Annotated in this window: 57 protein-coding genes (1 of these 57 running past the window's edge); 33 read left to right on the plus strand and 24 right to left on the minus strand. The window is 63.6% G+C overall.

Translation table 11 applies throughout. The features are described 5' to 3' along the window. Positions 1-27 precede the first annotated feature (27 nt). Positions 28-831 (minus strand): alpha/beta hydrolase, encoded by an 804-nt coding sequence (locus tag JQ597_RS10425; protein WP_212264098.1) that lies wholly within the window; start codon positions 829-831, stop codon positions 28-30. Positions 832-1080: 249 nt separating this feature from the next. Between JQ597_RS10425 and infC the strand changes: the two genes are divergently transcribed. Further along, positions 1081-1620 carry a translation initiation factor IF-3 gene (gene infC, locus JQ597_RS10430; protein WP_212264220.1) on the plus strand — a complete coding sequence of 180 codons (540 nt, stop codon included), beginning with the start codon at positions 1081-1083 and terminating at the stop codon, positions 1618-1620. 70 nt (positions 1621-1690) lie between these two features. Here infC and JQ597_RS10435 read toward each other — a convergent pair whose 3' ends face one another. Continuing rightward, positions 1691-2680, minus strand: a complete 990-nt coding sequence (locus tag JQ597_RS10435) for a Gfo/Idh/MocA family protein (protein ID WP_212264099.1) — start codon at positions 2678-2680, stop codon at positions 1691-1693. Positions 2681-2755: 75 nt separating this feature from the next. Further along, complete coding sequence (locus JQ597_RS10440) at positions 2756-3175, minus strand: hypothetical protein (RefSeq protein WP_212264100.1); 420 nt, start codon at positions 3173-3175, stop codon at positions 2756-2758. 265 nt (positions 3176-3440) lie between these two features. On the opposite strand from JQ597_RS10440, the gene rpmI reads away from it, so the two are divergent. Both rpmI and rplT read left to right on the plus strand, forming a co-directional pair. After that, positions 3441-3641 carry a 50S ribosomal protein L35 gene (gene rpmI / locus JQ597_RS10445; RefSeq protein ID WP_008539890.1) on the plus strand — a complete coding sequence of 67 codons (201 nt, stop codon included), beginning with the start codon at positions 3441-3443 and terminating at the stop codon, positions 3639-3641. An 80-nt stretch (positions 3642-3721) separates the two neighbouring features. Next, positions 3722-4081, plus strand: coding sequence for a 50S ribosomal protein L20 (gene rplT / locus JQ597_RS10450; RefSeq protein ID WP_192736192.1), 360 nt, complete (start codon positions 3722-3724; stop codon positions 4079-4081). An 18-nt stretch (positions 4082-4099) separates the two neighbouring features. Here the strand turns inward: rplT and JQ597_RS10455 are convergent, their stop codons facing one another. Continuing rightward, positions 4100-4504 (minus strand): hypothetical protein, encoded by a 405-nt coding sequence (locus JQ597_RS10455; RefSeq protein ID WP_212264101.1) that lies wholly within the window; start codon positions 4502-4504, stop codon positions 4100-4102. A 145-nt stretch (positions 4505-4649) separates the two neighbouring features. On the opposite strand from JQ597_RS10455, the gene pheS reads away from it, so the two are divergent. Genes pheS through JQ597_RS10475 form a run of 4 tightly spaced genes read left to right on the plus strand, consistent with a single transcriptional unit; the run spans position 4650 to position 9374 of the window. After that, a complete protein-coding gene (gene pheS / locus JQ597_RS10460; RefSeq protein WP_212264102.1) occupies positions 4650-5732 on the plus strand; it encodes a phenylalanine--tRNA ligase subunit alpha in 1083 nt (360 codons plus the stop codon). Then, complete coding sequence (locus JQ597_RS10465) at positions 5729-6139, plus strand: endonuclease domain-containing protein (protein WP_349628807.1); 411 nt, start codon at positions 5729-5731, stop codon at positions 6137-6139. The genes pheS and JQ597_RS10465 overlap by 4 nt, the downstream gene beginning before the upstream one ends. Beyond that, the gene (gene pheT / locus JQ597_RS10470; RefSeq protein WP_212264103.1) at positions 6136-8544 is read left to right on the plus strand and encodes a phenylalanine--tRNA ligase subunit beta; all 2409 of its coding nucleotides are present in this window, start codon (positions 6136-6138) and stop codon (positions 8542-8544) included. Before JQ597_RS10465 ends, pheT begins: the two co-directional genes overlap by 4 nt. A 59-nt stretch (positions 8545-8603) precedes the next feature. Continuing rightward, the gene (locus JQ597_RS10475; protein WP_212264104.1) at positions 8604-9374 is read left to right on the plus strand and encodes a sulfite exporter TauE/SafE family protein; all 771 of its coding nucleotides are present in this window, start codon (positions 8604-8606) and stop codon (positions 9372-9374) included. A 144-nt stretch (positions 9375-9518) separates the two neighbouring features. Here the strand turns inward: JQ597_RS10475 and JQ597_RS10480 are convergent, their stop codons facing one another. Both JQ597_RS10480 and JQ597_RS10485 read right to left on the minus strand, forming a co-directional pair. Continuing rightward, positions 9519-10187 (minus strand): Dph6-related ATP pyrophosphatase, encoded by a 669-nt coding sequence (locus JQ597_RS10480; protein ID WP_212264105.1) that lies wholly within the window; start codon positions 10185-10187, stop codon positions 9519-9521. Beyond that, entirely contained in the window at positions 10187-11605 is a 1419-nt protein-coding gene (locus tag JQ597_RS10485; RefSeq protein WP_212264106.1) for a flavin monoamine oxidase family protein, read from the minus strand. The genes JQ597_RS10480 and JQ597_RS10485 overlap by 1 nt, the downstream gene beginning before the upstream one ends. A gap of 185 nt (positions 11606-11790) precedes the next feature. Here JQ597_RS10485 and JQ597_RS10490 point away from each other — a divergent pair, with 185 nt between their 5' ends. Then, entirely contained in the window at positions 11791-12786 is a 996-nt protein-coding gene (locus tag JQ597_RS10490; RefSeq protein ID WP_212264107.1) for a YiiX/YebB-like N1pC/P60 family cysteine hydrolase, read from the plus strand. 3 nt (positions 12787-12789) lie between these two features. Here the strand turns inward: JQ597_RS10490 and JQ597_RS10495 are convergent, their stop codons facing one another. Further along, on the minus strand, positions 12790-14934 hold the full coding sequence (locus JQ597_RS10495) for a TonB-dependent receptor (protein ID WP_212264222.1): 2145 nt from the start codon (positions 14932-14934) through the stop codon (positions 12790-12792). A 186-nt stretch (positions 14935-15120) separates the two neighbouring features. Between JQ597_RS10495 and nikR the strand changes: the two genes are divergently transcribed. After that, positions 15121-15564 (plus strand): nickel-responsive transcriptional regulator NikR, encoded by a 444-nt coding sequence (gene nikR / locus JQ597_RS10500; RefSeq protein ID WP_212264108.1) that lies wholly within the window; start codon positions 15121-15123, stop codon positions 15562-15564. A gap of 38 nt (positions 15565-15602) precedes the next feature. Here nikR and JQ597_RS10505 read toward each other — a convergent pair whose 3' ends face one another. Both JQ597_RS10505 and JQ597_RS10510 read right to left on the minus strand, forming a co-directional pair. Then, positions 15603-16547 carry a hydroxymethylglutaryl-CoA lyase gene (locus JQ597_RS10505; RefSeq protein WP_212264109.1) on the minus strand — a complete coding sequence of 315 codons (945 nt, stop codon included), beginning with the start codon at positions 16545-16547 and terminating at the stop codon, positions 15603-15605. 7 nt (positions 16548-16554) lie between these two features. Beyond that, positions 16555-17724 carry a CaiB/BaiF CoA transferase family protein gene (locus tag JQ597_RS10510; protein WP_212264110.1) on the minus strand — a complete coding sequence of 390 codons (1170 nt, stop codon included), beginning with the start codon at positions 17722-17724 and terminating at the stop codon, positions 16555-16557. Between the two features lie 232 nt (positions 17725-17956). Here JQ597_RS10510 and JQ597_RS10515 point away from each other — a divergent pair, with 232 nt between their 5' ends. Further along, positions 17957-18709: a sulfate transporter family protein gene (locus JQ597_RS10515; protein ID WP_212264111.1), complete on the plus strand. Its 753-nt coding sequence runs from the start codon at positions 17957-17959 to the stop codon at positions 18707-18709. Positions 18710-18863: 154 nt separating this feature from the next. On the opposite strand, the gene nth is transcribed toward JQ597_RS10515, so the two are convergent. Further along, positions 18864-19664, minus strand: coding sequence for an endonuclease III (gene nth / locus JQ597_RS10520; protein WP_212264112.1), 801 nt, complete (start codon positions 19662-19664; stop codon positions 18864-18866). 22 nt (positions 19665-19686) lie between these two features. Here nth and JQ597_RS10525 point away from each other — a divergent pair, with 22 nt between their 5' ends. The 4 genes from JQ597_RS10525 to JQ597_RS10540 all read left to right on the plus strand — a co-directional run bounded on the left by JQ597_RS10525 (position 19687) and on the right by JQ597_RS10540 (position 23489). Further along, the gene (locus JQ597_RS10525; protein WP_212264113.1) at positions 19687-20214 is read left to right on the plus strand and encodes a DUF2244 domain-containing protein; all 528 of its coding nucleotides are present in this window, start codon (positions 19687-19689) and stop codon (positions 20212-20214) included. A gap of 106 nt (positions 20215-20320) precedes the next feature. Continuing rightward, positions 20321-21217: a methylated-DNA--[protein]-cysteine S-methyltransferase gene (locus JQ597_RS10530; RefSeq protein ID WP_212264223.1), complete on the plus strand. Its 897-nt coding sequence runs from the start codon at positions 20321-20323 to the stop codon at positions 21215-21217. 233 nt (positions 21218-21450) lie between these two features. Next, entirely contained in the window at positions 21451-22983 is a 1533-nt protein-coding gene (gene gpmI / locus JQ597_RS10535; protein ID WP_212264114.1) for a 2,3-bisphosphoglycerate-independent phosphoglycerate mutase, read from the plus strand. Positions 22984-23027: 44 nt separating this feature from the next. Beyond that, the gene (locus JQ597_RS10540; RefSeq protein ID WP_212264115.1) at positions 23028-23489 is read left to right on the plus strand and encodes a GNAT family N-acetyltransferase; all 462 of its coding nucleotides are present in this window, start codon (positions 23028-23030) and stop codon (positions 23487-23489) included. A 47-nt stretch (positions 23490-23536) separates the two neighbouring features. Here the strand turns inward: JQ597_RS10540 and dapB are convergent, their stop codons facing one another. From dapB to dnaK, 7 genes are all read right to left on the minus strand, one after another. Then, positions 23537-24352, minus strand: a complete 816-nt coding sequence (gene dapB, locus JQ597_RS10545) for a 4-hydroxy-tetrahydrodipicolinate reductase (RefSeq protein WP_212264116.1) — start codon at positions 24350-24352, stop codon at positions 23537-23539. Between the two features lie 143 nt (positions 24353-24495). After that, on the minus strand, positions 24496-24798 hold the full coding sequence (locus tag JQ597_RS10550; RefSeq protein WP_212264117.1) for a DUF1330 domain-containing protein: 303 nt from the start codon (positions 24796-24798) through the stop codon (positions 24496-24498). A 31-nt stretch (positions 24799-24829) separates the two neighbouring features. Next, positions 24830-25540 (minus strand): orotidine-5'-phosphate decarboxylase, encoded by a 711-nt coding sequence (gene pyrF / locus JQ597_RS10555; protein ID WP_212264118.1) that lies wholly within the window; start codon positions 25538-25540, stop codon positions 24830-24832. 6 nt (positions 25541-25546) lie between these two features. Then, positions 25547-26125: an NADPH-dependent FMN reductase gene (locus JQ597_RS10560; RefSeq protein ID WP_212264119.1), complete on the minus strand. Its 579-nt coding sequence runs from the start codon at positions 26123-26125 to the stop codon at positions 25547-25549. Between the two features lie 139 nt (positions 26126-26264). After that, complete coding sequence (locus JQ597_RS10565) at positions 26265-26867, minus strand: class I SAM-dependent methyltransferase (protein WP_212264120.1); 603 nt, start codon at positions 26865-26867, stop codon at positions 26265-26267. A 91-nt stretch (positions 26868-26958) separates the two neighbouring features. After that, on the minus strand, positions 26959-28098 hold the full coding sequence (gene dnaJ, locus JQ597_RS10570) for a molecular chaperone DnaJ (RefSeq protein WP_192736167.1): 1140 nt from the start codon (positions 28096-28098) through the stop codon (positions 26959-26961). Between the two features lie 140 nt (positions 28099-28238). Then, positions 28239-30140, minus strand: a complete 1902-nt coding sequence (gene dnaK / locus JQ597_RS10575; protein ID WP_212031956.1) for a molecular chaperone DnaK — start codon at positions 30138-30140, stop codon at positions 28239-28241. A gap of 556 nt (positions 30141-30696) precedes the next feature. Here dnaK and JQ597_RS10580 point away from each other — a divergent pair. The 5 genes from JQ597_RS10580 (at position 30697) to JQ597_RS10600 (ending at position 34244) form a co-directional block, all read left to right on the plus strand. Beyond that, the gene (locus JQ597_RS10580; RefSeq protein WP_212264121.1) at positions 30697-31632 is read left to right on the plus strand and encodes a hypothetical protein; all 936 of its coding nucleotides are present in this window, start codon (positions 30697-30699) and stop codon (positions 31630-31632) included. 36 nt (positions 31633-31668) lie between these two features. Next, positions 31669-32037, plus strand: coding sequence for a hypothetical protein (locus tag JQ597_RS10585; RefSeq protein ID WP_212264122.1), 369 nt, complete (start codon positions 31669-31671; stop codon positions 32035-32037). Between the two features lie 131 nt (positions 32038-32168). Then, positions 32169-32861 carry a bifunctional nicotinamidase/pyrazinamidase gene (pncA, locus tag JQ597_RS10590; protein WP_502754388.1) on the plus strand — a complete coding sequence of 231 codons (693 nt, stop codon included), beginning with the start codon at positions 32169-32171 and terminating at the stop codon, positions 32859-32861. Positions 32862-32890: 29 nt separating this feature from the next. Next, on the plus strand, positions 32891-33745 hold the full coding sequence (locus tag JQ597_RS10595; protein WP_212264124.1) for a helix-turn-helix domain-containing protein: 855 nt from the start codon (positions 32891-32893) through the stop codon (positions 33743-33745). Between the two features lie 70 nt (positions 33746-33815). Beyond that, on the plus strand, positions 33816-34244 hold the full coding sequence (locus tag JQ597_RS10600; RefSeq protein WP_212264125.1) for a VOC family protein: 429 nt from the start codon (positions 33816-33818) through the stop codon (positions 34242-34244). 20 nt (positions 34245-34264) lie between these two features. Here JQ597_RS10600 and grpE read toward each other — a convergent pair whose 3' ends face one another. Further along, positions 34265-34864, minus strand: coding sequence for a nucleotide exchange factor GrpE (grpE, locus tag JQ597_RS10605; RefSeq protein WP_212264126.1), 600 nt, complete (start codon positions 34862-34864; stop codon positions 34265-34267). 193 nt (positions 34865-35057) lie between these two features. After that, complete coding sequence (gene hrcA, locus JQ597_RS10610) at positions 35058-36146, minus strand: heat-inducible transcriptional repressor HrcA (protein WP_192736160.1); 1089 nt, start codon at positions 36144-36146, stop codon at positions 35058-35060. Between the two features lie 158 nt (positions 36147-36304). Between hrcA and rph the strand changes: the two genes are divergently transcribed. The 5 genes from rph (at position 36305) to JQ597_RS10635 (ending at position 41033) form a co-directional block, all read left to right on the plus strand. Continuing rightward, positions 36305-37018, plus strand: coding sequence for a ribonuclease PH (gene rph, locus JQ597_RS10615; protein ID WP_212031951.1), 714 nt, complete (start codon positions 36305-36307; stop codon positions 37016-37018). Positions 37019-37029: 11 nt separating this feature from the next. Beyond that, positions 37030-37659: an RdgB/HAM1 family non-canonical purine NTP pyrophosphatase gene (gene rdgB / locus JQ597_RS10620; RefSeq protein ID WP_212264127.1), complete on the plus strand. Its 630-nt coding sequence runs from the start codon at positions 37030-37032 to the stop codon at positions 37657-37659. Then, entirely contained in the window at positions 37652-38821 is a 1170-nt protein-coding gene (hemW, locus tag JQ597_RS10625; RefSeq protein WP_212264231.1) for a radical SAM family heme chaperone HemW, read from the plus strand. Before rdgB ends, hemW begins: the two co-directional genes overlap by 8 nt. A gap of 266 nt (positions 38822-39087) precedes the next feature. Further along, positions 39088-40200 carry an aminotransferase class I/II-fold pyridoxal phosphate-dependent enzyme gene (locus tag JQ597_RS10630; protein WP_212264128.1) on the plus strand — a complete coding sequence of 371 codons (1113 nt, stop codon included), beginning with the start codon at positions 39088-39090 and terminating at the stop codon, positions 40198-40200. Further along, complete coding sequence (locus JQ597_RS10635) at positions 40197-41033, plus strand: hypothetical protein (RefSeq protein WP_212264129.1); 837 nt, start codon at positions 40197-40199, stop codon at positions 41031-41033. Before JQ597_RS10630 ends, JQ597_RS10635 begins: the two co-directional genes overlap by 4 nt. 65 nt (positions 41034-41098) lie before the next feature. Here JQ597_RS10635 and JQ597_RS10640 read toward each other — a convergent pair whose 3' ends face one another. Continuing rightward, on the minus strand, positions 41099-42313 hold the full coding sequence (locus JQ597_RS10640; protein WP_212264130.1) for a penicillin-binding protein activator: 1215 nt from the start codon (positions 42311-42313) through the stop codon (positions 41099-41101). Between the two features lie 364 nt (positions 42314-42677). Here JQ597_RS10640 and rsmI point away from each other — a divergent pair, with 364 nt between their 5' ends. The 9 genes from rsmI (at position 42678) to JQ597_RS10685 (ending at position 52988) form a co-directional block, all read left to right on the plus strand. Then, complete coding sequence (gene rsmI / locus JQ597_RS10645; protein ID WP_212264131.1) at positions 42678-43637, plus strand: 16S rRNA (cytidine(1402)-2'-O)-methyltransferase; 960 nt, start codon at positions 42678-42680, stop codon at positions 43635-43637. Beyond that, positions 43624-44037, plus strand: coding sequence for a YraN family protein (locus JQ597_RS10650; protein WP_212264132.1), 414 nt, complete (start codon positions 43624-43626; stop codon positions 44035-44037). Before rsmI ends, JQ597_RS10650 begins: the two co-directional genes overlap by 14 nt. A 31-nt stretch (positions 44038-44068) precedes the next feature. Then, positions 44069-45016: a glutathione synthase gene (gene gshB / locus JQ597_RS10655; RefSeq protein ID WP_212264133.1), complete on the plus strand. Its 948-nt coding sequence runs from the start codon at positions 44069-44071 to the stop codon at positions 45014-45016. Positions 45017-45171: 155 nt separating this feature from the next. Further along, positions 45172-46155: an MBL fold metallo-hydrolase gene (locus tag JQ597_RS10660; protein WP_212264134.1), complete on the plus strand. Its 984-nt coding sequence runs from the start codon at positions 45172-45174 to the stop codon at positions 46153-46155. Positions 46156-46287: 132 nt separating this feature from the next. After that, complete coding sequence (locus JQ597_RS10665) at positions 46288-46599, plus strand: hypothetical protein (RefSeq protein ID WP_212264135.1); 312 nt, start codon at positions 46288-46290, stop codon at positions 46597-46599. An 83-nt stretch (positions 46600-46682) separates the two neighbouring features. After that, the gene (locus JQ597_RS10670; protein WP_212264136.1) at positions 46683-47426 is read left to right on the plus strand and encodes an alpha/beta fold hydrolase; all 744 of its coding nucleotides are present in this window, start codon (positions 46683-46685) and stop codon (positions 47424-47426) included. 103 nt (positions 47427-47529) lie between these two features. Beyond that, positions 47530-49068, plus strand: coding sequence for a YifB family Mg chelatase-like AAA ATPase (locus tag JQ597_RS10675; protein ID WP_212264137.1), 1539 nt, complete (start codon positions 47530-47532; stop codon positions 49066-49068). Between the two features lie 1052 nt (positions 49069-50120). Further along, positions 50121-50588, plus strand: a complete 468-nt coding sequence (locus JQ597_RS10680) for a hypothetical protein (protein ID WP_212264138.1) — start codon at positions 50121-50123, stop codon at positions 50586-50588. A 150-nt stretch (positions 50589-50738) separates the two neighbouring features. After that, a complete protein-coding gene (locus JQ597_RS10685; RefSeq protein ID WP_212264139.1) occupies positions 50739-52988 on the plus strand; it encodes a PAS domain-containing hybrid sensor histidine kinase/response regulator in 2250 nt (749 codons plus the stop codon). Positions 52989-53088: 100 nt separating this feature from the next. Here the strand turns inward: JQ597_RS10685 and coaA are convergent, their stop codons facing one another. The 4 genes from coaA to hisA all read right to left on the minus strand — a co-directional run. After that, a complete protein-coding gene (coaA, locus tag JQ597_RS10690; protein WP_212031935.1) occupies positions 53089-54045 on the minus strand; it encodes a type I pantothenate kinase in 957 nt (318 codons plus the stop codon). Positions 54046-54060: 15 nt separating this feature from the next. Continuing rightward, complete coding sequence (locus JQ597_RS10695; protein ID WP_192736143.1) at positions 54061-54384, minus strand: phosphoribosyl-ATP diphosphatase; 324 nt, start codon at positions 54382-54384, stop codon at positions 54061-54063. Between the two features lie 80 nt (positions 54385-54464). Continuing rightward, the gene (gene hisF / locus JQ597_RS10700; RefSeq protein WP_192736142.1) at positions 54465-55241 is read right to left on the minus strand and encodes an imidazole glycerol phosphate synthase subunit HisF; all 777 of its coding nucleotides are present in this window, start codon (positions 55239-55241) and stop codon (positions 54465-54467) included. A 10-nt stretch (positions 55242-55251) separates the two neighbouring features. Then, positions 55252-55682 carry the 3' portion of a 1-(5-phosphoribosyl)-5-[(5-phosphoribosylamino)methylideneamino]imidazole-4-carboxamide isomerase gene (hisA, locus tag JQ597_RS10705; RefSeq protein ID WP_212207581.1) on the minus strand. The gene runs 319 nt beyond the window's last position, so 431 of the gene's 750 nt are visible here — the last part of the coding sequence; its start codon lies beyond the right edge, outside the window; its stop codon occupies positions 55252-55254.

A 55682-nucleotide genomic window follows, 5' to 3' on the forward strand; every position in this document is an offset into this window, starting at 1 on the left:
CCACAAGGGGAGAAGGGAAGAAGAGTCTTACCCGATCTCCGCCACCGCGGCGATGATCCGCGCAATATCCTGCGGCCGCGACAGGCGGTGATCGCCGTCCTGGATCATGGTCAACACCACGTCCTCGCTCGGCAGCCGGTGCGCCAATGCGAACGCGTGCTGCCACGGCACGTCCGGGTCCTGCGCGCCCTGCAGGATGCGGACGGGGCAACCGACCTCGATGGCGCTGCCGAGCAGAAGGTGGTTGCGGCCGTCCTCGATCAGCGCGCGCGTGATCGGGTAGGGCGCGCCATCGCCATAGGGCGACGGCCGCATCCAGACACCCTTGGTCTGGATCTCCTGCTGAATTTCGGGCGTAAAGTGATTCCACATCAACTGCTCGGTGAAATCAGGCGCCGGTGCGATCAGCACCAGTCCCGCCAGGCTCGCCTGCGATGCCAGGCTCGCTTCGCGCTTTGCAATCTCCCGCGCCAGCAACAGCGCCATCCAGCCGCCCATGGACGAGCCGATCACGACCTGGGGGCCGCGACAAAACCGCGCGAACACGGCAACGCTCTCCTCCAGCCAGCGCCCGATGGTGCCGTCGATGAAGGCGCCGCCGGATTCGCCATGGCCGGAATAGTCGAACCGGACGCAGGCGCGACCCTGTTCGGCGGCCCAGGCATCCAGCGCCAGCGCCTTGGTGCCCTTCATGTCGGAGTTGAAGCCACCCAGCCAGATCAGGCCGGGAGTACCTCCGGCCCGGGCCCTCACCGCGATTTTGCGCTGGCCGTCGCCGCTACCCACCTCGATGAAGGCCGGTTCCCGATCGTTTACCGCTGAATTGGTCATGGATTCACTACTCTTGCCCGCTGCTTTGTCGGCGAGCCCACCTCTTGGGTCAACCACCGGTCAACGCCGGCAAACGCACAGGCAATATCGGGGCTGTCCTTGCGGAACGTGCCGTTGCGCTATATTTGCCGGGCGTGACCAAAATGCCTCGCATTTGACGGTTTTCGAGCGCAGATGGCGAGTTCGCTTGCTCAGCGCCGCGTATTGCTTCAAAATATAGCCTTCCTTCACAGCATTGGAGAATTACCCATTCGCCGTCCTAACAGAGCCCCGCCCGCTGCAGCCAAAGACGGGCCGCGCACCAATGATGAAATCCGCAACGCGCAGATCCAGCTGATCGATCAGAACGGCCTCAACCACGGCACCGTCGAAACCGTGCTGGCCGTCAAGATGGCCCTTGAAGCGGGCATGGATCTTGTCGAGATTTCGCCGAACAATAATCCTCCCGTTTGCAAAATCATGGACTACGGGAAGTTCAAATATTCCGCGCAGAAGAAAGCCGCCGAAGCCCGCAAGAAGCAGAAGGTCGTCGAGATCAAGGAGATCAAGCTGCGGCCGATGATCGACGATCACGATTACGACGTGAAGATGCGCGCGATGCAGCGGTTCTTCGAGGAAGGCGACAAGGTCAAGATCACCCTGCGCTACCGCGGCCGCGAAATGGCCCACCAGGAGATCGGCACCAAGCTGCTGGACAAGGTCAAGGCCGACGTCGCCGAGTTCGCCAAGGTCGAGCAGGACGCGCGCTTCGAAGGCCGCCAGGTCGTGATGGTACTGGCGCCGCGCTGATCGGCAATACGCGTTCAATCGATAGCGAAACACGCCCTCGGAATTGATCCGGGGGCGTTTTCAATTGGCGTCACGCCTCGACTTCCACGTCCCGGCGTTCGCGGGCCGAAATCATGGCGGCATCGATGCACGCAATGATGTGCCGCCCGTAGTCGCCGGTAACCGGCACATCCACGTCATGAACGATCGCCGCCGCCATCGCCTGCCATTCCCTGACGACGGCGTTCTGCATCCACGCGGGATCATGGGAGTTCGGAACGTCGGTCCACTTTCCATTCTGTCCGATGGCGACCCCGCGATCTAAATCGATCCGCAGCGTGCCGCGCTCGCAGACGAGGTCGAGATCGAAGGTTCCGCCGCCGTCCCGGAAGCCGATGCTGGCCACCTGGGCGAACCGGCTGTCGGTAAAGCGCAGCAGCATCATGGCGCTGTCATCGGCTTTTTGATCGTGAAACGACGCGCTGACCGCGGCCGAAACCGACCCGACCCGGCCGTTCATCAGCCAGACCAGCTGGTCCAGCGCATGGATCCCGGCGGTCATCAGCATGCCGCCGCCGGTGGCGGGATCAAGGTGCCAGCCACGGCGGTTCTGCTCCATCCAGATTTTCTGCAGCGAACTCGACCCCGTCACGGGCTTGCCGAGTTCACCGCGATCCAGGATCTGGCGCGCGACGAGGCAGGGCCACACGAAATGCATGATCTGCCCGACCATCAATTTGCGACGGCCGGTTTCGGCGGCCGCAATGATGCGGCTGCATTCGGCGACCGACAGCGCCATCGGCTTTTCCAGCAACACATGCTTGCCGGCCTGCAGCGCGGCCACCGCCAATTCGCAATGCAGGTGATGCGGGGCCGTGATCGCGACGGCGTCGACCGACTTGTCACCCAGCATCGCGCGCCAATCGCCATATGGCTTGCCGCCATGTTCGGCGGCGAAAGCTTCGGCGAGCGCCAGTTCCTCCGCGCACACCGCGACGACGCTGATATCCGGAACGGCCGCAATCGCGCGCGCATGAAAGGCGCCGAAAAATCCGGCGCCCAGAATACCCACTCCCAGCATCAGGTGCCCCTTGATCGAACCGCGTCTTTCGCGCGTTTCGTCAAGCTACAGCCAATGCGGCGGATACGGCAAAAATCAGCTGCGGGTGGCCTGCCAGGTGCCGCTGCAGCGATCGCCGGTGATGATGCCGCTCCATGAGCCGGCGCCGCTGGTGCCGGCGAGCCGGCCGCCGCCGCTGGCCTTGGATGCGCCAACCGACACGTTGACGGCAACCGCACCGCCACGGCTGACCGAGCCGGAGACCCTGCCCCCGCCTGCCGATGACACCCGGGTTCCCATCACCTGGAACGGGACGCTGTAGCCGGAACTGCAATTACCCCGGGTGGTGGCGAACACCACGTTCCAGGTGCCGTTGTAAGCGCCTGAGGCTCTGGCCGCGTCGGCGGTGGAGGGCACCACGGTCACGGCAAGCGCCGCGAACACGGGGAGCCAGCGCAGGGTCGAAAAGTGGGAAAAGATGGGGAAGCGGGAAATGGAACGATGAAACCTGGTCATTTTGGTCCTGTTCGGGCTGAGACTGGGATCACATCAACGACTTCGTCACAGCACAGGGTTTACCGGTTCAACGTTGCAAACATGCGTCTGGTCTGCCATAAGCCCAGCCTTCATCGCCCGGCTGATTAAGGGCTGCCGTGTCGATGACCCCGTGCGGGTGGTTTCGTTTTCGAAAAAACCTGAGCACTATCAACGCTCTAACGAGCATTTTAAGCCGCAAAAGCGCCCCTCGGGGCGCGTTTTCCTGTGGCCATAGGAGAGCCAAATGCCCAAGCTGAAGACCAAGTCAGGCGCTAAAAAGCGCTTCAAGGTGACTGCCACCGGCAAAGTGATGCACGCCCAGCGCGGCAAGCGCCACGGCATGATCAAGCGGACGAAGAAGCAGATTCGTCAGCTCCGCGGCACGCGCGTGCTGTTCAAGACCGACGGCGACAACGTCAAGAAGTACTTCTTGCCGAACGCCTGATCGCGCTCGCGTTTCCGATTTAGCCGGCCGCGTGCGCGCGGCAATCCGTCACCTGATTTCAGATTTTAAGGATAGCAGTCATGTCTCGCGTCAAACGCGGTGTGACCTCTCACGCCAAGCACAAGAAAGTCTACAAGGCCGCCAAGGGCTTTTCCGGCCGCCGCAAGAACACCATCCGCGCCGCCAAGGCCGCGGTCGAAAAGGCCGGGCAATATGCCTTCCGTGACCGCAAGCGCAAGAAGCGCACGTTCCGCGCGCTCTGGATCCAGCGCATCAATGCCGCGGTCCGTCCGTTCGGCATGACCTACAGCGTCTTTATCAACGGCCTCTCGAAGTCGGGCATCACGGTGGACCGCAAGGTGCTGTCGGATCTCGCCATCACCGAGCCGGCGGCGTTCCAGGCGATCGCTGAAAAGGCCAAGGCTGCGCTCGCAGCCTGAGGCGCTCGACTTGAGGCGTCAGCGAGCCCGTGCAGGGCTCGCAGCTTTCAGCGCACGCTGCGAGTAACGCTGGGCGACCTTCGCCCGGCAGAACGCAGCGAACGAAATATACATGGTGCCCTCCTCGCCGCTGTACTTGCGGTCGCAGGCATCCTTTTCGCGCTGATAGGCCCTTTTCTGCTGCGCCTTGAGGCGGGCGAGGAAGTCGCCCTCGCATCTTTCTTCAACGGCGTCGGTAAGGCCAACGTCGCCGGTGGCCCCGCCTGAGCAGGCCGAGGCGATTTGCATGGCACGGTTGCAGCTCGCCGCCTTCATCGCAGCCAAGACGTCGTCCCTCGACTTCGCCGGACAGTCCTCGGCGGCGGCGGGTGCGGCAAACGACAGAACGAGGGCCAGAACGGCCACCCCAGGTCCAAAACGCATCAATTGCTCCTTCTCGAACTCACCGTGAGTAGAGCGTGCGGTATCGAGGGTTCAAAAGCTGCCTGCTTCAGTTACGGGCTTTTTGCTTGACGTTTTAGCCCGGGAGCGGCGACAACCGGCGGCCTTTTGCGAAAGAGATTTGACCGTGTCCGACCTCACCACACTCGAACAGACCATCCTCACCGATATCGCTACCGCCGCCGATGAAGCCGCGCTCGAAGCGGTGCGCGTTGCCGCACTCGGCAAGAAGGGATCGATCTCGGCGCTGCTGGCAACGCTCGGCAAAATGTCGCCGGACGAGCGCAAGACCCAGGGCGCAGCGATCAACGTCGCCAAAGACAGGGTCACGCAGGCGCTGACCGCGCGCCGCGATATCCTGAAATCGGCAGCCCTCGACGCCCGCCTCGCTTCCGAGACCATCGACGTCACGCTGCCGCTGCGCGACGCGGTTGCCGAACAGGGCCGCATCCATCCGCTGAGCCAGGTGTTCGAAGAGGTCAACGTCATTTTCGCCGACATGGGATTTTCGATCGCCGAAGGTCCCGATATCGAGACCGACGACTACAACTTCACCAAATTGAATTTCCCCGAAGGCCATCCGGCACGGGAGATGCACGACACGTTCTTCTTCAATCCGAAGCAGGACAATTCGCGCATGCTGCTCCGCACCCACACCTCGCCGGTGCAGGTGCGCACCATGCTGAATCAGAAGCCGCCGATCCGCGTGGTCTGCCCGGGCCGCACCTATCGCATCGATTCCGACGCGACGCATACGCCGCAGTTCCACCAGGTCGAGGGCCTCGTCATCGACAAGGGCTCGCATCTCGGCCACCTCAAATGGATCCTGCACGAGTTCTGCAAGGCGTTCTTCGAGGTCGACCACATCAACATGCGGTTCCGCCCGTCGTTCTTCCCGTTCACGGAGCCCTCGCTCGAGGTCGACATCCAGTGCCGGCGCGACAAGGGTGAAATCCGCTTCGGCGAAGGCGAGGATTGGCTGGAGATTCTCGGCTGCGGCATGGTGCATCCGAATGTGCTGCGCGCCTGCGGCATCGATCCCGACGTCTATCAGGGCTTTGCCTGGGGCATGGGCATCGATCGCATCGCGATGCTCAAGTATGGCATGTCGGATCTGCGGCAGCTGTTCGACAGCGACGTGCGCTGGCTCAACCATTACGGCTTCAAGCCCCTCGACATCCCGACGCTGGCGGGAGGATTGAGCACGTGAGCGCGCGCGAACTCCGAAAGAATTCTACCGATGCTGAACGCATACTCTGGTCTGAACTCCGCGATCACAAGCTGAACGGCATAGGCTTCCGGCGCCAAGTGCCGATCAAGAACTACATCGCCGACTTCGCCTGTCATACAGCAAAGCTGGTGGTCGAGCTCGATGGCGGGCAGCATTTTTCAGATCAAGCCGAGCAGGCTGATGCCGTTCGATCGTCCGTGATTGAAGCCCGAGGCTTCCAGGTGCTTCGCTTTAGCAATCATGACGTGATGACGGATCGCGCAGGCGTCCTTGAAACAATTGCCGCCGCCGTCGCGGAGAGAGCCCCCACCCTGACCCTCAAAGAGCGAGCTCCGCTCGTCTCGACCCGCAAGCGGGAGAGGGAGCAAGAAAAGCAACCGTCATGAAATTCACGCTCTCCTGGCTGAAGGAACATCTCGACACCGACGAGCCGCTGGAAAAGCTTGCCGACAAGCTCACCATGATCGGGCTTGAGGTCGAGCAGATCGACGACAAGGCCAAAGCGCTGGCGCCGTTCTCGATTGCGCGGGTGATTTCGGCCGAACAGCATCCGAATGCGGATCGCCTGCGTGTCTGCATGGTCGATACCGGCGATGGTGGCGCACCGGTGCAGGTGGTCTGCGGCGCGCCGAACGCGCGCGCCGGGCTGATCAGCGTGTTCTCGCCGCCCGGCACGTTCATTCCCGGCAAGAACATCACGCTCGGCGTCGGCACCATCAGAGGCGTCGAGAGCCGCGGCATGCTGTGCTCGGCGGCCGAGCTGCAGATTTCCGAAGACCATGACGGCATCATGGAGCTGCCGGCCGATGCGCCCGTCGGTGCGCCCTACGCGCAATGGGCCGGGCTCGGCGATCCCGTGATCGAGATCAACCTGACGCCGAACCGGCAGGATTGCACCGGCGTGCACGGCATCGCCCGCGATCTTTCCGCCGCCGACATGGGCAAGTTCAGGGATCCCGGTATCCGCCCGATCAAGGGCGAGTTCCCCTGCCCGGTGACGGTGACGGTGGAAGACGCCACGCTGTGCCCCGGCTTCGCGCTGCGGCTGGTGCGCGGCGTCAAGAACGGCCCGTCGCCGGAATGGCTGCAGAAGCGCCTGACCTCGATCGGGCTGCGTCCGATCAACGCGCTGGTCGATATCACCAATTTCATGACCTACGACCGCGCCCGGCCGCTGCATGTGTTCGACGCCAAGAAGGTAAGGGGCAATCTCACCGTGCGCCGCGCGCGCGACGGCGAGAGCCTGCTGGCGCTCGACGGCCGCACCTACACGCTCGATCCCGGTATCTGCGTGATCGCGGACGAGCATGGCGTCGAGTCACTGGCCGGCATCATGGGCGGCGAAGCCTCCGGCTGCGACGAGAACACGACCGACGTGCTGATCGAATCGGCGCTGTGGAACGAGATCAACATCGCGCAGACCGGCCGCAAGCTCGGCGTCAATTCGGACGCGCGCTATCGCTTCGAGCGCGGCGTCGATCCGGCGTTCATGGTGCCCGGGCTCGAGCTCGCGACCAAAATGGTGATGGAACTGTGCGGCGGCACGCCGTCGGAGAACGTCGTCGTCGGCAACCCCTTCGGCGAAGATCGCGTGATCGACTTCCCGCTGAGCGAGGTCAAGCGCCTCGCCGCCATCGAAGTGCCGCTGGTCGAGATGAAGCGCATCCTCAGCCATCTCGGCTTCATGGTGGCCGGCAGCGGTCCGATCGTGAAGATCGCCGTGCCCTCCTGGCGTACGGATATCGGAGGCAAGGCCGATATCGTCGAGGAGATCGTACGCATCGTCGGCGTCGACAAGGTGCCAATGACGCCGTTCGAGCGCGGTGACGCGCCGCGCAAGCCGGTGCTCACCACGATCCAGCTGCGCACCCGCCGCGCCAAGCGCGCGCTGGCCGCCCGCGGCATGGTTGAGGCCGTGACGTGGTCGTTCATTTCAAAGCCCGCAGCGGAATTGTTCGGCGGCGGACAGGCCGAGCTCGCGCTCGCGAATCCGATCGCATCAGACCTTTCCGACATGCGGCCGAGCCTGCTGCCCGGCCTGATCGCCGCCGCGCAGGCCAATGCCAATCGCGGCTCGTCCGATGTCGCGCTGTTCGAGGTCGGCCAGGTGTTCAAGGGCGACAAGCCGGAAGACCAGCTGGTCGCGGCTTCCGGCGTGCGCCACGGCTTTGCCTCCGCCAAGGGAATGGGGCGGCACTGGTCCGGCTCGGCGGAGACCGACGCGCTCGACGCCAAGGCTGATGCGTTCGCGGTGCTCGCCGCCGCCGGCGCGCCGATGCAGGCGCTGCAGGTCGTGCCGGGCGGCGCGAGCTGGCTGCATCCGGGACGATCCGGCAGCATCCAGATCGGGCCGCAAAACGTGCTCGGCTATTTCGGCGAATTGCATCCGCGCACGCTGGAGGCGCTCGGCGCTGACGGCCCACTGATCGCGTTCGAAGTGATCCTCGATCGCATTCCCGACGCCAAGCAGAAGCCGACCCGCGCCAAACCGGTGCTTGAACTCTCCGCGTTCCAGCCGGTGTCGCGCGATTTTGCCTTCATCGTCGATCGCGCCGTCAAGGCGGGCGATATCGTGCGCGCCGCGCAGGGTGTCGACAAGAAGCTGATCACTGGGGTCACCGTGTTCGACGTCTACGAGGGCAAGGGCATCGATGAGGCCAAGAAGTCCGTCGCGATTGCCGTGACCATCCAGCCGCGCGAGAAAACGCTCACCGACCAGGAGATCGACGCGGTGGCGGCGAAGATCGTGGCCGAAGTGACCAAGAAGACCGGCGGCACGTTGCGGGCATGATGCCGAAAGGCGTGAGCGGTTCGGACATCACGCCCAAAAATACGTTCTAGAAACAGAACATGAGCCTCGAAGGCCTCATCCCCGCCAGCGTCAGCCTCGCCGCCGCAATCGCGATCTGCGCGATTGCTTTCGTGTCCGGCTTGGCGCGCGGGTTTTCCGGTTTCGGCTCGGCGCTCATCTTCATGCCGCTGGCGAGCAGCATGGCGGCGCCACAGCTGGTAGCGGCGCTGCTGCTGATCATCGATTTCATCGCGGCTGCACCATTGGTTCCGAACGCATGGAAACAAGCCGACCGCAGGGCGACCGCGGTGATGGTGTTCGGCGCCCTGATCGGCGTTCCCATTGGAACCTATTTCCTGAGCCGGCTCGAGCCGGTCACCACACGCTGGATCATTTCCGCCTTCGTGTTTGCGCTGCTCTTGCTGCTGCTCTCTGGCTGGCGCTACCGGGGCAAGGACCACGCCGCGATTTCCGTCGGTATAGGCGGCGTATCCGGCTTTTGCAGCGGGCTGGCGCAGACCGGCGGGCCGCCGATCGTCGGCTATTGGCTCGGCCGGCCGATCGCCTCCAGCATCGCACGGGCGAACATCCTGCTGTTCTTCGGCGCCTCGGATTTCTTCTCGGTCGTCAGCTACAGCCTGACCGGGTTGATCACGATGGATGCGATCAAATTCTCGCTGGTGGTCGGGCCCGTCTACGGCATCGGCGTCTGGCTCGGCGCCTCCTTGTTCGGCCGCGCCAGCGAGGCATTGTTCCGCGCTATCTGCTACGCGCTGATCGCGATGGCCGTGATCGCCGGCCTGCCGGCGCTGGATGGCGTGCTGCGGTAGTTGCAGCGCGATTCAATATGCATCGTCGTCCCGGCGAAGGCCGGGACCCATACGCCGCGGCCGCAGTTTGGCGGAAGGTATCTGCTACTTTTGCTTTATCGTGAGATCACGCGGTATGGGTCCCGGCCTTCGCCGGGACGACATTTATTTCAGCACCAGATCGCAATAGGCGTAGCCATCGCGATCGACGCGCTCGCCAATGCTGACGGAAAGTCGATGTGAAAACATCGGCCCCGCCACCACGCAGGTGTGAAACTCGCCGTTCTCGCCGCAGGGATCGACGCTATCAGGCAAGTCCGCCAACAGCTGCGCATCGAATTTGCGGCCCGCGAATTCCGCCGAAAGCTTCTTTATGTCGACGGTCGCAAGATAGGCTTCCAGACCACCTTGCATCATCGCGCGCGCCAGTTCGGGCGTTGGCCGGTCCCAGAGTGGAAAGATTGGCGCGATCCCGGTGCCGGCGAGTTTCGCTTCGCGATAGGCGCGGATGTCCCGCAAGTACAAATCGCCGAAAATCATGTGCGTGACGCCGTCAGCCACGGCTTGCGCGACCGCCTCGCCCATGCGGGCCTCATAGATCTCGTTCGGGCAAGGATAGGGGATCGGCACGATCCGTTGCGACAGGCCCGCGGCTTCGCATTGCGCCTGCAGGATCTCCTGCCGCACGCCATGGATCGAAACGCGGCCAAAGGTCTCCGTCACGGTGGTCAAGGCGCCGACCACATCGAATTCGCCCGCGCGCCGCACTTCGTGCAGCGCAAAGGCGCTGTCCTTGCCGCTCGACCACGAGATCAGCGCCTTCGGTCGCGTCATCAGTTGAACTGCGAGGATGGCATTGCCGCCTTCGGCTGCGGTGCGCGTTGCCGCTGCTTCGGTGGCGGCGCTGCGGGTTCGGGATCTTTCAACGCGCCGATCCTGCGCAACGCCGCTTCGGCGGCGCGCTCGCCGCTTTCCCAGGCACCGTCGATCGTGCCCCACAGCGTCTCATGCGTGGCTTCGCCGGCAAGATACATGCAGCCGAACGGCTCGGCCAGAACCTTTCGCGACGCCTGCGCGCCCGGCCCGGCCGCGGACATCGCACCGAGCGCGAACGGCGCGGCGTTCCAGCGCGTCGCGCTCGATTTCTTCACCGCCGCGGCAACCTCGCTGCCGTACAGCTTGGTCAACCACTCCACCGCAAACGCGATCATGGCCTTTTCGCCCTGCGCGGAGAGATCGCGGCCGAACGAGCCGGCGACGTCGATCGAACACAGCGATGACGACCCCATATTGGCGTACAGCAAGGCTGTGCGCGTCGAATTGCTCTGCTCGATGATGATGTCGTCGCGGGCGAGCCCGAGCGGATTGCCCGGCATTTGCAGCGCGATGCGGTCAAAGCTGCCGAGGCTCAGTTTGGCGGCGGCATCCAGCGTGCGCTTGGGAATGTCGGGCGTGAATTTGATGTTGCCCGCCGCCAGCACGTTGCTCGAAACCGTCACCACGGCGGCACGCGCGACAATCTTGCCGGACGGCGTTTCCACCGCAACGTCGCGGCTGCCCCAGGAAATCCGGTTCGCCGGCGTCGACAGTGCCAACGGCACCTGCTCGCCGAGCTTCGTGATCAGCGTCCCCAGCCCCTGACGGCAGGCGATCGCGATGTTGCGATCCTGCGCGCGGACCTTGTCGACAACAGAGATATCCTTCAGGTCCTTGCCGGCGAAATTGGCGCCGAGCACGAATTCGGCGGTGCCCGCCCAATCGCCGAGATCCTTCGGCAACGCCGAGGCGCAGGAGACGTCGAACCGGCGCGAGGCCTCGTCGATGGCGCGGTTGGCGCGCACCAGAGCTGCAAGAAACTCCTCGGTCTCGCCGGCGCGGGCGTTGCGGCGGCCGATGCGGATTTTCTGGCCCGACGGCGCGGTGACGATCTCGAGCCCGGCGGATCGCGCGAGCTTGATCATCGGGTTGGTTTCGGGATTGTGCATCCAGCGCGCGCCGCGATCGAACGGCACCTCGAAGGTGGTGGTATCGGTCTGGCAGCGGCCGCCGACCTGGCTTGCCGCTTCCACCACGATCACCTTGCGGTTCGCCGCCATGATCCGCCGCGCCGCAGCAATACCGGCGGCGCCGGCGCCGATCACGACAATGTCAGCCTCGCGTGGCAGGGGCGCGGCCCCTGCCCGCCCACCGAAAACCGGCATCACCGCTAGGCCAGCGGACGCCGAGAGGAAATCGCGGCGAGTCATTGTCATGTCATGGTTTCCGGGGCCTTGAAGCAAAGAGAACAGCTAGCGAACTCTGCCGCATCTCACCGTGCGCAGCAACACTCATGGTAAATCAATCATGATTGACCCGCTTCACGCATGAACTAAATTGAAACGGCTTGCGACCATGCTAATGGAACATAAAAGCGGTCAAAGAACCGCGGGGGGATTTCATGGGCGTAATGCTCGATACGATCGGCCAGTTGATTGCGGGCTACCTGCAGAAGGAAGTCCCGGGCTATGAACCGTTCACGCCCAGTGATCCCGAGCATCTGCGCGGCGTCATCGAGCCCGGCGACGTGCTGCTGGTCGAAGGCAACAACCGCATTTCCGGTATCATCAAATACCTCACGCAATCGACCTGGTCGCATGCCGCGCTCTATGTCGGCCCGATCGACGGCGCGACGGAACCGGACGGCGAGCCGCATGTCCTGATCGAAGCCAATATCGGCGAAGGCGTGACCTCGGCGCCGCTGTCGAAATATTATCCCTATCACACCCGCCTCTGCCGACCCGTCGGACTGTCCTATGAGGACCGCGTCACGGTGTGCCGTTACGCCATCAACCGGATCGGCTTCGGCTACGACACCAAGAACATCGTCGACCTGGCGCGATATCTGTTCCCGCTGCCGGTGCCGCAGCGCTGGCGGCGGCGCTTGATCGCGTTCGGTTCAGGCGATCCCACCAAGATCATCTGCTCGGCCCTGATCGCGCAGGCGTTCGACGCCGTGCGTTATCCGATCCTGCCCAAGATCACGCGCGCCGCCTCGCGAAAGGCCCGGCGCGAGATTCTCCACATTCGCGATTCGTCGCTCTATATGCCGCGCGATTTCGATATCTCGCCCTATTTCGAAGTCGTCAAACCCACCATCGTGCACGGCTTCGACTATCTGGCCCTGCATTGGGCCGACAAGCAGAAGCCGCTCCAGGAGGTAGCGGGCGAATTCGGTGTGTTTCCAGAAGTCGAGTCGCCGTCGCTTGTTCCTGAGGAGGCTAACGAAGAGGCGCCGGTTCCGGTTTCGGCTGAAGAAATGAGCGACGTCACCGTGCAAACGACCATGGTCGAACGCGTGACCGTGTCGGAGCATTTCCTCGCCGTCGAATATGTCCCGGTCCGCCCGCCGCAACGCCGCGCCCGTCCGCGCAACAGGGTTATTGAGGCGGCGTAGGTTCTAAAATCTCCCCGCCAGCGTCAGCCGCACCGCGAGCGGCTCCGCCGGATGCACATGGCGATCGGCAACACCGTCGATCGGCTCGCCCGGCAACCGCGACAGATAATAATACTCGATCTGGTTGCTCTTCGCGTTGAAGAGATTGAGCACGTCGAGCTGCAGGCGCAGTCCATTGTCGAACCGATAACCGGCGCGCGCATTGAAGATCAGCGATGACAGCGAACGCACGCTGTCGTCCTCGATCAGCGGACGCGGGCCGAAATAGCGTCCCTTCAGCGCGCCGAACCAGCCGGTTTCATTGCCGAAGGTGATCGCACCACTCGCAATCCAGGCCGGCGCACCGGGGATGCGATCGCCCGCGACATCGAAATCGGTAAAGCGGGTGCTTGTATACGCAACATCCAGATCGAACGTCAGCCACGGCACCGGTCTGTACTTGTTGGTCCACTCCACGCCAACCCGGCGGCTCGGCCGGCTGGCCTCGGTGGTGCCGGCATCGCCGACGAACAGCAGTTCGGAATCGAAGTCGAGCACAAAGACCGCGACCGAGCTTGTGAGTCCATCGATCGCCCTGGTGCGGACGCCAAGTTCGGCGCCTTTCGACCGCACCAACAGCGGCACGCGATCCTGCGGCGTTACCTTGTCGATCGGATCGACCGTGATCGTCGCGCCACGGATGTCGTTGCTGTGCAGCCCGTAGCCGGCATTTCCATAAAACTCCGTCTTGTACCAGGGTCCAAGCACGATGCCGGCCTTCGGGCTCGCAATCGAAGCCTGCGCATTGCCGGAGTTTTCAGGCGTGTCGCTCAGAACGCTGCCGGCAAAGACATCCTCGCGAATGCCGACAGTGGTACGCAACCAGTCTGTCCAGCGTGTGGTGCTGTCCATCCAGACGCCGACATTGCCTTCCCTTACGCGGTCCTCGCGCACGGTCGAAAGCCAGCCTCGCTGCTGCGTCTTGAACAGGCCGACATGGATATCGTCATGACGGCTTTGCAGGCCGATGCGTGTTTGTGTTTCAAGTCCGCCGAGGCGCCAATCGAAGGCGTGCCGTGCATCGAAGCCGCCGAGGGTACGGCTGTCGAGCTGGTTGAACTGGTCGCCATTGACGGGGTCGTCGAGGAAATAGGTGAAATTGTTGTAGAGCTGCAAGTTGGATCGGACGACATAGGCGTTGATCTTGCTCTGCCCGTATTCGCTCGAATGCGTAAAATTGCCGGACAGGCTGAAGCGGCTGGCCACGCCGCCGTCGGTCGGATCGAGCGTACCGAAGCGGCCGATCACGCCCTGGTCGATGGCGCGCTGCGCAACCTGGTCGGTCGAATTCCAGGCGTTGGAATAGGCCATGCCCGTCAGCGTCAATCCGTCGGTCGCGGTACCCTGGCTGTAGCGCATGACGCCGTTGATCTTGCGCACATCGTCCGGCACGTCCCATGGACCGTTGTACTTCACGCCTTCGATGGCAGAGAGCAGCGTACCCGCGCCGAGCGCGACTGAACCGGCGGCCACCCCGCGCCGATACCCGTAGCTGCCAATGGTGAGCTCGGCCAGGTTTTTCGGCAGCCTGGTGAGGTAGTCGATTTCGACGGAACCGGCGGAGCTGAAGTCGCCGACATCTGCGAAGTACGGACCCTTGTGGACATTCAGCGTCTGGATCAGCTCAGGGATCAGAAAGTTGATATCGGCGTAGCCCTGTCCGTGGCCATGCGTCGGCATGTTGACGGGCATGCCGTCGACCTTGATGGACAGATCAGTCCCGTGGTCGAGGTTGAAGCCGCGCAAAAAATACTGGTTGGCTTTGCCCTCTCCGGAATGCTGGGTGACAATCAGCCCGGGCACGGCCTCCAGCGCCTCGCCGGGCCGCAGAAACGGAACGGCATTCACTTCCGCGCCGCTGATGCGCACGGCGCTGGCGGCGGTGGGCTGCAAGGCAGCAGCGCCATCGGGTGAAGCACCAGTCGTCACGCCGCTGGTGCCCGCGGTAACTGGCTGATTCGAGCGAATGGCGGTCCTGTTCGGCGCACCACGATTTTGCGATGGTTTCGACCGAGCGGCCCGCTTGGGCGTTGGGTCGGAAGCGGTGATGGTTACCGGCGGAAGCTGGCCAGGCTGAGACGCCCGCTCTTGCGCCTCGGCGGGGAGCATCACGACGGCAGAAGAAGCCGTAGCGGAAAATATCCGCAACAAGACTCTACGCACCCGCCGTGACCCCGCATGATAACTGCTACAGTCCGAGAGCGACTGCGCTACACAACCCGGCCCCTCACGCTAGCAAGCCCGGTATGACGATACAATATAAATGTCATACCGCCGAAAGCACGGAATCTCAAGATGCAACGGATCACCATCACGATCGAAGACGATTTGCTCGCCGAGATCGACGCCGCAGCTGAGGCGCGCGGCTACCAGAACCGCTCCGAGATCATCCGCGATCTCGCCCGCGCCGGTTTGCAGCAAAGCGCCGAGGACGCCGCGCCGTCAGGGCAATGCGTCGCCGCGCTGGTCTATGTCTACGACCATGCCGCGCGCGATCTGTCGAAGCGGCTGGTGCAGAATTTCCACGGCCATCACGATCTGTCACTGGCGACGCTGCACGTCCATCTCGACGACGACAGCTGCATGGAGGTCACGGCGCTGAAGGGTTCAAGCGGCGAGGTCCGGCATTTCGCCGACCACATCATCGCCGAGCGCGGCGTGCGCTACGGCCGCGTGGTGATGATCCCGACCACGGCAGCGGACAAGAAGCCGCGCAAGGGTGGGCATAAACACGGATGAAGGGTCACCTCTCCCCGCAAGAGCGGGGCGAGGGAGAATCACGCCGCCTTCGCCGTCCCGCACGGCAGTCCGGCACGCGCCATGCCGCCATAGAGTTGCTCGTCCGGCATTTCCGATTTCAGGATTGATCGCACCGCGACCAGTTTTTCGATATCGATGCCGGTCGGAAAGCCCTTGCTCTCGCACAGGAACACGAGGTCCTCGAACACGACATTGCCGGTCGCGCCCGGCGCGAACGGGCAGCCGCCGAGACCGCCCAGCGATCCATCCAGCACGCGCGCGCCGGCGTCGAGCGCGGCCGAAGCGTTCGCGATGCCCATGCCGCGGGTGTCGTGCAGATGAATGCAGACCGGCTTTGGTCCCGCGATCTTCACCACGGCCGCCGTCAATTCCCCGACCTGCTTCGGCCCGGCATAGCCGACGGTGTCAGCGACCGCGACCATGTCGACACCGGCCTCGAACAGCTTTTCCGCGATCCTGATCACTTCCTTCGGATCGACTGCGCCGACGATCGAACAGCCAAGCGCCATCGAGATCGCGGCGTTCACGACAGGCTTGTGGGCGGTTGCGTCACGGAGCTCGCAGAGCCGCCTGACGTTGGCGATAGCGGATTCGCGAGAGCGGTTGGCATTGGCCTGGCTGTGCTCTTCGGTCGCCGAGACCACGGTGGCCACTTCAGCCACCCCTGATTCCAGCGCCTCGTTGACGCCGCGCTCGTTCAGCGTCAGCGCGATGCCATAGGCGCCCGGCAGCGACGCAATGGTCGCGATGATGTCGCGCACATCGGTGAATTGCGGAAAGGTTTTCGCGGGCAAGAACGAGCCGACCTCGAAATGCCGTACGCCGGCGGCGTACTCGTCGCGGATCCAGCGCTGCTTGGCGGCGGTGGACGGAAACTTCTTCACCAGCTGCAACCCGTCGCGCAAACCGACTTCGCGCAGAATGATCTTGTTGTCGGGATAGACGTCCTGAAGACGGGTCATGGCAGCCTCACGCAGCGTTGTCGGTTGAAGAGAGCTTGTTCTTGTTGAGTTCGGCTCTGACTGCCTCGGTATCGGCGCCGAGATCAGGCACATGCAAGCCTTCGCCGATATTGCCGCCGTTCCATTCCACCGGCAATGCGGGAACGCGGAACGGCGCGCCATCGGCGTTGAAATTGTTGACGAGCCCGCCGGGGCGCAGCACATGCGGGTCCTGCAATAGATCCTCCGGGCGATTGATCGGCGAGAAGCAGATGTTGAGCGCGTCGAGCCTGGCCGAAAGCTCGGTGACGTTCCGGCCTTTGATCACCTCGGCGACGCGCGGTATGATCCGGTCCCGCGCCATGATCCGCTCCGTGGTGTTGCGCAAGGTCGGATCGTCCAAAAATTCCTGCAAGCCGAACTCGCGGCAGAAACTCAGCCAGTGACCTTCGGTGACGACGCCGATGAAAATGCGGCCGCCACCGGCGGTGTCGAAGATGTCATAGATCGGCCAGGCATGTTCGCGCTCCGGCATCGAACGCGGCTTGCGGCCGGTCATTTCATATTCGACCATGTGCTGCGCGACGAGAAACAGGCAGTTCTCGAACAGCCCGATCCTGATATCGGCGCCATCCTTGTTGCCGCCGCGCTTCTGGTAGAGCGCGGCTAAAATCGCGATCACGCCGAACATGCCGCCCATGATGTCGTTGGCGGAAGAACCAACGCGCTGCGGCTTGTCGCGCGTCCCGGTCATCGCGGCGAGGCCCGACATCATCTGCACGACCTCGTCGAGCGCCGGACGGTGCTCGTAGGGGCCGGAGAGAAATCCCTTGTGGCCGGCGACGATCAGGTGTGGATGCTTGCGGCGCAAATCCTCGGTGCCGAGCCCCTGCTTGTCGAGCTGGCCGTCGCGAAAATTTTCCAGAAACACGTCGGCGCTGGCGAGCAGCCGGTCCATGGTCTCGCGATCCTCAGCCTTGGAGAGGTCGAGCACGACGCTGCGCTTGCCGCGGTTGAATAGCGGGAAGAACGAGACCCCCATGCCGCCGAGGCTGCGGGTCTTGTCGCCGACGGGTGGTTCGACCTTGATCACCTCGGCGCCGAGCTGCGCCAGGATCATGCCGCAGGTCGGACCCATCACCATATGGGTCATCTCGACGACCCTCACGCCCTCGAGCGGCAGTCCCGTCCCGATCATGGTTTCTCCCTTGCGCCGTCTGTCGTCGGCCAGACTAGGCCTTCAGGACTTGCCGGGAAAACATAATCTGCCTGATGGTGCCGTCACGGCTGCATGACGCAAATGCATGGGCGGGATCGTCACCGGCGATCCCTGCCCAGGTCTTCTGCCCAGGCCTTCTGCCCAGGTCTTGCCGAAGCCCGATTGCATCTCTACCTCTCGCGAGGGTTTTTAGCGAGAAACAGAGGCCATCATGCTGGACGCCGCCGTCAAGGCGCTTTCCCAAATCCTGGCGCCGCCGATGCGCACCATTCTGTGGCGTTCGATCGGGCTGGCGCTTGTCCTGATCACGGTGCTGGCGGTCGGACTGCAGCGGCTGCTCAGCTGGTTCGCCGAATATGGCGAGGTCTGGGCGGAAGGGCTGCTGGGACCTGGCTTTCACACGCCGCTGAACATCCTGGCCTGGATCGTCTCGATCGCGGCCGGGCTTGGCGTCGTACTCGGCGGCATCTTCCTGATGCCGGCGATCACCTCGCTGGTCGCCAGCGTGTTCGTTGACGACGTCGCCGACCATGTCGAGCGCGAGCATTATCCGGCAGAGAAGCCCGGCTCCGCGCTGCCGCTTGGCGTCGCGATCCCCGAGGGCATCAAGACGGCGCTGCTGACCATCCTGGTCTATCTGATCGCGCTGCCGTTCGTGCTGTTCGCGGGCGCCGGTTTTCTGATTTTCTTCTTCGCCACCGCCTGGCTGCTGGGCCGGGAATATTTCGAGCTCGCGGCGATGCGTTTCCGCTCGCCCGCGGAAGCCAAGGCGATGCGCAAGGACAATGCGGCGACCGTGTTCACGGCGGGACTGTTCATCGCCGCCTTTGTCTCGATCCCGATCGTCAACCTGGCGACGCCGCTGTTCGGCATGGCCTTCATGGTCCATATGCACAAGCGATTGAGCGGCCCCCGGCCGGAGTTGATCGAGCCGTCGCGGCGAACGGGAATGCCGGTGGTGTGAGTATCTTCTCCCTCGCCCCGCTCTTGCGGGGAGAGGGTTGGGGTGAGGGCCTCTCTCCGAGCAAAGATTGCCGAAGGACCTGTACCCCCTCACCCGGATCGCAAGTGCGATCCGACCTCTCCCCGCAAGCGGGGCGAGGTAAGAACCACAAACCTCACACCGTCTTCTCCGGCCAGCGGCAGAGATCGTTGATCACGCATACATCGCAGCGCGGCTTGCGGGCGAGGCAGATGTAGCGGCCGTGCAGGATCAGCCAGTGGTGGGCGTGCAGCATGAACTCGGACGGAATCACTTTTTCCAGCCCGAGCTCGACCTCGAGCACGTTATTGCCGGGCGCCATTCCGGTGCGATTGCCGACACGGAACACGTGGGTATCGACAGCCATGGTGTGCTCGCCGAAGGCCATGTTGAGCACGACATTGGCGGTCTTGCGGCCGGCGCCGGGCAGCGTTTCCATCTCGGCGCGGGTGCGCGGCACCTCACTGCCGAACTCCGCAATCAGTTTCTGCGACAGCGCGATGACGTTCTTGGCCTTGTTGCGATAAAGCCCGATGGTCTTGATGTAGTCGCGCACGGTGTCTTCGCCGAGCGCCAGCATCTTCTCGGGCGTATCCGCCACCGCGAACAGTGCGCGTGTCGCGCGGTTGACGCCGGCGTCGGTCGCCTGCGCCGACAGCACCACGGCGACCAGCAGCGTGTAGGGGTTGAGATGTTCGAGCTCGCCCTTCGGCTCCGGATTGGCTTTCCGAAAGCGGCTGAACGCCTCATGGACCTCGGCTGAGGTCCAGGGTTTTGGCTTTGGTGATCGCTTCGCCACGGGCTTGGCGGACGCTTTGGCCGGCTTCCTGGCCGTGGCCTTTTTGGCTGTTTTCCTTGCGGTTTTACTTACGGTTTTACTTGGCACGGGTGGAACGCTTGGTTTTTTGTCAGCTTTAGCGCGGATGATTTTGGCCATGATCCGGGTATACTGACCAGCGATGACCGCAAGCAACGACTTTGATCGGGAGGTTGACCAGCCGAAGCTGTTTTCGGCTCGGCTGACGCCGCATCGTTCGCTCAACCGCACCGGCTTCCTGGTGCTGATGGCATTCCTCTGCGCGGTCAGCTTCGTGGCTGGCGTCGCGTTTCTGTTGATGGGCGCCTGGCCGGTGTTCGGATTCTTCGGGCTCGACGTGCTCGTGATCTACTGGGCGTTCCGGGTCAATTTCCGCACCGCCAATGCGTCGGAGGAAATCACGGTGACGCCGTCGGAGCTGCGGGTGCGCCGGGTCAGCCACCGCGGCCATGTGGTGGAGTGGGTGCTCAATCCGCTCTGGGTGCGGCTTGACCAGACCGGCGACCCCGAATTCGGCATCGAGCGGCTTTATCTGGTCTCGCGCGGCCGCCGCGTCTCGGTTGGCCATTTTTTGGGCCCCGACGAAAAAGCGAGCTTTGCCAAAGCCTTACTTGCCGCGCTGCAATCGGCCAAACGCGGCATCACGTATAATCCTATAACGCAGCCTTGACGCGTTTTCTTCACGCGAACCGGTGCCCACTTCGCTTGAAAACGCTATGTAATCCCTATCGGAAATCGGGTGGTTTGGACGTCGGATGAGCCCTAAATCTGATCCCATGATGATATCAGCCATACATGACCAGCGCCTGGCCAAGCCGGGCCTCCAGAACGCCGCGCTGCGCGACTACGACTCCGTGCGCCGCGCCATCGCCTTCATCTCGGAACACTGGCGCGCGCAGCCGACCATCGAAGCGATGGCAGATGCCGCCTCGGTGACGCCAGATGAATTACACCTTCTGTTCCGCCGCTGGGCCGGGCTGACGCCAAAGGACTTCATGCAGGCGCTGACGCTCGATCACGCCAAGGGCCTGTTGCGCGACTCGGCCAGCGTGCTCGACGCCGCCCTCGACTCGGGCCTGTCGGGTCCGGGCCGGCTGCACGATCTGTTCGTGACGCATGAAGCGATGTCGCCGGGCGAATGGAAGAACGGCGGCGCCGGCATGACGCTGCGCTACGGTTTCCATCCCTCGCCGTTCGGCACTGCCATCGTGATCGCCAGCGGCCGCCGCCTTGCGGGGCTTGCCTTCGCCGATCCCGGCGAGGAGCCGGCATCTTTCGCCGACATGAAGCGGCGCTGGCCCAACGCTACCTATGTCGAGGATCGCGACGGCACGGCCGGTCTCGCGCAGCGCATCTTCGACACCAGGATGTGGCGGCCGGACCAGCCGCTGCGCGTGGTCGTGATCGGTACTGATTTCGAGGTGCGCGTTTGGGAAACCTTGCTGAAGATCCCGATGGGCCGCGCGGTCAGCTATTCCGACATCGCCAACAAGATCAAGAATCCAAAAGCCTCTCGCGCGGTTGGTGCTGCGGTCGGCCGCAACCCGGTGTCGTTCGTAGTGCCCTGCCATCGCGCACTCGGCAAAGGCGGCGCGCTCACCGGCTATCACTGGGGCATCACCCGCAAGCAGGCGATGCTGGGCTGGGAAGCCGGCCAGGTGGGGCTGCATTGAGATCGTTGTTCGTAGTTCGTAGGATGGGTTGAGCCCTTGCGAAACCCATCACGTTTGTCGCGCAATTGATGGGTTTCGCGAAGAGCTCAACCCATCCTACGGCCTCCCATTACCCATAGCTGATATGCCAACCTCGCAGAGCACCCGGCCGGAACACTGACGGCGCGCCTCGATTGACGATCGCGTATCGATCCCTCACAACCACGCCGGGGTAATCAGCGAAAGGCCCGTCGATGCAGAAACGCCGCCCGGTGATGCTAGCGATCTTGGATGGTTGGGGTTGGCGGGAGGATCCGGCCGACAATGCTGTTCGTCAGGCCAAAACCCCGAACTTCGACCGCCTGTGGAACGCGGGTCCGCGCACCTTCCTGCGGACGTCGGGACGGGACGTCGGGCTGCCCGATGGGCAGATGGGCAATTCCGAAGTCGGGCACCTGAACATCGGCGCGGGCCGCGTGGTGATGCAGGACCTGCCGCGGATCAACGACGCGATTGCATCAGGCGAAATCAAGTCCGCGACGGCGCTCGGCGCCTTGGTCCAGGCGTTGAAGCAGAGCGGCGGCACCTGTCATCTGATCGGACTGGTGTCGCCGGGCGGCGTCCATTCGCATCAGGATCACGTCGCCGCACTGGCCGCGATCCTCGCTGAGCACGGCGTGCCGGCGGTCGTACACGCACTCACGGACGGACGCGATACGCCGCCGCGATCGGGAGCCGATGATTTGAAGCGGCTGGCCGCCGCGCTGCCGCCACAGGTTCCGATCGCAACCGTTGTCGGGCGATATTATGCGATGGACCGCGACAAACGCTGGGAACGCGTTGGCAAAGCCTATGACGCCATCGTCGAGGGCGAAGGTCCGCATTTTGCCGACGCACAATCGGCAATAACAGATGCCTATGCGCACGATGTTACCGACGAGTTCGTCGTACCGTCGGTGATCGGCAATTACGCCGGCATCAGGGATGGCGACGGCGTGCTGAGCTTCAATTTTCGCGCCGATCGCGTCCGCGAGATTCTTGGTGCGATGCTCGATCCGTCGTTTGACGGCTTCAAACGCAGACGCAGCGTCCGGTTCGCTGCCGCCGTTGGAATGACGCAATACAGCTCTGATCTGGACCGGCTGATGCAGACGATATTTCCGCCGCAGGCGTTTCCAAGCATCCTGGGCGAAGTCACATCAGCGGCAAACCGGACGCAATTGCGGATGGCCGAAACGGAGAAGTATCCCCACGTCACCTATTTTCTCAACGGTGGACGGGAAGAACCTTTTCCCGGCGAAGACCGCATCATGGTGCCTTCGCCCAAGGTCGCGACCTATGACCTGCAGCCGGAGATGTCGGCCGCCGAACTGACGGCGAAAGCCGTGGAGGCGATCGACGGAGGCAAGTACGATCTAATCGTGCTGAACTACGCCAATCCGGACATGGTAGGCCACTCGGGAAACCTGACGGCCGCGATCAAGGCGGTCGAAACCGTCGATACCGCGCTCGGGAAAATCTCGGAGGCGATCGAGCGATCCGGCGGCGCGCTGCTGGTGACCGCCGATCACGGCAACTGCGAAATGATGCGCGACCCTGTCACCGGCGGTCCGCATACGGCTCACACGACGAACCCGGTGCCCCTGCTGCTGCAGGGCGGCGGCGGCGTGACCTTGGCGGAGGGCCGGCTGGCGGACATCGCGCCCACACTGCTCGACCTGATGCAGTTGCCGAAACCGGCTGACATGACCGGCATGACGTTGCTGCGCCCGAACAAGCAAGGCTAGGGCGTGCAATCGCTTATGCGACCCTTGGCGAGCGGAGACGACCGATGGAATGCACGATCCGGCCGGCGCGTGAGGATGACGCCGACGAAATAAGCGCGGTCATTATCCGTGCACTGCGCGAAACCAATGCGAAGGACTATGCAGAAGAGATCATCGAGAGGATCGAGCACAGCTTTAGTCCGAGCGCCGTGCTGGAGTTGATCGGCAAGCGCACCGTCTTTGTTGCCGCGATTGATAGTCGTGTCGTTGGAACGGCAAGCCTCGATGGAAACGTGGTCCGCACCGTCTTCGTGTCCCCTGACGTTCAGGCCCGCGGTATCGGCAAGCTGCTGATGGCCGAGGTCGAGCGCACGGCACGCGAGAGAAACATCCCGACGTTGGCGGTGCCTTCTTCAATCAGCGCCGAAACGTTCTACGGGCAGCTCGGGTTCAGGGCCGTGCGCGACAGCTACTACGGTGAAGAGCGCACGATCATCATGGAGCGGTCATTGCAGGACCGTCCGTAGGTCCGGTCAGCTAATTCAAGTACGCATTCGGGCACGTTGTCGAAGCTTCAGAAGTCCCCGAGGCCGAGCACATCGGCCATCGAATACAGGCCGGGCGTCTTGCCCTGCGCCCACAACGCCGCCTTGACCGCGCCTTGCGCAAACATGGTGCGGTCCTCGGCGCGGTGGGTCAGCTCGATGCGCTCCATCGCACCGGCGAAGATCACGCTGTGTTCGCCGGTGACGGTGCCGCCGCGCAGCGCCGCAAAACCGATATCGCCGGCCTTGCGCGCGCCGGTAATGCCGTCGCGTCCGCGCGCCGAATGCAGATGCAGGTCGACGCCGCGGCCCGCGGCGGCGGCCTCACCCAGCATCAGGGCGGTGCCCGACGGTGCATCGACCTTGGCCTTATGGTGCATCTCCAGGATCTCGATATCGAAATCGGTATCGAGCGATTGCGCGACGCGTTTCACGAGGGCAGCCAGCAGATTGACGCCGAGGCTCATATTGCCTGATTGCACGACGATGGCGCGGGACGTCACGCTCTTGATCACGGCCATGTCGGAGCTCGACAGCCCGGTGGTTCCGACCACGTGCACCAGCTTCCGTTCGGCGGCGATCGCCACATTGGCGATGGTGGCGGCGGGAACCGTGAAATCGAGAATGCCGTCGGCGTTCGCCGTGAGCGCCCAGAGATCGGCAGAGAGTTTGACGCCATTTTCGGGCAGGCCGGCGAGTATGCCGGAATCCTTGCCCAGCAGTTCCGAACCCGGCGCTTCGAGCGCACCGGCAAGAACCGCCCCCGACGTCTCCGAGATGACGCGCACCAGCGCGCGGCCCATCCGGCCGCCGGCTCCAGCTACGATCAAACGCATGTCGGCCATGGCTTCACCTCTTCACGGGTATAGCGGGGGCGGGCCGCTACGGCAACTTCCCGTCATTGCGAGTGCAGCGAAGCAATCCATCCCGCGGCATAACGGATAGATGGATTGCTTCGTCGCTATGCTCCTCGCAATGACGGAAACCCTCAAGGTTGCGGGCCGTCATAGCCTTCGATCACGATCAGCTCGGCAATCGAGTGCGGCTGCCGAACTTTGATGTTGGCCTGGTATTCCGGTGAGTTATAGCAGGCCATCGCGGCGTCGTAGCTGTCGAACTCGATCACCACGTTGCGCGAGCGGCTTTGGCCCTCGACGCCGGTGAACTTGCCGCCGCGGACGACGTAGCGCCCGCCGAACTTCTTGAAGATCGCGAGATTGGCCGCCGCATAGGGCTTGTAGCCCTCGTCATTGCTGACGTCGACGCGACCGATCCAGTATCCCTTGGCCATCTTGCTCTCCCGTTTCTTGTCCTGCTGTTGACTACGCCAGTGCCTGCGCGATTTCGCTTTGAATGGCATCCGCGGCGGCTTTGGGGTCGGCGGCCTCGGTGACCGGCCGTCCCACCACCAGATAATCCGCGCCGGCGGCGATGGCGCGCGCCGGTGTCATGATGCGCTTCTGGTCGCCGGTCGCAGAGCCCGCCGGCCGGATGCCCGGCGTCACCAGGTTCATCTGGTGGCCGACGATCTTGCGCAAACTCGCCGCCTCTTCCGGCGAGCTCACCAGCCCGTCGACGCCGAGCACCTGCGCCTGCTGGGCGCGCGCCTCGACCAGATCGGAGACGTTGAGGCGATAGCCGGCGGCATGCAGATCGCCGTCGTCATAGGAGGTCAGCACGGTGACGGCGAGGATTTTCAGGCTTGAGCCCGCGCGCGCTTCGACGGCGGCTTTCATGGTCTGCGGATAGGCGTGCACGGTAAGAAAAGTGGCGCCGAGTTTTGCGATGCTCTCGACACCGCGTGCAACGGTGTTGCCGATATCGTGCAGCTTGAGATCGACGAACACCTTTTTGCCCGCGCCGGATAATTGACGGACCAGCGGCAAGCCGCCGGCATAGGCCAGCTGATAGCCGATCTTGTAGAACGTCACGCTGTCGCCGAGCCGCGCCACCATCGCTTCAGCCTCGACGACGCCGGGCAGATCGAGCGCCACAATCAACCGGTCTTTCGGAGCGATACTGGCAGGCTGCATGTCACCTCACATCATGCGTTGGGAATGGTCGATCAGCTGCCGCACCAGCGCCTGCAGCGCCTCGACATCGGCAGAATGTTTCAGACGGTCCATCTCGTCATAGGCCTGGTCCGCGAACGACAATGCGAGCTGGTTCGGAACCACGCTGGCGTGACAGGCCGACAGAATGAGGCGCAGCGCCGCCAGCGCGCGCGCGCCGCCGAACCGCCCGCCGGAGGCCGACGCGATCGCAAACACGGCGCCGCGAAACACTTGGCCGCGGGTTTCATGCGGGTCCTGCACCCGGCTGACCCAGTCGATGGTGTTTTTGACCAGCGCCGGCACCGACGAATTATATTCCGGCGTCACGATCAGGACGCCATGATGGGCGCCGATCATGCGCTTCAGATTGACCGCGTGCTTCGGCACGCCGGATTTCGCCTGCAGGTCGCCGTCATAGATCGGCAGCGGAAAATCCGACAGCGAGATGCGGGTGACTTCGGCGCCGGATAGCGCCAGCTCATGGCTGGCGGCGGCCGCCAGCCTCGCATTGAGCGAGCCTGATCGAAGCGATCCCGGAATCACGAGGATTTTCAGCGCGGACATATTTTATAAATCGCGGTTCGGGCCAAACCCGCCGCGCGAATGCCGCAGCGAGCATTTTCTCCGAAAATGCTCTTAACTAATATTCTGCGCGTATTCTATGCGCAAAACCGGCTTCCACTTTTGCGGAATGCGCGCAGTCTTAGCCCTTGCGATACACCCAGACCCGGGCGGGCGGAAGGTTCATCCAGATCCGCTCGGAAGCTTCTGTGGACACGCCGGGCAGCGATTTCGGGATCGGCGGCGCAACCGAATAGGTGAATTGCACGAAGGGCGCACCAGGTGCCAGCGCCGTAAAGGCGTCGCGGATCAATTTGAGGCGCGTCAGCATCGGCTTTGTGACCAGCGGCAGGCCGGAGACCACGGCCGAGGCCGGCATGTCGAGAACCTTCAACAGCGAGTCGCGAAGTTTGTAGGCGTCGCCCTGCACCACTTTGGCGTGCGGATAACGGTCGCGGAGCAGCGCGCAGAAGCCCGGATTATATTCAACCAGCACGAGACGCTTCTGATCGACGCCATGTTCGATCAGCGCATTGGTGATCGCGCCGGTGCCGGGGCCAAGTTCGACGACCGGTCCTTTCGAATCGACGTCGACATATTGCGCCATGGTGCGCGCGAGCAGCTTGCTGGACGGCATCACCGCGCCCATGTGCAGCGGCTTTTCGATCCATGAACGGAGAAAACGCACCTCGTCGTCAAGACGGAGAGGTTTCTTCAACGCACGCACGGACGATTGCAGAGGCATGTCGCTACCAGGCGGGACCGCGAACGGCGGTTATGTCAGAAAACGGTCATAAAGAGGTATAGGTCGCAGCTCTCATGGTCAAGCAAAAGGCTTACTGCGGGGCAGCGCGGCTACCGAAGAAGTCCTTGACCTTAGTAAAGAAACCCGCCGCCTCCGGCTGGGTTGCACCCGACGACAGCTTTTCGAACTCGGCCAGCAATTCCTGCTGCTTCTTGGTCAGATTTTGCGGCGTTTCGACCATCACCTGTACATACATGTCGCCGGTCTGGCGCGAACGGAGCACCGGCATGCCTTTTGATGCGATGCGGAATCGCCGGCCGGACTGTGTTCCCGACGGCACCTTCACCTTGGTCTTGCCCTTGTCGATGGTCGGCACCTCGAATTCACCGCCAAGGGCGGCCGCCACCATCGAGATCGGGACCCGGCAATGCAGGTCGGCGCCGTCGCGCTGGAAGAATTCGTGGGTCGCCAGCGACAGGAAAATATAGAGATCGCCGGGCGGTCCGCCGCGGACGCCGGCCTCGCCCTCGCCGGCGAGGCGAATGCGGGTGCCGTCTTCGACGCCTTGCGGAATGTTGACCGACAGGGTCCGGTCGCGCGTCACCCGGCCTGAGCCCGCGCAGGAGGGACAGGGGTCTTCGATCATCTGGCCGCGGCCCTGACAGCCCGGACAGGTTCGTTCCAGCGTAAAGAAGCCCTGGGCCTGCCGCACCCTTCCCTGCCCGCCGCACAGCGAACAGGTCTTCGGCTTGGTGCCGGCCTTGGCACCGGTGCCGGAACAGGATTCGCAGGTGACCGAAACCGGAATCTCGATCTGGGCGGTCTTGCCGAGGAAGGCTTCCTCCAGCGTTATTTCCATATTGTAGCGCAGGTCGGCGCCGCGCTCGCGGCCGCCGCCACCGCGCCCGCGTTGTCCGGCCATGCCGAACAGATCCTCGAAAATATCCGAGAACGACGAGGCGAAGCCGGCGCCGAATCCGGGCCCGCCGCCACCCATGCCCTGCTCGAACGCCGCGTGGCCGTAGCGGTCATAGGCGGCGCGCTTGTCGCCGTCTTTCAAGACCTCATAGGCTTCGTTGATTTCCTTGAACTTCACTTCGCTGGAAGCATCGCCCGGATTCTTGTCCGGATGCCATTTCATCGCGAGCTTGCGGAACGCAGCCTTGAGCTTGCCGTCGTCCGCGCTCCGTTCGACTTCCAGGGTTTCGTAATAGCAGCGCTTGGTGGACATCCGTCAGTTCCGTCCGAATTTCGTCTTCATGCCGCAAGGGTGCATTGTTGAGGATGCCGCCTCGCGCTTAACGAAAAATGACCCCCACCCATCGAGACGCCGCGCGCTCTTTGGTGTGAGGGTCATGATCGAAAGCCCGCTTATGCCGACTTCTTGTTGTTCTTGTCGTCGTCGACTTCGGTGAACTCCGCGTCGACGACGTCATCCTTGGCCGCATCCTTCTTGGCGTCGGCTTCGGCCTGCTGCTTGTACATGGCCTCGCCGAGCTTCATCGAAGCCTGCGCCAGCGTGTTGGTCTTGGCCTTGATCGCCTCGGCGTCGTCGCCCTTCAGCGCTTCCTTGAGGTCGCTGACGGCGTCCTCGATGGAACGGCGCTCGCTCTCCTCGACCTTCGAACCGTGTTCGGCCAGCGCCTTCTCGGTGGAATGCACCAGGCTGTCGGCATGGTTCTTGGCGTCGACCGCCTCGCGGCGCTTCTTGTCCTCGGCCGCATTGGCCTCGGCGTCCTTGACCATCTTCTGGATGTCGGCGTCGGACAGGCCGCCGGAGGCCTGAATCCGGATCTGCTGTTCCTTGCCGGTCGCCTTGTCCTTGGCCGAGACGTTGACGATGCCGTTGGCGTCGATGTCGAACGTCACCTCGATCTGCGGCATGCCGCGCGGCGACGGCGGAATGCCCATCAGGTCGAACTGGCCGAGCACCTTGTTGTCGGCCGCCATTTCACGCTCGCCCTGGAAGACGCGGATGGTGACGGCGTTCTGGTTGTCCTCGGCGGTCGAGAACACCTGGCTCTTCTTGGTCGGGATCGTGGTGTTGCGATCGATGATGCGGGTGAACACGCCACCCAGCGTCTCGATGCCGAGCGACAGCGGGGTCACGTCGAGCAGCAGCACGTCCTTGACGTCGCCCTGCAGCACGCCGGCCTGGATCGCCGCACCGATGGCGACGACTTCGTCCGGGTTCACGCCCTTGTGCGGCTCCTTGCCGAACAGCTGCTTCACCACTTCCTGAACCTTCGGCATGCGCGTCATGCCGCCGACCAGCACCACTTCGCCGATCTCGGCGGCGGTGAGGCCCGCATCCTTCAGCGCCTTGCGGCACGGCTCGATGGTCTTCTGGACGAGATCGTCGACCAGCGCCTCGAACTTCGAGCGGGTCAGCTTCATCGTCAGATGCTTCGGACCGGTCTGATCGGCCGTGATGAACGGCAGGTTGATTTCGGTCTGCGTGGTCGAGGACAATTCGATCTTGGCCTTTTCGGCGGCCTCTTTCAGGCGCTGCAAGGCAAGCTTGTCGTTGCGCAGGTTGATGCCCTGCTCCTTCTGGAACTCATCGGCCAGATAGCTGACGAGACGCATGTCGAAGTCTTCACCGCCGAGGAACGTATCGCCGTTGGTGGATTTCACCTCGAACACGCCGTCGCCGATTTCAAGAATCGAGACGTCGAAGGTGCCGCCGCCGAGGTCGTACACCGCAATGGTGCCGGTCTTGGTCTTGTCGAGGCCGTAGGCGAGCGCGGCCGCGGTCGGCTCGTTGATGATGCGCAGCACTTCAAGGCCGGCGATCTTGCCGGCGTCCTTGGTGGCCTGACGTTGCGCGTCGTTGAAATAGGCGGGAACCGTGATGACGGCCTGCTCGACCTTCTGGCCGAGATGGGCTTCCGCGGTCTCTTTCATCTTCTGCAGGATGAAGGCGGAGACCTGCGAGGGCGAATAGGTCTTGCTGTCGGCTTCGACCCAGGCGTCGCCGTTCGATGCCTTGACGATTTTGTAGGGGACGAGCTTCTTGTCCTTCTCGACCATCGGGTCGTCATAGCGGCGGCCGACGAGGCGCTTGACCGCGAAGAAGGTTCGCTCGGGATTGGTCACCGCCTGACGCTTGGCAGGCTGGCCGACGAGGCGCTCGCCATCATCGCTGAAAGCGACGATCGACGGGGTCGTGCGCATGCCCTCTGCGTTCTCGATGACTTTAGCTGTCTTGCCATCCATTACGGCGACGCACGAATTGGTGGTGCCGAGATCGATCCCAATGACCTTTCCCATGGTCCTCATATCCTTCTTTTTGCGGCAGGTTGGCTGGGCCCTGGACGGCGCACCTAACCGAACCCCCAACGATCAATTACTCGCGATATTGCGACGGTGAGCCTCATATAGGAGGGGGGGTCCTGCCCGCAAGGACCGAACGCAACCTTAGGGCCTGAAAATGCTGACGTTTGAAAGATTGTGTCAGCTCAGGGCAGGTCAAGGTTCAGGCCTTCAGCCGTGTTAACAAATCGGCAAGGAGGTGAGCGCGCACTCATCACCACGTCCGAAAATCAGCCCAGTTCATGATCGCCGCCAGCGCGGTATTTGGCCGCTGCGTGGACCTGACCGGCGGTCCGGCAGGCCGCCGAAATTGCCCGAAAACGTTTGGCTAGCCGCCATATCGCGCGAAAATTCCGGTGTTTCGGAACGCGATGAGGGAACAGACGCCGCCCCTGCCCTGTTGCAGGGACATCAAAACCGCTAAAAGCGGGCTGACTAAACCCAGCCCTCGAACCCTTGAGGGCTGCGCTGGCCGACCATTGAACGGCCTCAATGTAAACCCGGTAGACCCTTCATGAAGCCTGTTCGATACCTCGCTGCGGTTGCCCTTACCATCGCCGCGACCTGTGCCGCGTTCGCCGCCGACCCGGTTTTTCCGCCGGGCGCGCGGGTCGGCATGACGCCGCTGGTCGGCCTGGTCAAAGCCAGATCATTCGTCGGCTTCGAGACCGAGGATCAGGGCGTCAAGGTGCTGGTGGCGGACCTGCCCGCCGAGGCCTATGGCGAGGTCGCCAATGCTTTCAAGGCAAATCCGGGCGGCACCGGCGGCATCAAGCCGGAGAGCATCGAGACGGTGGCGGGGCTCGCCTATTACACCGCTGAGAACGCCAAGGACGGCGCCACCAATGTCCGGCGCTACTCGATGATCGTGCCGGGTCCGACCTTCTCCGGCTACGTCGCCGTGCAGGTGCCGGAGAATGCCTCCCGGATCTACACCGACGACGCCATCCGCCAGATGTTCGCTTCCGCCGTGATCCGGAACGAAGTTCCGGTCGATGAGCAGCTCGGCCTGATGCCGTTCAGGATGGCCGAGCTCAGCAATTTCAAGACGGTCCGCACGCTGGCGCCGGGCGCCGCCCTGATCATTGCCGATGGCGACGAGAAAAGCGGTTTTGAAACCGCGCCCTTCATGATCGTCGGCCTGGTCGGATCCGCGCCGGCGCAGCCCGACGACCGCGGACGCTTTGCCCAGCAGATGGCGACGACGATTCCCGGCGTGCGCGACGGGCGGATCACGATGTCGGAGGCGGTCCGCATCGACGGCCAGCCCGGATACGAAACCCGCATCGAAGCCACCAGCGGCAAGGACAATACGCCGGTGACGATCGTGCAATGGTTGCGGTTCGGCGGCCAGAATTCGCTGCGCATCATCGGCAGCTCGCCGCGCGACGGTTGGACCACCGCGTTCACGCGTTTTCGCGCCGTGCGTGACGGAATTCGCCCGCGCTGACGATGCCCGATAGCTCGCAAATCGAGGCCAGTGGCTATGACGAACAAAGCAATCATTGCGATTGCGGTCGCAATTTCGCTCACGGCCGGCTCATCATTCGGACAGCAAGCCGATGACGATGCAGCATTGCAGCAGTACTTGTCGGATTTTCGGGCCTGCGTCCGGTCAAATGCCGCCGAAGTCTATGCCCTCGGCATCAGGGCAACACACGATGCGGAAGAGATTTTTCGCGAGCGATGCACACCCACGCTTAATGACCTCTTCGGATCGATCAGGTTGAACGAGCCCGCTACGTCGGCAAGTCAGAAACTGAAACTGCCGGCCGGGGCTCTTCGTCCCGGAATCCTCCGCATCACGGCGCGAGAGGAATGGGCTGCTTTCCTTCATAGCGCGAGCGGCAAGTGAGGCACTTTTGGATGACAGCTCGCAAGCAACCAATTTGCGCTAGCAAGCCCTAAATTTCGGGCTTACGTTCGTATATTCTCGCCGTCGGGTTCGCTACGTGGGAGGCGCACATGTTGAATCGCAGGCTGCTTATGACGAGTCTCGGCGCTACGACAATTGTGGCCCTTGGGCCAAGTACCTCTTTGGCCGCGTCGATCAAACCCGACAATGCGTCGGCGTTGCTGGTGATCGACGTTCAGAACTGCTTCCTGCCGGGCGGCAGCCTTGCGGTGAAAGACGGCGACCAGGTCGTTCCCGTCATCAACCGCATCGCCAAGAGCTTTGCCAACGTCGTGCTGACGCAGGACTGGCACACGTCAGGCCATGTCTCGTTCGCCACCACGCATTCCGGCAAGAAACCGTTCGAGACGATCGATCTGCCCTATGGCAAGCAGGTGCTTTGGCCCGATCACTGCGTGCAGGGCACCGAAGGCGCTGCGCTGTCAAAGGACCTTTCGATCGCCCATGCCGGACTTGTCATCCGCAAGGGCTCCAACAAGGACGTCGACAGCTATTCGGCCTTCACCGAAGCCGATGGCAAGACCACGACGGGGCTTGCCGCCTATTTGAAGGCGCGCAAGGTGGAACGCGTGTTCCTCACCGGTCTCGCCACCGATTTTTGCGTGGCATGGAGCGCGCTCGACGCCCGCAAGGCCGGCTTTGAGACCTATGTCGTCGAAGACGCCTGCCGCGGCATCGATACCCAAGGCTCGCTCGCGAAAGCCTGGGCCGATATGGGCGAGGCCGGCGTCAAGCGCATCCAGTCCAGCGATATCGCCGCTTAAAGTAGAGCGTTCTCTCGCGAGAGAGCACAATGTCGGATTTAGGCGCACCGCTCGCGTTCGAGATGATCCGCCGCGCGCCTTCACAGCGCACGGCCGGCCTTATCACGGGAATGACGGGCTACCGCGAGCATGCGCTTGGCCGGTTTTCGCAGCGTGAAGCCGCACACCTGATTGTGCCGCTGATCATCAGCCTTGGCAGCCCGTTCCTGATCGCGCTCGGCCGGGAGCCCGATGCGGCCGACCGCCAGCCAAGCTTCGCCGCGGGCCTCTACGCCGGGCCTGTTCATATCGAGTCCGATGGCGGCGCCGAATGCGTGCAGGTGGATTTCACGCCGCTCGGCGCTTACCGCTTTTTCGGCGGCGACGTCGCAGGTCTTGCCGCGCGCATGGTCGATATCGGCGACGTGCTCAGCCACGAAGGCCGGCAATTGCGCGAGAGACTGGGCGCGACGGCTTGCTGGCAACACCGCTTCGACCTGCTCGAGGACTTCATCGCCGGCCGCGCCAATCATCTGCCGTCGCCGGAGATCGCCTTCGCCTGGCGCCGGCTGGCGCTGACCGCGGGCAGCGCGCGGATCACGGCACTGGCAGGTGAAATCGGCTGGAGCCGCAAACATCTGGTCGAGCGTTTTCGATCCGAGCTTGGCCTCGCGCCCAAATCAATCGCGCGCATGATGCGCTTTCACCGGGCCTGCCGGCTGGCACGCAGCGGGACAGCTCCCGGCTGGGCCGGGATTGCCGCCGAGAGCGGCTTTTCCGACCAGGCCCATCTGGTGCGCGAATTCGGCGAACTGGCCGGCGAGACGCCGACGGCCTGGGCACGGCGTCTGGCGCTGATCGACAGCCGGCTGACACGTCCGAACGAAGCGCTTTCCGACTGGTAACAAATCTTCAAGCCGGCGCCGCCGGCGTATCAGCATATTGACGCGGTGAAGCCGAAAGAAGGAGTTTGCCGTGACGAACAGCAATGACGCGCAGCGCATCTACCCGACAATGCGCTGCAGGGATGCCGAGGCGATGATCCGCTGGCTCAAGGATGTGCTTGGTTTCACCGAGCATGTCGTCTACCGCACGGACGGCGTGGTACAGCACGCACAACTTGCCTGCGGCGCGTCGCTTCTGATGCTCGGTCAGGCCCGTGACGATGAGTACGGCAGATTGGTTGGCGACATCTCCGGCCGCCGCACCGACGCGCTTTATGTCGCCGTCGAGGATCCCGACGCGCTGTGCGCCAAGGTGAAGGCATCAGGCGCCAAAATCGAAATGGAGCTGCACAACACCGACTACGGCAGCCGCGATTTCGCCTGCCGGGACCCGGAAGGCAATCTCTGGAGCTTTGGCACCTACTGGCCGAAGGCGAATGAGAAGCCGATGGACGCGTAGGTCGGATCGGCTCTTTCGGCTTAGGTCGTGACGTCGGCGGCGGGCGCCGCCTTGGCGCCGCCTTTGGAGACGCCGACCAGCGCCGGACGCAGCACGCGCTCGCCGATCATGAAGCCGGCCTGCACCACCTGCACCACGGTGCCCGCCGGCACCGACGCGTCAGGGACTTCGTACATCGCCTGCTGGAAGTTCGGATTGAACTTCTCACCCGACGGATCGAATTTCTTGACGCCGTTTTTCTCCAGCGTGTTGAGCAGCGACCGCTCGGTCAGCTCGACGCCTTCGATGAACGCCTTCAGCGCCGGGTCGGCCGAGGCCTTCATTTCCTCAGGAACCGCATCCAGCGCGCGTTGCAGATTGTCGGCGATATCGAGAATGTCGCGCGCGAAGCCGGTGATGCCGTAAGCCCGCGCATCGGCAACTTCCTTGGCGGTGCGTTTGCGCAGATTTTCCATCTCCGCCAGCGTGCGCAGCATCTTGTCGCGCGCTTCAGCCGCTTCCTTCGTCAACGCCTCGACCGATCCTTCCTCGGGATCATCAGGCATGATGTAGGGCTTTGAGACCACGGGCTCGCCGCTCTGGGCCACCGCGTCATCATTCGGCCGGTTGGGATCGGTCATAAGTCTGCCTTCTCAAAAGAACCGTTCGGTTAAATGGGGATTTGCTGCCCGGGATATCGTGCTTTAGCGGGTGAAAATCAAGCGTTCCATGGCGTTTTCGAGTGATGCCTGCACCGGACCTGATCCGGGGTGGGGCCCGGTTCGCGCCGGGAAAGGCGTCAAAACAACAAAGCGAAGCTTTTTTCGGGCCGGATCAGCCACCGAGCATGCGGCTGACGATGCGCGCGGCATAGTCCACCGTCGGAATCACCCTTGCATAGTTGAGCCGCGTCGGCCCGATCACGCCGAGAACCCCGACGATGCGGCCGGCGGCGTCACTATAGGGCGCGATGATGGTGGAGGAACCGGACAGCGAGAACAGCTTGTTCTCCGATCCGATGAAGATCCGCACGCCCTCGGCGCGCTCGGCGCGACCGAGCAGATCAATGACGCCGCGCTTGGTCTCGAGGTCGTCGAACAGCGATTTCACGCGCTCCAGATCTTCCAGCGCATGCAGATCCTCGAGCAGATTGGCGTGACCGCGCACGATCAATTGGCGGTCCTCGCTTTCGCCGCCGGACCAGCTCGCGATGCCGGCCGCGATGATCTTCTGCGTCAGCTGATCGAGTTCGGCGCGGCTTTGCGTCAGCGCGGTTTCGAGTTCGAGGCGCGACTCGGCAAGCGTACGGCCGCGAATGCGGGAATTGAGGAAATTGCTGGCTTCCGTCAGCGCCGACGAGGGAACGCCGGGCGGCAGGGTCAGCACGCGGTTTTCGACCTGGCCGTCCTCGCTGACCAGCACCACCAGCGCGCGTTCCGGCTCCAGCCGCACGAATTCGATGTGCTTCAGCCGCGAATTGGATTTCGCTGTCAGCACCACCGCGGCGGCGCGGGTCAGGCCCGACAACCGCGTCAGGGCTTCGCCGAGCGCCGCCTCGACCGATTGCGCGCGGCCGACGGACGCAAGCTGGGTCTGGATCGACTGCCGTTCGTCTTCGGTGAGATCGCCGACCTGCATCAGCGCATCGACGAAGAAGCGCAGGCCGAGTTCCGTGGGCAGCCGGCCGGCCGAGGTATGCGGCGCGTAGATCAGGCCGAGCTGTTCGAGGTCCGACATCACATTGCGAACCGAGGCCGGCGACAGCGGCATCGCGATCAGGCGCGAGATGTTGCGCGAGCCCACCGGCTCGCCGGTTGCGAGGTAACTCTCGACGATTTGACGAAAAATGTCGCGCGAGCGCTCATTGAGCTGGGCCAGCCCGGCATTCGGTGCGATCAGGCCAATCGGATCGTGGTGGGCCACAATTACTCCCTCACAGCTGCCCCTAATCTGTCTATCCGGAGGGCCGGTGACAAGCACGCATTACACCTCAAAGAGGTGGCAAAGGCCCTTGCCGCTGCCCGCTCCCCCTCCTACAAGCACCGCGAACCGCTTTTACTTGATTTTTCGGAGGATTCCCCATGCGGCCAAGCCGCCGTGCGCCCGATGAGCTGCGCCCCGTGTCGCTGGAACGCGGCGTCGTCAAATACGCCGAAGGTTCCTGCATGGTGAAATTCGGCGATACCCACGTGCTGGTCACGGCCACGCTGGAAGAACGCCTCCCGCCATGGCTCAAGGGTCAGGGCCGCGGCTGGGTCACCGCCGAATACGGCATGCTGCCCCGCGCCACCCTGGAACGCACCCGCCGCGAGGCCGCCACCGGCAAGCAGGGCGGCCGCACCGTCGAAATCCAGCGCCTGATCGGGCGCTCGCTACGCGCGGCTGTCGACCTTGAAGCGCTCGGCGAGCGTCAGATCACGGTCGATTGCGACGTGATCCAGGCCGATGGCGGCACCCGCACCGCCTCGATAACCGGCGCCTGGGTGGCGCTGGCCGACTGCATCTCGTGGATGAAGAACCGCAACATGCTGAAAGCCAATGTGCTCCGCGATAATGTCGCGGCGATCTCCTGCGGCATCTATCAGGGCACGCCGGTGCTCGACCTCGATTATGCCGAGGATTCCGAGGCCGATACCGACGCCAATTTCGTCATGACCGGCGACGGCCGCATCATCGAGGTGCAGGGCACCGCGGAGAAAACGCCGTTCTCGCAGGACGAGTTCCTGGCGCTGATGGCGCTGGCGCGCAAGGGCGTCGCGCGTCTGGTGGACTTGCAAAAGATGGCCGTCGCGTAGTCTGATTGATCATGCACCGTCGAATCACAGGCCGCCTAGTGATCGCGACCCACAATCCCGGCAAGCTTGCCGAGATGCGCGAATTGCTGGCGCCACATGGCGTCGAGGCGATCTCCGCGGGCGAACTCGGCCTCGATGAGCCCGAGGAGACCGGCGAGACCTTTCGGGCCAATGCCGCGATCAAGGCGATCGCAGCCGCGAAAGCCGCGCAGCTTCCGGCCTTCGCCGATGATTCCGGCCTCGTGGTCGATGCGCTGGACGGCGCGCCCGGGATCTATTCGGCGCGCTGGGCCGGCAAACCTGCGGATTTTATGGCGGCGATGACGCGGGTCGAACGCCTGTTGCAGGAGCGCGGCGCCAAAACGCCTGACAAGCGCAAGGCGCATTTCGTATCGGCATTGTGCGTCGCCTGGCCCGACGGTCACCTGGAAGAGGTCGAGGCGCGGGTCGATGGAACTTTGGTGTGGCCACCACGCGGCACCGAGGGTTTCGGTTACGATCCGTCGTTCCTGCCCGATGGACACGGCCGTACCTTCGGCGAGATGGCCAGCATCGAGAAGCACGGCCTGCCGCCGCTGGGGCTCGGTCTGTCGCATCGCGCCCGCGCCTTCGTCAAACTGGCGGAGATCTGCCTTGGCTAGCTTCGAGCGCCCTCAGGGCAAAGCGGCTTTCGGCGTTTATGTGCACTGGCCATTCTGCCTGTCGAAATGCCCGTATTGCGATTTCAACAGCCATGTCCGCCACGCCCCTATCGACGAGGCGCGGTTCGTCAGTGCCTTTGCGCGCGAGATCGAAACCTCCGCCGAGCGCGCGCCGGGACGGGAAGTGACCTCGATCTTCCTCGGCGGCGGCACGCCGTCGCTGATGGCGCCGCAGACCGTCGGCGCCATCCTGGATGCAATCGGCAAACACTGGCGCGTCGCTGGTGATGTCGAAGTCACGCTGGAAGCCAATCCCACCAGCGTCGAGGCGACGCGCTTCCGCGGCTACCGCGCGGCCGGCGTCAACCGGGTGTCGCTCGGCGTGCAGGCGCTGGATGATGCCTCATTGAAAGCATTGGGCCGCCTGCACAGCGCGCGCGAGGCGCTGGATGCGGTGGCGATCGCGCGGCAATCCTTCGATCGTTATTCGTTCGACCTGATCTACGCCCGCCCCGACCAGACGCCGCAAATGTGGGCCGATGAACTGAAGCTGGCGATTTCGGAAGCCGCCGAACATCTGTCGCTCTATCAGCTTACGATCGAGGAAGGCACGCCGTTCTTCGGATTGCACGCCGCAGGCAAGTTGAAGACGCCGGATGAGGCCGTCGCCCGCGCGCTCTACGACGTGACGCAGGATGTCTGCGCCGCGCAGGGTCTTCCTTCTTACGAGATTTCCAACCACGCGCGGCCGGGCGCGGAGTGCAAACATAATCTCGTCTATTGGCGCGGTGAGGAATATGCCGGCATCGGTCCGGGCGCACATGGCCGCCTCGATATCGATGGCGAAAGACACGCGATCGCGACCGAAAAGCGTCCCGAAGCCTGGCTGATGCGGGTCGAGGCCAACGGCCATGGCTTCATCACCGACGACGTTCTCAACTCGGAAGAGCGCGCCGACGAATTTTTGCTGATGGGGTTGCGGCTTGCGGAAGGCATCGATCCCAAACGCTACGCCGCGCTGTCGGGCCGCACGCTCGATCCCGGCCGGATCGCCGTGCTGCGCGAAGAAGGCGCGATCATCGTCGACACCGACGGCCGGCTGCGGGTGACGCAGGCCGGTTTTCCCGTGCTCGATGCTGTTGTCGCGGATCTGGCTGCGTAAATTTTCCTTCCGTCGTCCCGGACAAGCGAGCACAGCGAGTGCAGATCCGGGACCCATACGCCGCGGCCCCTCGGTGAGACAAAGCTGGCAGACGGCTTTTTTTAAACAACAACGGCCGCGGAGTATGGGTCCCGGCTCAAGGCCGGGACGACGTGTGGAGAGAGCTCGCCGCGTAACGGTTTGATAAGGCAATGCACAGGGATTTGGGCGGCGCCCGCCCCGCTGTGGTACATTGCGCCGAGAGATTTACCCCAACCGCCATTTGCATGACGATCGTGAACGACCGGACCATCACCCCGCCGATCCATGATCCCGAGCTCGACCGCCGCGTCAAAAGCGCCGGCGCGAGCAAGACGGTTTATGCGCTGGTCACCCCCGAAACCGAAGCCGCCAAGAATTTCATTCTCGGCAACGCGGTTGCTGGCCCCGACGCCGCGCGGCGTCATCATCTCGAACAATTCCGCGACGCCTGGACCGGAAAGCAATTCGCCTCGCATGAAGCCTTCATCGAACGCTGGATGGCGTGGGCGGCGCCCACGGTTGTGATCGATGCCGCCGGCTTCCCCTGGCGCTATCCAACCGCCGGCGGCAGCGAAGCGCTGTTTCACGTCATCACCGCCTACGGCAATCGCGGCCGCGTCGAAAAATTCAATCCCGAGGTGCACGTCTTCGCCGGCGAGTATGAGGGCTACAAGGCCTATGCCGAGGCCTGCGGCATCGTGGTGATCGAACATCGCCGCGCCGAGTGGCAAGCCGTCGGCCGCGCGCTTCCGAAAAATGCCTTGTTCTGCCTGAGCCAACCCTCCGCGATCGACGGCAATGTCTGGCCGCACGCCAATGATTTCCTGGCCCTGCTCGCCGCCACCGAAAAGCCCCGCGTGCTGCTCGACGCCACCTATGTCGGCTCCATTGCCGAAGCGCCCGCCGCGAAAATTGCCGCCGACAGTCCAGCGGTGCAGGCGCTGGCGTTCAGCCTGTCAAAACCGTTCGGGGTCTATTACGACCGCATCGGCGGCGTGCTCTGCCGTCACGCCATGCCGAGCCTGTTCGGCAATCAATGGTTCAAGAATCTCACCTCGCTGCAACTCGGCGTCGCGCTGCTGGAGCGTCACGACGTCTTCGATCTGCCGCGCCGCTACAAAACCGTTCAGCGCGAGGCAGCGATTCAAATCGGCCGACGCCTCGGGCTGACGCTCTCGCCCTGCGACGTCACCGTGCTGGCCCAAGCAGAAGCCAACGCCACCGATCCTGCGCTGGCGGATTTCCTGCGTCGCCCCGCCGGCGATCCCGCTGCACGCTTGCGGCTGTGCCTGACGCCAACGATGGCCGAAATGATCGGAACCGCCGGGCCGATCGCCGCTCCTGGAGGCGCATCGTGAAAAACCCGGTCATTCTGACGGATACAAAAGAGATTCACCGCCACGTGCACGGTCTGTGGCGCAGCGCGCCGATCCGCGCCTCGCACACCGACGGCGGTTTCATCCACGACATCGTCGAGCAGTTCGCAAGCCTGCCGCGGCTGTTCTGCGACTCCACCGACGACCGACTGGAGCGTGCGCATTTCTGCTCATGGTGGGGCGTCACCATGAATCGCGCTTACGACAATCCCGCGATCGAGGACCTCTATCGCCTGCACGAGATGTTCCACGCGGCCTTCATGCCCTACTTTCCCGGCATCGGTTTTGATGCCTTCCACCGCAAGATGGAAGACAATGAACTGAAGGCCAGCGTCTGTTCGGAGATCCGCGTCTATTTCGAACTGCCGCATCTGCGCGAACAGGCCTTTGCGCATCCGATCTATGCCGATCGCTATTTGTCCGATCCGTCGATGCAGACGCTGTGGGCCAAGAACAAACCCGTTGCGATCGAAACGCTGCAGGAAGCGCGGCGCGACGTGATGTTTTCAAAACCCGAACACGAGATGGATCTGACGGAGCGCTGGATCCGCCGCTTCGCGCTACAGAACCGTCAGTGGTCGACCTGCTGGTACGATCGATACCTCGAGATCGAGAGCCACATGTTCGAATTCCAGATCAAGGCGTTGCGAGGTGATCGCCCCGGCGCGATTGCAGAGCATGCGGCATGGATCGAGGCGCAGGCCGGTCAGGATGCCGACGACCACATCCCCTATCGCCAGGAAGCCGCGCTGTTCGCCAATATCTATTGGAGCAACCGGCGACGTTACGAGGCGGAATTCGCGAAAGCGGGCTAAAGCGTTTTCAAGCGAAGTGGGTACCGGTTCGCGTGAAGAAAACGCGTCAAAAAAGAATCTAATACTTACGCGCCAAAACTTTTCGGCGAGCCCGCAACCGGCGTGCCGCCGCCCTGCGCCACCTTCATGACCGCAAGCCCGCGCTCGTTGGTGCCGTCGGAGCGGAAGCGGAACAGCCCGTCGATGCCGGCAAAGCCGGACGGATTGGTCAGCGTTTCCGGCGCGAAACGTTGCGGACCTTGCGTGCGCGACAATGCGGCGACGAGCGCGACCGCGTCATAGGCCAGCGTCGCGGTGCGCACCGGCTCGCCGCCATATTTGGTACGGTAGCGGCCCGCGAAACTTCGGAAACCCGACGGATCCGGTGCCGCATAGAGACCGCCCTGCAGCGCCGGGCTCGCGAACACCCGCGGATTGTCCCACAGGCCGGTGCCGAGCAACTGAATGTTGCGCAAATTCACGCCTGCCGCGGTGAGCGCATCCGCCGTCGCCACCACCGAGTCGCCGTCATCGGCCATGAACAGCGCGTCGGCCTGGCCGAGCGACTGTGAAACGGTGCGCACGGCGGCCGAGCGATCGGCGCCATATTTTTCGAACGCGACGATGCGGCCCTTGCGCGCCGCCGCCTGCTTGAAGGCGGCTTCCACCACATTGCCATAGGCATTGTCGGGCAGCAGCGCCGCAAAGGACTTCTTGCCGATGCCGGCCGAGTAATCGACGATGCGGTTGACGTCGGACTCCGGCAGGAAGCTGAGCAGATGGACCCCGCGGCCGGCCACGCTGGAGTCGGTCGAGAATGCAATCACGGACACGCCCTTGGTGCGCGTCTGCTGCGCGACCGCGGGAACCGACTGCGCAAACAGCGGGCCGAGGATGATCTCCGCACCTTCACCGAGCGCCTGCTGGGTTGCCTGGCTGGCGCCTTGCGGGCTGCCGCCGTCATCCTTGATCAGAAGCTGGATGTTGGGATTCTGGAACTCGGCCAGCGCCATTTCGGCGGCGTTTTTCATCGATAGTGCGGCGACGCCGGCGTTGCCGGAGGCCGAGAGCGGCAGGATCAGGCCGACCTTGACCTGCCCGGTGCCGACCGCGAGCGGTTGCTGCTGCGGGCCCGCGGGCCCGGCCTCGGGTTGCGGTGAGGAGAACGGGTTGGAAAACTGGCCAAAACTCTGCTGCACGCTGGAGCAGGCGCCGAGCAGCGGCGCACCGAGAATTAAGCCGACCGCCGTCCGCCGGGTTGCCCCTGACGGCTGAGGTTTGCGAATGAGCGGGCCCACCATCGTATCTCTTCTCTTGACCGACCTGGATCGGCCAGTCCTTGAACCTCAAGGACTTGAACCTCAGGACCTGAATCCTAAGGCTCCAACCTCCGGAATAAAGGCGGGCGGATTCAGGCATATTGTCGGCGAATAGTTAACCAAAACAAAAGGATTAGGGTCCCGCGGGCGCAACGCCGGTTGCGGATACCTGCCCCCTTTCCGTGATGCTAGCACCAACGTTGCCACCGCACTGTGGCGCTGGCGCTACTACCACTGTGTTCCGGTTCTGATCTTATCAGAACCGGAACACCCGGTCTTTGTACTGACGCGTTTTCTTCACGCGAACCGGTATCCACTTCGCTTGAAAACGCTTTAGATTGGCATGATGCGCGCAAAAACCAGCTCCAACTACGGGCCTGAAGCCGAACCGGGTTCTGTGATCAGGACATTTTCGATTGGCGGCCATGTCCTGACCGCCCCAAAGCCGGTTCCCGGGCTCTATCTGGTGGCCACCCCGATCGGCCACCTCGGCGACATCACGTTGCGTGCGCTTGAAACCCTGGCCGGCGTCGACATCATCGCCTGCGAGGACACCCGCATCACCCGCCGCCTGACCGAGCGTTACGTGATCTCGGCGCAACTCAAACAGTATCACGAGCACAACGCCGCGATGGCGCGGCCAAAGATCCTGGAAAAGCTGGCGCAGGGCGCTTCGATCGCGCTGGTCTCGGACGCCGGCACGCCCCTGATATCAGATCCCGGCTTCAAGCTGGTGCGCGAGGTCTGCGCCGCCGGCCATGCCGTGATCGCGATACCGGGCGCCTCCTCGGTGCTGACGGCGCTATCGGTCGCAGCATTGCCCACCGACCGGTTTTTCTTCGAGGGATTTTTACCCGCCAAGCAACAGGCGCGCCGCACGCGGCTGGCAGAACTTGCCCGGATCGACGCCACGCTTGTCATGTTCGAATCCGGCAACCGCATCGCCGACACGCTGGGCGACCTCGCCGACATCATGGGCGAGCGCGACGCCGCGATCTGCCGCGAACTGACAAAACTGCATGAGGAGATCTCGCGCGCGCCGGTCGCCGAACTGGCGAAGCTCGCCGATACGCTGGAGACGCGGGGCGAATTCGTGCTGGTCGTCGGCCCGCCCCGGGCGGATGCACTTGTCATGACCGAGGCTGATCTCGATGACCTGCTACGCTCCTCGCTTGCGCAGGACAGCGTCAAGGATGCGGTCGCCCATGCCGTCGAACTGTCCGGCCGCCCGCGCCGCGAAGTCTATGCCCGCGCGCTCGAGCTCGCGAAAGAAATTCGGGATGGAGAGGACGATGGCGAAGACTGACGGCGCCACGCCGCCCGACGCGTCCACAAAACTCGCCGCGCCGGAGCGGGTCGCCGCCTTCCAGACCGGGCTTTCGGCCGAGACCCGCGCCGCCGCGTTCCTGATGGCCAAGGGCTACCGCATTCTCGCCAAGCGTTTCAAAACCCCCTATGGCGAGATCGATATCGTCGCCAAGAAGCGCAATCTGATCGCCTTCATCGAGGTCAAGGCGCGAGCCCGCCTCGATGATGCCGCCTATGCGGTGACGCCGCGCCAACAGGCCCGCATCATCGATGCCGCGCAGGCCTGGCTGATGGCGCATCCCGAGCATGCCGAATTCGAGCTGCGATTCGACGCCATCCTGATTGCGCCGCGGCGATTGCCACGCCATCTGTTAGCGGCATTCGACGCCAGCGTTTAAACCACCCCTTCCACAGACCCGGACCCGCCCCATGAAATTGAATGTCGCCGTCCAGATGGACCCCATCGCGCGTATCAACATCCGCGGCGATTCGACCTTTGCCTTATTGCTGGAAGCGCAGAAGCGCGGCCACGCGATCTCCTATTACACGCCGGACCAGCTCTCGCTGCGCGGCGAGGAACTGGTGGCGCCGGTGCAGGTGCTGACCGTACGCGACGAGCCCGGCAATCATTTCACCCTCGGCGAGCCCAAGCGCACGGCGCTTGATGGCTTCGACGTCATCCTGCTGCGGCAGGATCCGCCGTTCGATCTCGCCTACATCACTTCGACGCATCTGCTGGAGCGCATCCACCCCAAGACGCTGGTCGTGAACGATCCCGCCAGCGTGCGCAACGCGCCGGAAAAACTGTTCGTGCTGAACTTTCCGCAGCTGATGCCGCCGACGCTGATCTCGCGCGACATCAATGAGATCAATTCGTTCCGCGACGAGCATGGTGCCGTCGTCATGAAACCGTTGCACGGCCATGGCGGCGCCGCGGTATTTCGCGTGATGCCGCAGGACATGAACTTCGGCTCGCTGTTCGACATGTTTTCCGTCACCTTCCGCGAGCCCTGGGTGATCCAGCGTTTCCTGCCCGAGGTCAAACACGGCGACAAGCGCATCATCCTGGTCGACGGCGAATTCGCTGGCGCGGTCAACCGCGTGCCGGCCGCTGACGATCTGCGCTCCAACATGGTGCGCGGCGGCGCCGCCCAGGCCACCGACCTCTCGCCGCGCGAACGCGAGATCTGCGCCACGCTGGGACCGCATCTCCGCGAGCGCGGCCTGCTGCTGGTCGGCATCGACGTGATCGACGGCAACCTCACCGAGATCAACGTCACCTCGCCCACCGGCATCCGCGCCATCGCCCGGCTCAACGGTCCTGACGTCGCTGCAATGGTTTGGGACACCATTGAGGCGAAGCGGGCCGCGAAATAATCTTCTTCGCGCGGTTGTGCGCCTGCACACCACACCTGCACGCCTGTCAGGCGTCTAATCCTACTTGCCAATTTCGAGGCGCGGGAGCAGCCTGTAGCCGCGGATGAATCTGTCCGGCCACAACGCAGTTCTACAAAAACACTGGAGGAAGACGCATGACGATGGACGTATCGCGACGGTCCCTGCTTGCTCTCGGCGCAGGACTTGGTGTTGGCCTCGGCGCCTCGACCATGCTCGGCGGCAGCGCGCTGGCCAAGGCACCCAAGCTCGGCACGCAGACGCCTTACTGGCACCGCTTCGTTCTCGGTGACGCCGAGGTAACCGTGGTCTCCGACGGCCCGCTGCCGCTCGGCCCACCCAAGGGCACCTTCGTCGGCGTGTCCGACGACGAAGTGAAGAAGATGCTGACCGACAACTTCCTCGACGCCGAAAATGTCGTGCTCGAGCAGAACTCGCCGATCGTGAACACCGGCGACAAGCTGATCCTGTTCGACACCGGCATGGGCACTTCGAAAGCGTTCGGGGCGACCACCGGCCGCCAGCAGAAGAGCATGGCGGAAGCCGGCATCAAGCCGGGGGATATCGACGCCGTGGTGTGCTCGCATGCGCATATCGACCACATCGGCGGCCTCGTCGGCGCCGACGACAAGCCGCTATTCCCGAACGCGCAGGTCTACATCACCCAGAGCGATTTCGAGTTCTGGACCGATGAAGGCAAGCTCGGCAGTCCGCTGAAGGATTTTGTGATTCACGCCCGCAAGAATTTGATGCCGGTGCGCGACCGCATCGTCTTCATCAAGGACAACCAGGAATTCCTGCCCGGCGTGACCGCGATCGCGGCCCCCGGCCACACCGTGGGACACACCATCTTCATGGTGAGCTCGAAAGGCAAATCCTTTGCCTTCCTCGGCGACCTCACCCACCACCCGATACTGCTGTTGGAAAAGCCGCGGATGCAATTCTCCTACGACTCGGATCCGAAGCAGGCGGCGGACACCCGCGTGAAACTGCTCGACATGATCGCGGCCAACAAGACCCCGGTCATGTCCTATCATTTCGCCTGGCCCGGCTTTGGTCACATCGGCAAGACCAGCGAAGGTTTCCATTACTATCCGTCGGCGATGGTGATGAACCTTTGAGCTGCAATTATTCGGGGCCGGCCGTGCTGGCCCCGAATACCGCCGGGCTGAACCCGGCACTAGGGATCGACCCTAGACTGGCGTAAGCAAGGTTCAGCGAATCCTGACCCTGACGCTATCTAGGAGAGCCCCGTGACCGACCAACCGAACCCCAAGCCGGGCGACCTCGTCTATGAAGACACCGGAGCCGCCGCCCCGCTGGTCTATTTCGACATCGTCGGCGCCTACGGCACCATGAACGGCTCGGTCGAGATCGAACTCGCCACCCGAATTCTCATTCCCAAAACTGACGGTTCGACCGAGGTGAAATTCATCTCCTCAGGCCGCCTGCGCTGCAGCCAGAACGCCGCCGTCAATTTGCGCAACGGCCTCGATGCCGCGCTGAAGATGCTGGAGCCGCCGACGCCGAATATGGCGGTGGTTGCGGCGAGTAAGCTGAATTGAGGGGCGTCGAGACGGTGGAGGCAATCTCCAAGCCCCCTTTGTCGGACCACGGCTCATGTTGTTTGTGGTAATCCTAAGCGACGATGGAGCAGCAAGCATCTCAGGTTTCTTCACCACTCTCGTTGGTCCTGCTTCCGGGGCTTGATGGATCGGGTCGCCTCTTTGAATGGTTTGTCAAAGCACTGCCCCCAACGCTCAAGCCACAAATCATCTGTTTTCCGAAGCATGAGGACGACTATGGGGCGCTCGAAACCGACGTCTTGCGTTTGCTGCCTCAAGGCCAGCCGTTCGTTATTCTTGCTGAAAGTTTCTCCGGACCCCTTGCGCTACGCGTGGCAGCGATCGGGCATCCGCATCTAATCGCAGTCATTCTCGTTGCGAGCTTCGCGTCGCGGCCCGTCGCTTGGATGCCGCGCTTTGCAAGACACATCATGCGTCCGCTCCTTTTCCGATTGCCGGGTCAGGTTCTTCTCATGAGATGGTTCTTGTTCGGCGACAGCGCTCCAGTCGCATTGATTGAGGGCACAATTGATTGTCTCAATTCGGTCGACCCGGCGGTTCTGGCTGGTCGAACGAAGGCAGCGCTTACCGTTGATGCTACGGAGGCATTCCTACGGTGCCCCGTGCCGATACTCTATCTCGGCGGGATACAAGACCGGTTGATCACTCCTCAAACGTCTGAACGATTGAAGTCGCTACGCCCCGACCTTGAGTGCGTAATGTTGGATGCGCCGCATTTTCTTCTGCAACGAGCACCTGCCGCAGCGGTCAAAGCAGTGACCGACTTCCTATGGCGCCTGAAGCCGGCTGGTCGTCATCGTGATTAGCGGGACCGCAGCATAGCCATTTGCCAAAAGATCAAGATGTTCCCGTATTGTTCTTGTGTTCCTCCCCCGGTTCCGCTACCCTCGGTAGAGGCAAGGGGTCGGCATGGTTCAGCGGGTTTCTACCGTAGCCTTTGAGGGGATCGAGGCCCGCGCGGTCGACGTGCAGGTGCAGGTCGCGCACGGGCTGCCGGTGTTTGCGATCGTCGGCCTGCCCGACAAGGCGGTTTCCGAGGCGCGCGAGCGGGTGCGTTCGGCGCTGATCGCTTCGGGGCTGGCGCTGCCGGCACGGCGGATCACTGTCAACCTCGCCCCCGCCGACGTGCCGAAGGAAGGCAGCCATTACGATCTGCCGATCGCGCTCGGCCTGATGGCCGCCATCGGCGCGATCCCGCCCGACGCGCTCGCCGGTTTCACGGTGCTCGGCGAACTCGGGCTCGACGGATCGATCGCGCCGGTCGCGGGCGTGCTGCCGGCGGCCATCGGCGCCAATTCACGCGACGAGGGCCTGATCTGCCCCGCGGCCTGCGGAACGGAAGCGGCCTGGGCGAGCCCGGACATCCAGATCATCGCGGCGAAATCGCTGATCCAGATCGCCAACCATTTTAAAGGCACGCAGCTGCTGTCGCGGCCGCAGCCGAAAGTCCACGAGCGCGAGGAAACGCTGCTCGACTTGCGCGACATCAAGGGCCAGGAGAGCGCAAAGCGCGCGCTGGAGATCGCGGCGGCCGGCGGACATCATTTGCTGATGATCGGCTCGCCCGGCGCCGGCAAATCGATGCTGGCGGCGCGGCTGCCCTCGATCCTGCCGCCGCTGTCGCCGTCGGAACTTTTGGAAGTCTCGATGATCGCCTCCGTCGCCGGCGAGATCCGCGACGGCGCATTGACCGCGCGGCGGCCATTTCGGGCGCCACATCATTCCGCCAGCATGGCCGCGCTGACCGGCGGCGGGATGCGCGCAAAACCCGGCGAGATCTCGCTGGCGCATCAGGGCGTGCTGTTCCTCGACGAATTGCCGGAGTTCGATCCGCGCGTGCTGGACTCGCTGCGCCAGCCGCTGGAAAACGGCGAGGTCGCGGTGTCCAGGGCCAATCACCGCGTCACCTATCCGGCGCGCTTCATGCTGGTCGCGGCGATGAACCCGTGCCGCTGCGGCCATGCCTATGAGCCCGGCTATTCCTGCAAGCGCGGACGGATCGATCGCTGCACAGGGGATTATCAGGTGCGCATCTCCGGCCCGATGATGGACCGCATCGATTTGCGCATCGAAGTGCCGGCGGTGACCGCGGCCGACCTGATCCTGCCGCCGCCGAGTGAAGGCTCCGCCGAAGTCGCCGCCCGTGTCGCCGCCGCCCGCGACGTCCAGCTCGCGCGCTACGCCGCCGCCGGCATGCCGCATGTCCGCACCAATGCCGAAGCCCCCGCGTCGCTGCTGGAGACCATCGCGCAGCCGGATGCGCAGGGACAAAAGCTGCTGCGCGACGCCGCCGAGACCATGAAGCTGACCGCGCGCGGCTATCACCGCGTGCTGCGCGTCGCCCGCACGCTGGCCGACCTCGACGGCGCGGACAAGATCGGCCGTCTGCATCTGGCGGAAGCGCTGTCGTATCGCGCATTGGCCGATGATTCGCGGCGCGCGGCGTGACGGTCTCGTGTATGGGTAGAGCGCAGCGAAACCCATCAACTCCATCGCAAGTCAGCGATGGGTTTCGCTGAGCCTGTCATCGGGCGCGCATTCGCGCGACCCGTTGGCTCTACCCATCCTACGAGGTCCCGGGCTTGCGCTTCCAAATCAGAAAGCCGAAACAATTCAGTTGCGGTTGTTGCCTTAGGACTGTGCCGGACCCGCAGTCGCCAAGTCGTCACTCTGGCACCACGTAAGCCGTCCCGGCGGGCCGCTTTCTAATCTTGTCGCGACAAACTGACACCACGGGCAAATCAGTTCTGAGTTTCAGAAATCGTGTCAAGTAGAAAATTTCTGTAAATCAAAAATTTTTCTGTTGTCGGCCGGCCCAAATCAGTGCGCATCTATCGCCATCCCGTCCTGGTCAGAAGGGCGTCGGCCGTCGTCACGGACGTTGGGCGGGTTGCGGTGGACGCTGGTTTACGCTGAGACGACGGCGTGGATAAGCGTACGGCAAAACCGTGTGGTCCTGGCGCCCGTTGCAGGCGTCAAGCTGTCGGAGAAGCGCAAGCGGGAACGGCGGCGACGGAGTCAACCAAGAACTCGTCTCCGGGGAGATCACGGCATAAGCCGTAAAGCCACTGCGCAGGGAATGTCGGATGTTCTCCGCTGCCCTGTATGCTCGTGTGCATTTTGTTTTGTGCAAACCGCACGCGAGACCGCGGGTGCAGCGCGCATCCGGCATTCCCTGCGCCCTCTCAATTTGGAGGGCGGGAAGTTTCTGGCAGAGCTCGGGCACGTCGTGCCGCGAGATCGCGAAGGCATGTTTGCGATGCCCCATCCACGTCGTCCCGGCGAACGCCGGGACCCATACGCCGCAGCCCATCAGTGAGAGCGCTGGCGTTAGAGACCTTCTGCAAAATGGGCATCATGCGGCATGGCTCCCGGCGTTCGCCGGGACGACACGTGGAGCGAGCGAAATCTCCTCCCATAAACCCCGTAGTAACGAGTTTTCTTTACCCTCTGCCAACCATAAGCCCCCTGTCGCGGGCTTGTGCTGAGTGGGTAGTGTCATGTTGCGTTTCAAGGTTCTGGCCTCGGTGGTTCCGCTGGCCGTCGTCGCCCTGTTCGCCCGCGGCGAGTTCTCGACCGGTCCGCGCCCCTGCATCGAGATCGCGGGCGCTTCGCTCCAGATCGCGGCCCTGTCCTGGCAGGCCGAACGTCACGTCAGTTTCACCAGCGATCCCGGCCGCGCCACCGTCCGCGTCCAGATCTCCGACAGCGCGGAAGCGGCGGACTTTACCGTCATCGACGACATCGACAGCACCGAGCCCGGCGCCTGCGAAAGCCGTTCGCCGCCGCAGCTGGTCGCGATTTCCAGCTCGCCGTCGCCGTCCGAGCCCGTCATCTATCTCTCAACGGAGGGACCCGCCGATTACCGCATCTTCGTGCGCTCGAAGAGCTTTTCGGCGCGCGACGCCGCCGCCCTCATCGTCAGCGCCCGCGGCGCACAGCCGCGCGTCGTGGCCGCCTCGCTGTGAGTTAACACTTCATCAACCCTGTTTTTATCGCACCCGCGAAAGGCAGCCCGCCTCAAGCACTTTTCAAGGTCGGCGACGCATCGTCTGGCGGGAAGCACCGGGCGAATCGAGCCGCCTCAATTCGAGCAAACAATCTCAGGGTAACTGACGATGGGGCGGACTTACCGGATTAAACTATACTTCCGCCGCTTTGGCCGCCGGCATCCCTGGGTCAGCTTCACGCTTCGCTCCTTCATCGTCTTTTCCGCCACCTTTGGCGGCGCCTACGGCTTCATAACCGCAAGCCGCTCGGAAATATCCGGCTACAATCCGCATACCTTTGCGATCGGCATCAGTTTCCTGTTCGCGATCGCCTGCGTCGCGCTGGCAGCCCAGAGCGCCCGGTTTCGCTTCCTGCGCAAGAAGATGCAAAAGGTCGCCTTGCACAATGAAGCGATGGCGGACCGGAACTGGGAGTTACAGGAAGCCGAGCAGCGCACCCGCCGCCTGTTCGAATCGCAGGGCGATTTGATCATCCTGCGCAACACCGACGGCTGCATCACCTTCGTCAACGATGCCTATTGCGAACTGGCGCAAGCGCCGCGCGAGGCCCTGATCGGCAGCACCGCCACGCTCGAAGTTCTGGAACAAGGCGACAGCGTGCTGGAATGGAACGGCACCCGCATCCATGACCAGAAGATCGCGGGCCCCGAGGGCGCGCGATGGATCGCCTGGCGTGAAGCGCTGGTGCGCAACGATGCCGGCGGGCCATCCGAAATGCAGAGCGTCGGCCGCGACGTCACCAACCGCACCGAGAGCGAGCGAGCGCTCGCCGAAGCCCGCGACCAGGCCGATGCCGCCAGCCGCGCCAAGTCGCGCTTCCTCGCCATGGCGAGCCACGAGATCCGCACGCCGCTGAACGGCATCATCGGCATGAGCGGGCTGCTGCTGGATACGCCGCTGACGCCGGAACAGACCACCTACGTCAAGGCGGTGAAGACCTCCGGCGACGCGCTGCTGTCGCTGATCGAGGAACTGCTGGATTATTCCAAGATCGAGGCCGGCAAGATCGACCTCGAACATCGCGCCTTCGCCCTGCCGGAGCTGATCGAGGGCATCACCGAATTGCTGGCGCCGCGCGCGCAGGCCCGCAAGCTCGAGATCGCCGCCTATATCGACGAGCGCCTGCCGATGGAAGTGGTCGGCGATGCGGCCCGGCTGCGCCAGGTGCTGCTCAATCTCGCCGGCAATGCGATCAAGTTCACCGCGACCGGCGGCGTCGCATTGATTGTCGAGCCCGGCATCCGTCCGGGTGAAGTCAGCTTTGTGTTGCGCGACACCGGCATCGGCATCGCGCCCGAGGCGCAGGAGCGCATCTTCCGCGAATTCGAGCAGGCCGACGACCGCATCGCGCGCAGCTATGGCGGCACCGGATTGGGCCTCAGCATCAGTGACCGCATCGTCAAGCGGATGGGCGGCCGCATCACGCTGGAGAGCAAGCCCGGTATCGGTTCGACGTTCGAGGTGACGATCCCGCTGCCAGCTTCCGAGGCCGGCACGCCGAAGACGTTTGCCGCACCCGACCTGACCGGCCAGTCGGTCATGCTGGTGTCGCCGCAGGGCATCGAGGCCTCGTTGACCGCGCGGCGGCTGCAGCGCTGGGGCGGCCAGACCTGCATGGTTTCCGACGCCGACGTCGCCCAGGCGCTGTTGCCGGAGCGGCTCTGGCACGCCATCCTGATCGATCACGCGCTCGGCACCAAAGCCATCGAGGCGTTCGGCGAGGCCGCACGGCTGCACGCCACACAGCGCATCGTGATGTTCACGCCGGCGACGCGGCAGGAGTTGCAGCCTTCCGCGGCATCCCCCTTCACCGGCTATCTGGTCAAGCCGCTCCGCGCCGCCTCGCTCGCGGCGCGCCTGACGGCCACGCCCGAGATCTCGGCGCCGAGCGTCGTCAGCGATGCCATGACCGGCCTGGATGAGCCTGCTCCGACGCCGGCGCCGGCGAGCAAGGGGCTTTCGATCCTGGTCGCGGAAGACAATGAGATCAACGCGCTGTTGATGCGCTCCTTGCTGAGCCGGCTGGGGCACCAGGCGGTCATCACCACCAATGGCGAAGAGGCGCTGGAATCCTGGCTGTCGGCCAAATCAGCCGGCGCGGGCTATGATCTGGTGCTGATGGACATCCAGATGCCGCAGCTCAACGGCATCGAAACCACCAAGCGGATGCGCACGCTGGAATCCGGCCTGCCCGGACGCCGGACGCCGATCCTGGCGCTGACCGCCAACACGCTGGTGGAAGACCGCTACGCCTGTTTTGAAGCCGGGATGGATGGTTTCCTGATCAAGCCGCTCGATCGCGAGAAACTCGCCGAGGCGATCGCGGGTCTTGCAGCTTCGCGTCACATCGCGGCGTGATATCAATCGTAGGATGGGTTGAGCTCTTCGCGAAACCCATCAATGACTGGCGACGAAGCTGATGGGTTTCGCAAGGGCTCAACCCATCCTACGAAGCTAGCTACAGCCGCCGCAACGCCACCGTCTCGACGACGTGATCGGCGCCCTTCTTGAGGATCAGCGTCGCGCGCGGCCGGGTCGGCAAAATGTTGTCTTCGAGATTGGCAAGGTTGGTGCGTTCCCAGATCGCCAGCGCGGTTGCCGTCGCCTCCTCGTCGGAGAGCAGAGCATAACGATGGAAGTAGGACCGCGGATCGGTAAACGCCGTGTCGCGCAGCGCGAGGAAGCGCCGCACATACCATTGGCGCAGCACCGCCTCGTCGGCGTCGATATAGACCGAGAAGTCGAAGAAGTCGGAGACCACAGGAACCGCCTTGCCGTCGCGCGGCAAGCGGCCGGTCTGCAGCACGTTGACGCCCTCGACGATCAGGATGTCGGGGCGGTCGACCTCGATCCACTTGTTGGGGACGATGTCGTAGGTCAAATGCGAATAAACCGGCGCGCGCACCGGCCGCCGGCCGGCCTTGATGTCGCTCAGGAACGACAGCAGCATCGGCAGGTCGTAGCTCTCGGGAAAGCCCTTTTTCTGCATCAGGCCCTGCCGCTCGAGCACGGCATTCGGAAACAGAAAACCGTCGGTCGTCACCATTTCGACCTTGGGCCGCGGCGACCAGCGCGCCAGCAGCGCCTGCAGCACGCGCGCGGTGGTGGATTTGCCGACCGCTACCGAGCCTGCGACGCCGATGATATAGGGCACCTTGCGGTCGCGAATGCCGAGGAACTGGCGCTGCGCCTGGTAGAGCCGCAAGGTCGCATCGACATAGATCGACAGCAACCGCGACAGCGGCAGGAAGATGTCCTCGACCTCCTGCAAATCGAGGCGGTCGTGCAGCGAACGCAGCCGTTCGAACTCGCCCGGCTCCAGCGTCATCGGCGTGTCGTCGCGCAACCGCGCCCACTGCTCGCGCGTGAATATCCGGTAGGGGTTGTATTGCTGGTCCGTCGCCCGAATATCCATGGCGTCGCCTCTTGCTCAATCGCGCTTGCGCGCGGCTTTTTCTTCCAGCCCGGACTGGTTGGTACGTTGCCCGAGCGCGGTCTCGACTTCTTCCAGCGTCACGCCGCGCGCTTTGAGCAGCACCAGCAGATGAAACAGCAAATCGGCGCTTTCGGCGATCAAATGGTCGCGATCGTTCTCGACCGCGGCGATCACGGTCTCGACCGCTTCCTCGCCGAGTTTCTTGGCGCAGTGCTCCGCGCCCTTGTCGAGCAACTTGCGGGTGTAGGACGCTTCTCCCCCCGATGCGGCCCTTGCATCGATGGTGGCGGCCAGATCATGAATAGTGAAACGTGGCATCAACTGAACTCAGCACCTGCGCCGGCTGAAGGCCCGCGCCATCCCGATCACGGACTTAGCACTTTTGTGACGGGGAGTCGTCAGGGATCGAGCCGCATCGGCAGCCCGGCGCGCACCATGTGCTCCTTGGCTTGGCGAATGGTAAATTCGCCGAAGTGGAATATCGAGGCCGCCAGCACCGCGGTGGCGTGGCCCTGGCGGATGCCGTCCACGAGGTGGTCAAGGTTACCGACCCCGCCGGACGCAATTACCGGTACGGGAACACTGTCAGCGATCGCCTGCGTCAGCGGCAGGTCGAAGCCTTGCCTTGTGCCGTCCCGGTCCATCGAGGTCAGCAGGATTTCGCCGGCGCCGAGCGAGACCACTTCCTGGGCGTATTCGATGGCGTCGATCCCGGTCGAATTGCGCCCACCATGGGTGAAAATCTCCCAGCGGTCCGAGCCGCCGGCGCGCTTGACCCGCTTGGCGTCGATCGCGACCACGATGCACTGCTCGCCGAACTTTTCGGCCCCCTGCTTGACGAATTCGCGGTTGGAGACCGCGGCACTGTTGATCGAGACCTTGTCGGCGCCGGATCGCAGCAGCGTCTTGATGTCCTCGATGGTCCGCACCCCGCCGCCGACCGTCAGCGGCATGAAGCAGGCCTCCGCCGTCCGCCTGACAACGTCGAGCATGGTGCCGCGGTTCTCGTGGGTGGCGGTGATGTCGAGGAAGCAGAGCTCGTCGGCGCCGGCGGCGTCATACGCAATCGCCGCTTCCACGGGATCGCCGGCGTCGCGCAGATCAACGAAGTTGACGCCCTTGACCACGCGGCCGTCCTTGACGTCGAGACAGGGGATCACGCGGACCTTGAACATCGGGGACTCCCTAGGCGGCGCTGCGCGCGTTGCGGATCAGCGCCAATGCGGCAGCCGGGTCGAGCCGGCCGTCATAGAGCGCGCGGCCGGCAATGGCGCCCGCCAGCTTCTTGGCGCGCGGCTCCAGCAGCGCCTTGACGTCCTCGATGGAAGCAAAGCCGCCGGAGGCGATGACGGGGATCGAGATGCTCTCGGCCAGCGCAATCGTGGCGTCGAGGTTGAGGCCCTTGAGCAGACCGTCGCGCGCGATGTCCGTAAAAATGATAGCGGCGACGCCGGCATCCTCGAACCGCTGCGCGATTTCGAGCACGGTCACCTGCGAGGTCTCGGCCCAGCCTTCGACCGCGACCTTGCCGTCGCGGGCGTCGAGACCGACCGCGACGCGGCCGGGGAATTTTTTCGCGGCGCTCTTCACCAGTTCCGGATCGCGCACCGCCGCGG

Origin of the sequence: Bradyrhizobium sp. AUGA SZCCT0177, from assembly GCF_018130125.1 — a bacterium.
Classification (GTDB): Bacteria; Pseudomonadota; Alphaproteobacteria; order Rhizobiales; family Xanthobacteraceae; genus Bradyrhizobium.

Bases quoted from the DNA above. Each gene is read 5' to 3' on its own strand.
- JQ597_RS10425 (WP_212264098.1), bottom strand. From the start codon at position 831: ATGACCAATTCAGCGGTAAACGATCGGGAACCGGCCTTCATCGAGGTG.
- JQ597_RS10435 (WP_212264099.1), bottom strand. From the start codon at position 2,680: ATGCTGGGAGTGGGTATTCTGGGCGCCGGATTTTTCGGCGCCTTTCAT.
- JQ597_RS10440 (WP_212264100.1), bottom strand. From the start codon at position 3,175: ATGACCAGGTTTCATCGTTCCATTTCCCGCTTCCCCATCTTTTCCCAC.
- rpmI (WP_008539890.1), top strand. From the start codon at position 3,441: ATGCCCAAGCTGAAGACCAAGTCAGGCGCTAAAAAGCGCTTCAAGGTG.
- rplT (WP_192736192.1), top strand. From the start codon at position 3,722: ATGTCTCGCGTCAAACGCGGTGTGACCTCTCACGCCAAGCACAAGAAA.
- JQ597_RS10455 (WP_212264101.1), bottom strand. From the start codon at position 4,504: ATGCGTTTTGGACCTGGGGTGGCCGTTCTGGCCCTCGTTCTGTCGTTT.
- pheT (WP_212264103.1), top strand. From the start codon at position 6,136: ATGAAATTCACGCTCTCCTGGCTGAAGGAACATCTCGACACCGACGAG.
- JQ597_RS10475 (WP_212264104.1), top strand. From the start codon at position 8,604: ATGAGCCTCGAAGGCCTCATCCCCGCCAGCGTCAGCCTCGCCGCCGCA.
- JQ597_RS10480 (WP_212264105.1), bottom strand. From the start codon at position 10,187: ATGACGCGACCGAAGGCGCTGATCTCGTGGTCGAGCGGCAAGGACAGC.
- JQ597_RS10485 (WP_212264106.1), bottom strand. From the start codon at position 11,605: ATGACAATGACTCGCCGCGATTTCCTCTCGGCGTCCGCTGGCCTAGCG.
- JQ597_RS10490 (WP_212264107.1), top strand. From the start codon at position 11,791: ATGGGCGTAATGCTCGATACGATCGGCCAGTTGATTGCGGGCTACCTG.
- JQ597_RS10495 (WP_212264222.1), bottom strand. From the start codon at position 14,934: ATGCTCCCCGCCGAGGCGCAAGAGCGGGCGTCTCAGCCTGGCCAGCTT.
- nikR (WP_212264108.1), top strand. From the start codon at position 15,121: ATGCAACGGATCACCATCACGATCGAAGACGATTTGCTCGCCGAGATC.
- JQ597_RS10505 (WP_212264109.1), bottom strand. From the start codon at position 16,547: ATGACCCGTCTTCAGGACGTCTATCCCGACAACAAGATCATTCTGCGC.
- JQ597_RS10510 (WP_212264110.1), bottom strand. From the start codon at position 17,724: ATGATCGGGACGGGACTGCCGCTCGAGGGCGTGAGGGTCGTCGAGATG.
- JQ597_RS10515 (WP_212264111.1), top strand. From the start codon at position 17,957: ATGCTGGACGCCGCCGTCAAGGCGCTTTCCCAAATCCTGGCGCCGCCG.
- nth (WP_212264112.1), bottom strand. From the start codon at position 19,664: ATGGCCAAAATCATCCGCGCTAAAGCTGACAAAAAACCAAGCGTTCCA.
- JQ597_RS10525 (WP_212264113.1), top strand. From the start codon at position 19,687: ATGACCGCAAGCAACGACTTTGATCGGGAGGTTGACCAGCCGAAGCTG.
- JQ597_RS10530 (WP_212264223.1), top strand. From the start codon at position 20,321: ATGATGATATCAGCCATACATGACCAGCGCCTGGCCAAGCCGGGCCTC.
- gpmI (WP_212264114.1), top strand. From the start codon at position 21,451: ATGCAGAAACGCCGCCCGGTGATGCTAGCGATCTTGGATGGTTGGGGT.
- JQ597_RS10540 (WP_212264115.1), top strand. From the start codon at position 23,028: ATGGAATGCACGATCCGGCCGGCGCGTGAGGATGACGCCGACGAAATA.
- dapB (WP_212264116.1), bottom strand. From the start codon at position 24,352: ATGGCCGACATGCGTTTGATCGTAGCTGGAGCCGGCGGCCGGATGGGC.
- JQ597_RS10550 (WP_212264117.1), bottom strand. From the start codon at position 24,798: ATGGCCAAGGGATACTGGATCGGTCGCGTCGACGTCAGCAATGACGAG.
- pyrF (WP_212264118.1), bottom strand. From the start codon at position 25,540: ATGCAGCCTGCCAGTATCGCTCCGAAAGACCGGTTGATTGTGGCGCTC.
- JQ597_RS10560 (WP_212264119.1), bottom strand. From the start codon at position 26,125: ATGTCCGCGCTGAAAATCCTCGTGATTCCGGGATCGCTTCGATCAGGC.
- JQ597_RS10565 (WP_212264120.1), bottom strand. From the start codon at position 26,867: ATGCCTCTGCAATCGTCCGTGCGTGCGTTGAAGAAACCTCTCCGTCTT.
- dnaJ (WP_192736167.1), bottom strand. From the start codon at position 28,098: ATGTCCACCAAGCGCTGCTATTACGAAACCCTGGAAGTCGAACGGAGC.
- dnaK (WP_212031956.1), bottom strand. From the start codon at position 30,140: ATGGGAAAGGTCATTGGGATCGATCTCGGCACCACCAATTCGTGCGTC.
- JQ597_RS10580 (WP_212264121.1), top strand. From the start codon at position 30,697: ATGAAGCCTGTTCGATACCTCGCTGCGGTTGCCCTTACCATCGCCGCG.
- JQ597_RS10585 (WP_212264122.1), top strand. From the start codon at position 31,669: ATGACGAACAAAGCAATCATTGCGATTGCGGTCGCAATTTCGCTCACG.
- pncA (WP_502754388.1), top strand. From the start codon at position 32,169: ATGACGAGTCTCGGCGCTACGACAATTGTGGCCCTTGGGCCAAGTACC.
- JQ597_RS10595 (WP_212264124.1), top strand. From the start codon at position 32,891: ATGTCGGATTTAGGCGCACCGCTCGCGTTCGAGATGATCCGCCGCGCG.
- grpE (WP_212264126.1), bottom strand. From the start codon at position 34,864: ATGACCGATCCCAACCGGCCGAATGATGACGCGGTGGCCCAGAGCGGC.
- rph (WP_212031951.1), top strand. From the start codon at position 36,305: ATGCGGCCAAGCCGCCGTGCGCCCGATGAGCTGCGCCCCGTGTCGCTG.
- rdgB (WP_212264127.1), top strand. From the start codon at position 37,030: ATGCACCGTCGAATCACAGGCCGCCTAGTGATCGCGACCCACAATCCC.
- JQ597_RS10630 (WP_212264128.1), top strand. From the start codon at position 39,088: ATGACGATCGTGAACGACCGGACCATCACCCCGCCGATCCATGATCCC.
- JQ597_RS10640 (WP_212264130.1), bottom strand. From the start codon at position 42,313: ATGGTGGGCCCGCTCATTCGCAAACCTCAGCCGTCAGGGGCAACCCGG.
- rsmI (WP_212264131.1), top strand. From the start codon at position 42,678: ATGCGCGCAAAAACCAGCTCCAACTACGGGCCTGAAGCCGAACCGGGT.
- JQ597_RS10650 (WP_212264132.1), top strand. From the start codon at position 43,624: ATGGCGAAGACTGACGGCGCCACGCCGCCCGACGCGTCCACAAAACTC.
- gshB (WP_212264133.1), top strand. From the start codon at position 44,069: ATGAAATTGAATGTCGCCGTCCAGATGGACCCCATCGCGCGTATCAAC.
- JQ597_RS10660 (WP_212264134.1), top strand. From the start codon at position 45,172: ATGACGATGGACGTATCGCGACGGTCCCTGCTTGCTCTCGGCGCAGGA.
- JQ597_RS10670 (WP_212264136.1), top strand. From the start codon at position 46,683: ATGGAGCAGCAAGCATCTCAGGTTTCTTCACCACTCTCGTTGGTCCTG.
- JQ597_RS10675 (WP_212264137.1), top strand. From the start codon at position 47,530: ATGGTTCAGCGGGTTTCTACCGTAGCCTTTGAGGGGATCGAGGCCCGC.
- JQ597_RS10680 (WP_212264138.1), top strand. From the start codon at position 50,121: ATGTTGCGTTTCAAGGTTCTGGCCTCGGTGGTTCCGCTGGCCGTCGTC.
- JQ597_RS10685 (WP_212264139.1), top strand. From the start codon at position 50,739: ATGGGGCGGACTTACCGGATTAAACTATACTTCCGCCGCTTTGGCCGC.
- coaA (WP_212031935.1), bottom strand. From the start codon at position 54,045: ATGGATATTCGGGCGACGGACCAGCAATACAACCCCTACCGGATATTC.
- JQ597_RS10695 (WP_192736143.1), bottom strand. From the start codon at position 54,384: ATGCCACGTTTCACTATTCATGATCTGGCCGCCACCATCGATGCAAGG.
- hisF (WP_192736142.1), bottom strand. From the start codon at position 55,241: ATGTTCAAGGTCCGCGTGATCCCCTGTCTCGACGTCAAGGACGGCCGC.